The organism is Treponema sp. Marseille-Q4523 (assembly GCF_016901105.1).
Classification (GTDB): Bacteria; Spirochaetota; Spirochaetia; order Treponematales; family Treponemataceae; genus Treponema_D.
Window position 1 is genome coordinate 1 of record NZ_JAFEVM010000028.1, and the last position, 40,386, is coordinate 40,386.

Below are 40,386 nucleotides of genomic sequence, written 5' to 3' on the forward strand. Positions count from 1 at the left end.
GCCGAGGTTCCTCTGTATTCAAGATTTCCTCACGTTCTAGGGCAACCTGCTGTCTGCTCCCTTATCCCGTCGGATAAGACTACCACTTCTGCCGGTAATTAAAAACATAGCATCTCGTTGTCAGCGTAATGAATATCAATTATAATAAAAGCAGTAAATTGCTGAGTGCCTGTAAACCGCTGAAAGAGTACACGCTGTTCATAGACGCCGTACGGAGACATACGAAACTTGACAGCGAAAACGGCTTCCAGAATGCGATCAAAGAGTGTATACAAAACGACGTCTTACGGGAATACTTACAGCGGAAAAGTCGGGAGGTGGTGAATATGTTAATTGCCGAATACGATTACGACGTGGACATCGCCGTACAGAGGGAAGAAGAAAGAGAAATCGCACTTCAGGAAGGTCTTTCCGAAGGCTCGTATCTAGCGAAGCTTGAAACGGCAAAATTGATGAAGCAGGCACATTGCAAACTTGATTTTATTACGCGAATGACCGGCCTTTCTGCTGAAGAAGTTGAAAATCTTTCAGAATGAGCGGTGATGAATATGCTCATGGCCGAATATGATTACGATGTGGACATAGCCGTACAACGGGAAGAAGAACGGCAAATCGCATTACAAGCCGCTGAAATAGCGCGTCGCTTTTAAGGAACGCTTATAAGCGTACCTCCGCACGGCGATAATTTTCCCCGCCTTTTGACTGTGCCCTATCTTCCGTCCCGCCGTTGCGCCTTGCTTCCTTCCTCCCGCAGCTTCCCTCCTGCGAGTTTGACAAAGCGCGCCATACAATTTACAATGAGCGCATGATTACGCAAAAAATGCGCACAGTCGGAAAATCTCATGCGCTCGTTTTCAAAAATACGCTGCGCCTCGCGTCCGCGCTATTGCTGCTTGCGATCTTCGTTTCCTGCGCTGCGGTAAAAGGACGCCCTATGCGCTATCCGGTGCACGTGACGAATGCGCGCGTCGTCGATCTGCTTCCGCCCAAAGATGTGGCCTCGCCGATCGACGCTCTGTATATGTTTACCGCGAGTTTCGGCACTTCATCCTTTTATATGCAGGCGTTTATACAGGCGAACGAGGGCGGTATTTTTATCAATCTGCTGAATGATTTCGGTTCGGATATGGGTACGCTCACGTATACGGGCAATGAACTTTCGCTTGCGTCGGCGGTGCTGCCGGCCTCTCTCAAAGCGCAGTATATCGTCGCGGATATTCAATTCGCCTATTACGATGCGGATGCGGTCGCACGGTCGCTGCGCCGTGCGAGGCTTGATTTTACCGTTACGAAGGACGACGGCATGGAATTGCGCAGGATTATGAACGGCAAAAAATGCATCGAAGAGATATCGATTACATCTTCTTCGGTGAGCATCATCAACCATCTCCGCGGCTATGAATATCATCTCACGGAGGCCTTGTGACGGATCCGGTGTATCTTTCAAAGCCCGGCGTCGTGTGTGCGGCGGGTTCTTCGGTCGATGAATTGTGGCGCTCGTGTGTCGCAGGCGATCGATCGGGCATAAAAAAAGTACGCGCTCTTTCCGGCAAAGAATTTTTTGTCGGGCGGGCGGACGACGGGGTCTTGCGCAAAACGGCGGCACGCTTCGATATGCGAAGCATCCGCCTCGAAGATGCGGCGCTCGTACAAATCGAGAGGGAAATATTGGGCGCGCTTTCGGCGTACGGCGCTTCTCGCGTCGCCGTCTGTGTCGGCTCGTGCGACAACGGTACGGAACTTTCGTTTCCCGCTCACGCGGCTTTCCTCAAGGACGGCACTTTTCCCGCAGGGTATACGCTTGAAGTGCAGGGCGCGGATTACGCGGCGACTTACGTGTCGGAAAAGTACGGCATACGCGGACCCTCGCTCGCGTTCAGCACTGCGTGTTCGTCGAGCGCCGGCGCGATCATCAAAGCTGCGGAATTGTTAAAAAGCGGACTTGCGGACGCGGTGATCGCAGGCGGTGTCGATGTCGCATCCGATACGGTGCTTCTCGGTTTCGATTCGCTCGAAGCCGTTTCGCCGGACATAACGAATCCGCTCAGCGCAAACCGGAAAGGCATCACGCTCGGAGAAGGGGCGGCATTTTTCGTTATGACGAGGGATGCTCCGAAAGACGGGGCACTTGTGCGGCTTTTCGGCTGGGGAGAAAGCGCGGACGCCTATCACATGACGTCCCCCGATCCTTCGGGTGCGGGAGCCGCGCGTGCAATGAAAGCGGCGCTCGCCCGTGCGAAACTCATGCCCGGTCAGATCGATTATATCAATCTGCACGGAACGGGTACGAAATTCAACGACGCGATGGAAGCGAAAGCCGTCGCCGAAGTGTTTGACGATCACTCCGTTTCCGTCGGTTCTACGAAACCGCTTACGGGGCATACGCTCGGTGCGGCGGGTGCATTGGAAGCTGCAATATGCTATACTGCATTGGTTCAAAACGCGGAAAAAACCGGAGACGATATCGCACTGCCCAAGCACGTGTGGGACGGCGAACACGACCCGGATCTGCCGCTTTTGAATATTGCGGGCGCCGTCGGTGCAAAGCGGACCGGGCGTGTAAAAATCTGTATGTCGAATTCCTTTGCGTTCGGCGGTGCGAATGCGAGCCTGGTGTTGGGTCTGACGTGATCGTGTCCGGTGAACTGCGATCGCGCTCGGTGCAGTGCGATGTCATTGCGTTTGCATAATGCCCGCGCGTTCTGATGGGCGCTCGCGGCGGAGTGGTGTAATCGCGTACGCGTGTACGGATAGAAAAACAGGAGAACTATGGAAAGCGAAACGATACGTGAAAATTTGCCGCAGCGCATCGAGCGCGACGTGCTGATCGATCTCTTGCCGCACAAGGGAAAGATGTTTTTGCTCAGCCGCGTAACGCAGCACGACACGGAAGCGCATACGATTACGAGCGAATACGATATTACGCCGGAGTGCATCTTTTACGAAGCCGCATCCGACGGCGTGCCGACGTGGGCAGGCTTCGAATTTATGGCGCAGGGCATTTCGGCGCTGACGGGCATCACGAATAAAGCGCTCGGCCGTTATCCTCGTCCCGGTTTTATTTTAAGCGTCAGCAAATTCAAAGCGGCCGTTCCGTATCTAAAAAGCGGCACGACGATCGTGATGAAGATAAAAGAAGACTACCGCGCCGAAATGACGTACAGCTATAACTGCGAACTTTTTGCATCGGCGTCGGACGGGGAGCCTGCCGTTTCATCGACGATCACCGTTATGGAAACGGAAGATATTATGAATTTGTTTAAAGACGAATAACCGATAAACGATTTACCGCACGCAGTGCGGTAAAATCGTATCAGGAGTTTTTATGGCGGATGAAGCGAAAAAAATAATCGTTACCGGAGCGTCGGGCGGCATCGGCCGCGCGATCGCAGTTGAAGCGGCGAAAGCCGGCTACTATGTTATTTGCCACTACAATCGCGGAAAAGAAAAAGCGGAAGAAACCCTTTCGCTGATTACGGCTTCCGGCGGAGAAGGCGAGCTCGTACAGTTCAACGTCGCCGACAGAGCGGACTGCAAGGCGAAGCTCGATGCGCTCACTGAAAAACACGGAGCGCTGTGGGGCGTCGTGAGCAATGCGGGCATCACGCGGGACAACACTTTCGTCGGATTGACCGGAGAGGATTGGGACGCGGTGATCCGCACGAATCTCGACAGCTTTTTCAATGTGATTCAGCCTCTTGTCATGCCGATGGCTCGCAAAAAGAAGGGGCGCATCATCGCCGTGTCGTCGGTGAGCGGCATCATGGGAAACCGCGGACAGACGAATTACAGCGCGTCGAAGGCGGGGATCATCGGAGCGGCAAAAGCGCTCGCGGTCGAACTTGCGAGCCGCCACATTACCGTAAACACGATCGCTCCCGGCGTTATCGAAACGGATATGACGGCCGCGATCAACGAAGAAGCGAAAAAAATCATCATGCAGACCATTCCGATGGCGAGGGCGGGAAAGCCCGAAGAAGTCGCCTCTCTCGCGGTGTTTTTGCTGTCGGAGAGCGCATCGTATATCACGCGGCAAGTGATCGCCGTCGACGGCGGCATCCATTAATTATTAATTAATAATATCGCGCCGCAGGGAAAACGCGGCTTGATATTACAAGCGAGGTTAACTATGACGTATACAAAACCGAACGGAAAGCGGCGGGTCGTCGTAACCGGCGGCGGTATGCTGACCGCTCTCGGCCGTGACTGGCAGACGGCTTTTGCAAAACTGCAGTCCGGCAAAAACTGCATCAAATATATGAGCGATTGGGAACGCTACGAAAAGATGAACACGCGCCTTGCGTGCCCGTATGAAGAAGCGCTTCCGTCATACCCGAGGAAAAAGATCCGCGGTATGGGACGCGTCGCGCTGCTTTCGCTCGTGTCGACCGAAGACGCGCTCAAAATAGCGGGATTGTTAAAAGACGACGGAGACGTCATCGATGAATTGAAAAGCGGCCGCACCGGCATTTCGTACGGTACGTGTATGGGAAGCATGGACGCGATCATGGATATCGCCGACATGATGAAAACGGGCGACACGTCGAAGCTCGATTCGCAAACCTATATCAAAGCAATGCCGCAGACGAACGCGTGCAATTTGAGCGTCTATTATCAAATTCGCGGTCGCATCATCGTAACCGATACCGCGTGTACGTCGGGAAGCCAGGCGATCGGCTATGCATACGAAGCGATCGAAGACGGCAAAGCGGAGATCATGATCGCAGGCGGTGCGGAAGAGCTTTCGCCTCCCGACGCTGCGATTTTCGATACGCTCGGCGCTACGAGCATCCTCAATAAAACTCCCGAAGCGACACCGAAACCCTTTGACAAAGACAGAGACGGTCTTGTTATCGGCGAAGGAGCGGGTACGCTGATTTTGGAAGATATGGAACACGCCGTAAAGCGCGGTGCGAAAATGTATGCGGAAGTTGCGGGCTTTGCGACGAATGCGGACGGCACGCACATCACAAGCCCGAACGCTGCGACGCAGGCGCTTGCGCTTTCGATGGCGCTCAAAGACGCGGGTATCGACGAAAGCAAAATCGCTTATATCAACGCGCACGGCACGGCGACGAGTCACGGCGACATATCGGAATCGCAGGCTGTGTATTCGGTATTCAAGCGCGCAGTGCCGATCTCTTCGACGAAGAGCTTTATCGGTCATACGCTCGGCGCGTGCGGCTGCGTTGAAGCGTGGCTTACGATCAATATGATGAACGAAGGCTGGTTCCATCCGAACTGCAATCTTACAAACGACGATCCAGAATGCGCGCCGCTCGACTATATCAAAGGTGCGGGGCGTGAAATCTCGTGCGACTGTGTTATGTCGAACAATTTCGCGTTCGGCGGCGTGAACACGTCGCTCGTGTTTAAAAAGATCGAAGGTTTAAATTGAACGTCTGAAATAGCGCCGTTCAATTTAACTTCGAGTTTCCCTTCGGAAAACTCGCGGATATACATGTGCGCTTGCGCGCACTAATTCAACAGTCTCCAAAATTGATATTTTGTTCGACTGTTGAATTTTATGGACAATAAAAGAACATGCAGAGGTTTGCGGGGAAACGACACCGACGGTTTCTTTTCCCCGCGCCCTTATTCGTTTAATAAGCAAGATTCCAGCCGAATTCGAATGCAAAATAATTTTGCTTTTTAGTTTCACGGATGACATAACGCAAACCCGCGCGCAGGGTCGATGTCAAAAGCGGCGTTGCTGCGGCGCCGAAGTTGGGTGTAAAGGACAGCGACGCGGACAGCACGGCCGAATCGCAATAACGCATTTCGCCTGAAAAAAGATTCCGTACAAGATGCGGCGTATCAAAAAAATCCCACGATGTGCCGCCCGTATAATCGAAACGACCGGTATACGATGCACGCAGTGCCCAGCGGTTTACGTAGAAAAGCGGGATCGCTTTTTGTACTTCGCCTGCAAACAAAATAAACTCGACACTATTTTTAATAAAAGTCGATCTGTTCGGAAAAAGCTGTGTGCCGAGCGCAAACGGAAAATTATACGTATAATCACAGCGGCACGCATACGGCAAAAGACGCGGCGAACGCAGAGCGGCGTTGACGGAAATGTTTTGATATACGTTATCCTGTGAAAAAGGCGTTCCCTGCTCGGATTCGTATTCGGCAATATATGATGCGCCTGCGGCAAAGCCCGCTTTCTCGTATACGCCCGCACCGGTTTTATGAATATTCGAATAGCCGACGGATAATTTATTAATTGCGACAAACATCGGCGAAGCGTCGTCATCTTCGAGCGCGCCGAAAAGCGATGTGCCGTTCTTCGAAAATTCCGTGCGGCTTTGCCTCCCGAACAATATATTTGCAGTGTTTTCGAAAGTGAGGCGAGATAGGTTTCCGACGGGAATCGCCGATGAAAGATTCACCGTGTGAGCCGTCTGCTTAAATCCGCGACGGTCGAATTCGATTTGATTGCTGAACGAATATTTGAAAAGCGAAGTCGCCGTTCCGCTTTGGAAGCGCGTTTCGATCGCTCCGCTGTTTGAAAGAATACTGTAGCCGCCGCTCACGATTGCGATTTTCGACGACCACGGATTATTGGACGCATAAGTGAAACCGAGCGGTAAAATTCTGCCGGTGATATTGCCGCCGGTGTTCTGCGCGTATGTCGATGCGATGCCGACCGGCAAAAAGATGCCGCGTTTATAATAATCAAACGGATTGTATTTTTTCGAGCGGGTAAAAATCGCTTGCACGTCTCGATTGCCGGCCGCCTGCTCTCCGCTTCGCACATTGTCGGCAGCTTCCGCCGATCGCGCTTTGCCGTTTGCAGCTTCTGTTGCTTGCATGTCCTGTGTGTGCGGAGCGGCTTTGTCTGCAGCGGACTTTTCAACTCTTTCGCGTTTTGCTTCGAGTGCGATTTCCCGCATCGTCATACTGTCGCTTTCCGCAGTCAAAAGGCGATTGTCACGAAAAAAATGCCCCGTATATGCGATACTGCCGTTTTGGAGCATAACGGGATCGTATACGCCGCCGGACACATCGCCCGTCTGCAAAAGCATCGAAGCGGAATCTGCTCGGCCGTCATCAAAATTATTAATTATTAATTTTCCGAAGCGCGGCATCGTATCTTCGGCCGCCCACGAAAACGTAAATACTTTTTCAGCGTTACCCGTGTTTGCAAGCGAGACGTCGCCGATAACCATGCGATCGTACGGTGCATCGTATACCTTCTCCGTACCGTCCGCAATCGAATACAATCGAATCGACCGGTGCATACCGCTTTTGCATACGTATACGATTTCGCCGCCGCCTGCGTCCTTCGGCGTAAATGCGACATCTCCTCGAGCGAGGGGACGGGATGCGATAAGCGAAGCGCCGCGCACTTTGCCGTCCGCGCTTTTGTCGAGTTTGTAGACAGTGAGCGTGCTTTGCTGCGACTTCGTCTTTATCGCCGCGAGATAATATGCGCCGTTCCATAAAACGACGGCTGCATCGCGCAGACCCGTTTCGCTCATCGTATAGCGCGAGCGGTTTTTCATATTAAAGATATGCACTTCGCTTTTCGGAACGGCATGCCTTTCGCTCATCACGCTGAAGGCCGCATATTCGCCGTCAGTCGAAAGAGATGTGTGCCGCAGATTTTTGACGGTACATATTTTTTTTGCGCGATCGCAGCATCTTCGTTCGGCATCCCACTTTGAAAAATAAAAACTTCCGGTTGCGTCGTCGGTAAAGCCGAATCCCGCACTGCACGAAACGAGCGACGTATATCGTGAGGCGCGCGCGTTTTCTTTCGAGCGTTTATCCGTACCGGAAAAATAATCCTTGCACGCACCTTTGACAAGCGGGTCGGGATACTGCGCGGCGGAAGCGGGCACGGCGATCGAATCGTAAAAATGTTTCCACGCTTCTTTGACGGAAATTCCGTACACCGATTTGAACGCGGCGGATGCGTGTACCGTTTGAAAGTTGACGCACTTGTATAAAAACCGCGCGTAGTTTTTCATGCCGTACGTTTTTTGAATCCAATTTTCAAACGCCGCACCGAAATGATAATTCGTATCGTACGGATATATGTCGCGCGAACCGTAGATATCGGCATGCGACGGAAAAGCGCCTTCGATTTTTGCCTGCCGTACCGTTTGCGCGCTGTACGGATCGTTTAACCGTCCTTCGCCGCCGGCACTTTCCGATGCGACGGCAACGCCTTCGGTCCGTGACCGCGTGATAAACAGGTATGCGGGATTTACGACGTCGCCGAAGACCGCGCCGACTCCGCGCCAAAACGCATTTTTCATATTGTACGAAACGGCGTGCGTGAGCTCGTGTCGGAACGTCGACAAAAAATCGTCCGATGCGACGGCGATCTTTTTCGTCACCGGCGTATCGTACATGACGATCGTGTCGTAACACGCAGGCGAATAGTATGCGTTGAATTCGTCCTGTGCAGGCGTTATGACGACGGGAAAACGCTTCCATTGCTCGGTTTCAAGATACGCGCATACGTCTTCGTATATCGCATCCGCATGATGCGCGAGATGTTCGGCGCTTCGGGCGGAATCCGGAGCATAGATGATATCGAACCACTGCGTCTTTACGACGCGGATATCTTTTTCGCCCCACATGACACCGTCTGCGGCACTGAGCGAAAGCGATACAAAAATCGAGATGATAAAAAAATTAATTATTATTTTTTTCATACACTATACTGCTCTTGCCGCTCTTTTGCGAAGCGGCAAAATCGCGCGGCAAAGCCGGCTTACCGCGCATTTCTCTTTTCTTCCGCCATACCGGAAGCTCAGGCTTTTTATCGCCGCGCCGGACATATTCGAGCCAAGCTTCGGGTTCGGGAACTTCGAAGCGTACGGTTTTGTGCGTTGCGGGATGGACGAATTCGATAGTACGCGCGTGAAGCGCAAGGCGGCAAAACGGATCGGTACGAGCGCGGTGCGTTTCATCTCCCGCAATCGGATAGCCTTTCGACGCGAGGTGCGCGCGTATTTGATTTTTTTTGCCGGTATCGAGGTCGAGCTCGAAAAGCGTGTGCGTCTGCCCCCGCTCTACGATGCGATAACGGGTACGCGCTTCGACCGTTTTAAACTTCGCCTTTCCGCCGGAAAAATCCAAATGCTTCGTATAAGTCGTTTTATTTTTATCGAATCGTTTTATCCGGTACGCTTTGTCGGAAGGCTTATCGTCCGCTTTCGGAACGAAGCCGATATTGTACGCGTTGTACGCAAGAGGCGCGTCGATGACGCCGGAATCGGGAAGCGCAGGCCCTTTCGGATTTTCGGCAACGGCGCGATATATCCGCTTACTGACGACTTTTTGCCAGGAACGCATAAGCGAGCGCTGTACCTGCTCGCTCAGCGCAAAGAGCATGACGCCGGACGTGTCGCGGTCGAGGCGGTGTACGACGAAGGGACGATGCCGCTGCGAATACGTGCCCCTGCTCCTCATGATGCGGCAGAGCACGTCGAGCGCCGTCCGAGCTTTGCTGCCCGGATACGGAACGGAAAGCATGCCCGACGGTTTATGTATGACAACGATGTATGCGTCTTCATAGAGGACATCGATTCGCTCGCGTCCGAAATCGATTTTATGTTCGCGCTTGTATTGTGTGCTCGGCTTTTCCATAATTATTAATTAATAATGCGGCGGTATGCGGTTGGGAATTTCTTCCGCCTCATCTGCCAATTCGCGCAGTTTTTCCGACATCGCTTTGCACTGCGCCGTAATCCCGTCGATCGATTTCGTGTGAACGACGGAAACGCCCTGCAGCTGATTTACAAAATCTTCGAGGTAGGCAAGTTTCGTTTCGAGCGCAACGATGCGCTTTTCGATTTCGATATCCGTAGACAACTCCTTGTAAGATGCGGTTTACCGCTCTTCGAAATATTCGTATGCATCGACGATGTCGAGGTAAACGCCGTCGAATCCCGCATCGATAATTTTTTGAATATACGAATCCTTGCCGCCGCAGATGATATTTTGCCAATCTTCATTCCAGTATCGCACTTTATAATTTCCTTTCCAATCGGGATTCAATTTATCGAGCCACGCGGGCGCATTTTTTGTCAATTTTTTTCCGTGTACCCAGCGCTCATCCCAATACCGGCGATAGTCTTCCGCTTCGCCGATACTCATATATGCGATGACAAAGCGCGCTCCTCCGGAAGCTTTTTTCTTAATTGATTCGACAGCCGCACGGGAAAACGGCACATCGCCACCGTCTATAAAGGCGTCCATGATCACGGCGTCGTAATCCGTCGCCCGTATTTTTTCGATGAGCGCACTTCCGTCCGCGTCGCCTGAAGACATGCCGAGCAAAAATAAAAAATTTTTCGCGTCGGAAAGTTTCGTCACGTCGTTTCGATTTTTGCGGTACGGATAATATTCTCGCCCGTATCCGCTTTGTTCCGGGATAAGGGCGAGATTTCTGTCGGGCGCGGCAAAACCGATAAAGCCCGCCGCGGCGTTTTTCGCGTACGAGTCGGCGATCGCGGCTCGGGAAGAACAGTAATCGATCGAAAAGACGGTCTTACCTTTTTCCGAAAATTTTTTGCACGTACCGACAAAATATGCGGACGCCCTCGAAGATGTCGCTTTGCCCGCTCTCCTTTCGCCGTAAAACGTATCTTCGCGGCCGCATCCGTCGATCGCATCCATGTACGAAGCATCGGCTTCCGTAAGCGGCACGCCGTTTTCGTCGGTTGGGACATCGCTGTCCCACGCGACCGTCTGCCCGTTTTGCGGAATGACAACAAAGTGCGGATTTTGCGCCTTTGCATAGGCTGATATTTTTTTAATAAACGCGCGCATTTCTTCGCGGTAACGCGGCGGTATATCGTGTACGGTACAGGATGAATTGTCGCTGCAAAAAGCGGCCGCGGCAAACATGAAATTAATAATTATTAAAACGAATGTCGAGTTTTGAAAATACTGTCGAAACAAAGGTCTGCTTTCGGCGAGAACCCGTCCGCTTAGCCGCGGTCGAGCTTTTAAGGCTGGCTTCCGTAAGCTTAACGCTCGAAACGGCACACGGCCGGAACCTCGCCTCTGCATCGTTTTATTTATCTTCAAAACTCGCCACTCAGTAGGTGAACGAAACGGATGGAAAATTTCGAGTTTTAGAAAACTCGAAATTGATCCTCTTAAAAACGCATATCGTCTTCTGTCGTTTTGTTTCATACTGCTCCCTTGGAAGCGCGTCGGACATCTTTAAACATCGCCATATCGACACCTTCCAGCTCAAGAAGTTTTATTTTTTTATCGATGCCGCCGGCATACCCGGTCAGATTTCCGTCCGATCCGACGACTCTGTGACACGGAATGATTACGGAAACGGGATTATGCGCAACCGCTCCTCCGACCGCGCGTGCCGATACCTGTTCAAACCCTTTGCGTTTTGCAAGCGTTCGGGCGATGGCGCCGTAGGAAATCGTTTTGCCGTACGGAATCTCTCGGAGAACGGCCCACACCGCCTGCCGAAAATCGCTTCCTGCCGGAGCGAGCGCGAGTTCCGCCGCATCCGGTTTTTGTCCCGCAAAATATCGATCGAGCCAACGTTTTACTTTGACCGATGTTTTATCATCGTCTTTCGGCACCGCCTCCGAAATCGCCGCGCCGTAATATTTTTGCCCTTCGAACCACAGCCCGACGAGCGCTCCGTCCTTTTGCGCCAAGAGCATATCGCCGAGCGGCGACGAATAAGATGCCGTATATATCATAATGCTCCTAAACTTGAGAAAAATGCATTGTACCTTTGCCGTCCTCGTTATTCGTGCGGACGGTTATCTCACATACCACGTCGGGGTTGTTGATTATCTCAACAGCTTTTTTACGGCTCCGTACACGATTTTAAAATTATTAAAAATAAAAAAAGCGATCAGCGTAACGATAAACAGTTTTACAAAATATTGGAAAGTGCCCATGAAGTGCGCTATAAAATACAACACGGGCGATACGGTTGTGCCGCGTGCCGATCCCATATATGCCGTATATGAGCGCATCCAGCCAGGAAGTCCGATACTATATAAAACGAAAAAAACGACGGTGACGACGCCGGACAAAAAATAATAAATCGCACCCAGCTTTAAATAATTTTTAAATTTCATTTATTTTTTTCCGTGAATTTTGCAAATACCCGGCCGACTCCCCAAAAGATAAAACCTTCAACCGTATTGCGCAGCATCATCGTTACATACGAAAGCTGATCGAGCGTCGCACGCCCTTCTTCCAATATTTTTACAATCAACGATATCGTTCCCGACGCGATACTTACCGCAATGTAAATCACGCTCAAATATCTTATATATTTCGGAACGTCGAATTTTTGCAACGCATCGCCTTTTTCGTTCACCGCGGTATTTCCTCGTTTTCATATTGCTGCATTGTTTGCAGCATCCTTGCGCTGTTCAAGCGGCGCTTTCAGTCGGTCTTTTTTTTCGCCTTTGCCGTGCGTGACGATACCGCTTTTTTTACACCCGACGCGATTTTTTTCGCAGCTTCGGCTGCCTCTTTTTCCGCTTTCGGTGCGGATTTTTTTACGTTTGCCGCAATCTTTTTTGCAGCGGCGGCAACCGTCTTTCCGGCAACCGCCGACGATTTTTTTACTTCCGCAGTGATTTTATGCACGGCTTCAGGAGCGGTCTTTTTGACTTCTTCCGCGATTTTTTTTGCAGCCTTCGGAGCCGCCGCTTTTATATCGTCCGCGATATTTTTGGTGGCGGTTGCCGCCGGCGATTTTTTCAAACCCGTTGCGATTTTTTTTGCAGCTGCCGTCATCGCCTTTTCCGCAGACGCAATCGACCTTCGCACGGGGCCGACGGTTTTGTGCTGCGCCGCATCACAGATCATCGCAGCGCACGTGTCCAGTCCGATCGCACTGCTTTTGAGACACAAGTCGTAATTCTTTACTTCGCCCCAAACGCGGTCGGTATTGTATTTGTAATAAAGTTTCCGCTTTTTGTCACGGTCGAGCAGATAGCGTTCCACATTCGGCGCATCGACTTTATAGATGCCCCCTGCGCGCGCGATGCGAAAATCCATATCCGCGTAGATGAAAACATGGAAGCAGTCCGTTCTGTCGCGCAGCACGTAATCGGCGCAACGCCCGACAATGACGCACGGTCCTTCTTCCGCAATTTCACGGATGATATTGTACTGCATCACATACAGTTTATCGAACACCGACTGCCCCGTAGAAAATCCGCCGAAACCCGCCGGTGCGCTGTACACGAGGTTTTGTCCTGCGGATGCGTATTCGCCCCGCTCTTCGATAAACTCCTTTGCAAGCCCGCTCTTTTCCGCAATCTTTTCTATGATTTCCCGATCGTAAAATTTCCAGCCGAGTTTATCCGCGACATCTTTTGCGATGATGCGACCGCCCGAACCGAACTGCCTGCTGACAGTGATGATTTTTATATCCATATTGCAACGCCCCTTTATCGTACACACGGATGCGATCCGTAAAACCAGTATACCATATTTCGACGGCTTTGTGTACGGAAAAAATAACGGGAAAATTCTTCAGCTCATCTACAGCGGTTTCATCATTCGCAGTTTCTTCAACCGGTTCTTTTGATTCATGTTCATTAAGTTCATCGCTGTCAATCACGTTCACACGTGCATCGGGGGTATGCATTTTTTTTATAAAAATATATAATTGCATTTTAAGATGAATAACGATGCATTCTTTTCAGGCGATGCGGCTACCGCTGACGCTGTTCGAAAAGCGCTCAAAGACGGCCGTGCAAAAACGGCGTTCCTACAAAAAATCAAATCATTTAAAATCACCGGTGCCTCTCAGGCAGTATTTCAAAGTGCACGAAGATGCGCGGATGATCGGGAGGATGCCCTATGCCGTTAAATACATCGATTCGTAAAGTTATGGTTATCGGTTCGGGGCCGATCGTCATCGGGCAGGCCGCCGAATTCGATTACGCGGGCACGCAAGCGTGCAAAGCGCTCAAAGAGCAGGGCTTGAGCGTCGTCCTCGTCAATTCGAATCCCGCAACTCTCATGACCGACCGCTCCATGGCGGACGCGGTGTATATCGAACCGCTGATTCCCGAAACGATCCGGCGGATCATCGAAAAGGAAAAGCCCGACAGTTTGCTTTCGACACTCGGCGGGCAAACCGGACTGACGCTGAGCATGGAGCTTGCCAAATCGGGATTTTTAAAAAGTCACGGAGTGCAGCTTTTGGGCGCGCGGCCGGATACGATCGATAAAGCGGAAGACCGGCAGATTTTCAAAGACACGATGCTGTCCATCAGCGAACCGTGCATTCCGTCAAAAGTCGTGACGACGCTTGAGGACGCCGTCGATTTTGCCGAACATGAAATCGGATATCCTGCGATCGTGCGCCCCGCATTTACGCTCGGCGGCACGGGCGGCGGCATTGCGGAAACGAAGAGCGAGCTCGAAGAGATTGCGCAAAACGGGCTGCACCGTTCACCCATCCATCAGATCCTCGTGGAAAAATGTATCGCCGGCTGGAAGGAAATCGAATTCGAAGTCGTGCGCGATCACAGCGGTAACATGATCACCGTGTGCTCTATGGAAAACGTCGATCCCGTCGGCATCCATACCGGCGACTCGATCGTCGTCGCTCCGACGATGACGCTTTCCGATAAAGAATATCAAATGTTGCGTTCGGCTTCTTTCAATATCGTCGGTTCGCTCGGCATGGAAGGCGGCTGTAACGTTCAGTTTGCGCTGCATCCCTCGACTTCCGAATATGCGGTCATCGAAGTGAATCCGCGCGTGTCCCGTTCGTCGGCGCTCGCATCGAAAGCGACGGGCTATCCGATTGCGCGCGTCGCGACGCTCATCGCGATCGGTTATAACCTCGACGAAATCCCGAACTTCGTGACGAAAAAAACGTCGGCGTATTTCGAACCCGTCGTCGATTATGTCGTCGTAAAGATGCCGAAATTTCCGTTCGACAAATTCGTATATGCGAAGCGCACGCTCGGCACGCAGATGAAAGCGACGGGCGAAGTGATGTCGATCGGGCGCACGTTTGAAGAAGCGATTATGAAAGCCGTACGCGGCGCCGAAATCGGAACGGATTCGATGCGCTTAAAACAGTTTGTAAACGAAAGCGATGAACGCATCAAAGAGCGCGTCGGCGAATGTACCGACCGCAGAATTTTTGCGATCTACGAAGCGCTCGTGCGCGGCATCATGTCGATCGACGAAATTAATAAAATTACGAAAATCGATATATGGTTTTTGGCAAAACTGCAGCATATCGCGTTCCGTGAACTCGAGCTCGCATCGGTAAAAACCGGTAAGCAAAAGCTTTCGCCTCTTTTGTATCTTGAAGCGAAAAAAGACGGCTTCCCCGATAAAACGATCACCGAGTTGAGCGGAGTTGCGATCCCGGGCGGCTCGGGAATTATTAAAGAAGCGAAAAACGCCGCCGCGCTCGTAAAGCAGGGTAAGCTCGCGCACATTCCCGCGACGTATAAAATGGTCGATACCTGTACCGGTGAGTTCAGCGCGGAAACGCCGTATTTTTACGGCGGCTACTATGAGGAAAACGAAGCGGCAGATTTTCTCGCCAAACATGCAAAATCGAAAAGCAAAAAAGGTACGATCATCGTGCTCGGTTCGGGCCCGATCCGCATCGGTCAGGGGATCGAATTCGATTATGCGTCGGTGCAGTGCGTGTGGTCGCTGAAAAAACTCGGCTACGATGTCGTGACGATCAACAACAATCCCGAAACGGTTTCAACCGATTTCGATACGTCCGACCGCCTGTACTTCGAACCGCTTACGCCGGAAGACGTGATGAGCGTCATCAATACGGAAAAACCGATCGGTGTCGTCGTCGCTTTCGGAGGACAGACGGCGATAAAATTAACAAAATTTCTCGATGAACAGGGCATAAAAATTCTCGGCACGAGCGCCGAATCGATCGACATTGCGGAAGACCGCGAAAAATTTGAAGCGCTTTGCGTCAAACTCGGTATCAATAAACCCGCAGGGGAAACGGTTTTGACGACGGAAGAAGCGATCGCGTCCGCACAGCGCATCGGCTATCCGATTTTGCTCAGGCCCTCTTACGTGCTCGGCGGACAAAATATGATCATCGCGTGGGGAGACGCCGATGTGCGCGAATACATGGGCATCATCCTTTCGCAGGGCATCGAAAATCCGGTGCTCATCGACAAATACATGGGCGGTACCGAACTCGAAGTCGATGCGATCTGCGACGGCAAAGACATTTTGATTCCGGGTATCATGGAGCACATCGAACGTGCGGGCATTCATTCCGGCGATTCGATCGCCGTGTACCCGTCGTGGAATCTCAACGATATCCTCCGGCAAAAAATTATCAAGCAGTCGCGCGAACTCGCGCTTGCGCTCGGCACGAAAGGGCTTGTCAATATTCAATATCTCATCTACAACAACGATCTCTATGTGATCGAAGTGAATCCGCGTTCGAGCCGCACGGTGCCCTATATCAGCAAAGTGACGGGCGTGCCGATGGTCGAACTTGCAGTGCGCGCGATGCTCGGCGAAAAAGTGAAAACTTTCGGTTACGATACGGGGCTTTACCGCATTTCGCCGTACTTCGCCGTAAAAGTGCCGGTGTTCAGTTTTGAAAAACTCATGGACGTCGATACGCATTTGGGACCGGAGATGAAATCGACCGGCGAAGTGCTCGGTCTTGCCTCGACGATGGAAGAAGCGATTTACAAGGGACTCATCGGCGCGGGTTACCGCATGAAAAGAAGCGGCGGCGTTTTGTTTACGGTGCGGAAAACCGATCAGTTTGAAATCCCCGACCTCGCGCGGAAATTTTACGATATGGGATTTACACTGTACGCGACCGAAGGCACGGCGGGCGTTATTAAAGACTTCGGCATGGAAGTGACGGTCGTAAATAAAATCCACGAAAATCCCGACGACAATCTTTTGACGCTCCTCGATACCGGTAAAATCGACTACGTGATTTCGACGAGCACGAAGGGACGCGACCCGCATGCCGACAGCGTGCGTATGCGGCGTCACGCCGTAGAGCGCGACATACCCTGCCTTACCGCGATCGATACGGCGAACGCGATCGCGAACTGCCTTATGAGCCATTACAATGCGGAAAACGTCGAACTCGTCGATATCAACGCGCTGCGCGAATCGAAAGAAAAACTGCGCTTTTGCAAAATGCAGAGTACGGGAAACGATTTTATCCTCATCGATGCGAGGAAGCAGGCGGTATCGAATCCTGCGGGGCTTGCCGTCCGCCTGTGCAATCGCCGCATGGAAATCGGTGCCGATTCGCTCGTACTCGTCAAAGATTCGGACAAAGCGGACGCGTATATGCAGTTTTTCAATCAGGACGGAAGCGAAGGACGCTTGGCGGGAAACGCGATCCGCGCCGTCGCAAAATATCTGTACGACAACAATATCAACGGCGTAAAAGACCGCGGAGATGCGGCATCCCCGACGGCATCCCTTTCGATCGATACGGCGAGCGGTACGAAGTCGCTTGTGCTGTATAAACTCGACGGAAAAGTTTCTTCCGTTACCGTCGACATGGGGCGCCCGCTTTTCGATGCAGCATCTCTTCCGACGACGCTTTCGCCCGTTCCGACTTCGCGCGAATCGCTTGCCGCCCGGCTTCCTCAAAAAGCGATCGTCAATGTGCCGCTTACCGTAGACGGTACGAAATACGACGTTACGTGCCTTTCCGTCGGCACGCCGCACTGCGTCGTATTTTGCGGCTTTGTCGATAAAGTCGACGTCGAAAAAATCGGGCCGCTCTTTGAAAACAACGCCGCTTTTCCGAATCGGACGAATACGGAGTTCGTGCGCGTTGTCGGCCGGAACGAATTGAAGATGCGGACGTGGGAACGGGGCAACGGAGAAACGCCCGCCTGCGGTACCGGCGCATGTGCGGCCGCGATCGCTGCCGTGCTGAACGGCTATTGTCCGATGGATGAAAATATCACCGTGCAAGTGAAAGGCGGCACGCTCATCGTAAAGTACACAGGCGATACCGTTTATTTGACCGGACAGAGCGATACGGTTTACGAAGGCGAAATCGAGATATGATCGGTATACCCGAAAAAAGTATCGGATATGTTGTCCTAAAAAGGTGATTGCCGCACAATAAAAAAACCGCGGAACGTTTAAACCCCGCGGCTTTTTTCCTGCAACGGATTTTTCTCGAAAAGACAGCATACGTTCTCTACACTATCACGGATATGAATTTCTACAATCGATTTTTTCACCTTGCCCCAAATTTTACATTGCGATATACTGAATGCGAAATGGACGTAAAAATTATTAATCCGTTTTTAATATCGTGTGAAAATGCATTTAAAAATATGTTCGATATGCCGCCGCAGCATAAAGACCCGTACCTGCTCGACCCGAATGCCGGACATGCGTGGGAGATTTCGGGCCTGCTCGGTCTTACCGGCGACTGCAACGGCGTCGTCGCGTTTCGTCTGCATAAAATCCTTGCGGATAAAATGCTCGACCGTTCGGGCATAGAGATCGTTGTGGCATCGGAGCGGGAAGAACTCGCAAAGCAGCTCGTAAGCGAATTTACGAATATCATTGCCGGGAACGCGATTTCGGAAATCAAAAACAGAGACATACGAGTATCGCCGCCCGTTGTCGTAGCTGGAAAAGATCACACGCTTTCATGGCCGAAAAATTATCCGATCGTCGGTATCCCGTTTGCGACGCAATACGGTCCCTTTGAAGTCGACGTATGTTTTAAATAATATCGATCAGGTTTTTATAAGTACGCATATAATGAGGAGCATAGTATGAACGAAAAATTTATTAACGATTACAAAAAATTTTTGGACGCCGGAAAAACCGAACGCGAGTGTACAGCCGAAATCATCCAAGCGGCGGAAAAGCGCGGTTATAAAGATATCACAAAATATAAAACGCTGAAAGCCGGCGATAAAGTATATGTACAGAAAATGCACAAAACCGTCGCCCTGTTCGACATCGGAACGGGCAGTCTCGAAGACGGTATGAATATCCTCGGCGCGCATATCGATTCGCCGCGCCTCGACGTAAAGCAAAATCCCGTTTACGAAAAAGACTGTATCGTGTACTTGAACACGCACTATTACGGCGGTATAAAAAAATATCAATGGGTAACGCTGCCGCTTGCGATCCACGGCGTCGTATGCAAAACCGACGGCAGCGTTATCAACGTGACGATCGGCGAAGTTGCGGACGATCCGGTGTTCTGCGTGTCCGATATTTTGCCTCATCTCGCGCAGGAGCAGATGAAAGAAAAAGCGTCCGACTTTATTCCCGGCGAAAACCTCGACCTCATTTTGAGTTCCGGCATTCCGCAAAAAAAAGACAAACAAAAAAAACAAGACGATGAAAAATCTTCAAAGGATAAAGAAAAATATAAGAAAGCCGTTTTAAAATTATTAAAATCGAAATATAATATCGACGAAGACGATTTTGCATCCGCCGAACTTGAAATCGTTCCGGCAGGCTTGTCGCGCGACTGCGGCATCGATCGATCGCTCATCCTCGCGTACGGACAGGACGACCGCGCGTGCGCATTCACATCGGCACAGGCGCTCTTCGACAGCACGGCAAAGACGCGCACGAACTGCTGTCTCTGCGTCGACAAAGAAGAGATCGGCAGTGTAGGAGCTACGGGCATGGGCTCGCACTTGCTCGAAAATGCGGTCGCCGAAATCATTTCGCGTATGAGCGGCGGTTACAGCGATCTGACGCTCAGGCGCTGCCTCGCACATTCGGCGATGCTTTCAAGCGACGTGAACGCCGCCTTCGATCCGATGAACGGCAATCTCTACGACAAAGACAATTCGTCGTTCCTCGGCGGTGGGATCGTTTTTAATAAATACACCGGAAGCCGCGGCAAATATTCCGCAAGCGACGCGAATCCCGAATTCATCGCAAAAGTCCGCGCGCTTATGGAAAAAAACAATATCCCGTTTCAAATGGCCGAACTCGGAAAAGTCGATCAGGGCGGCGGCGGTACGATCGCCTACCTTGCGGCAAAGTACGGCATGGACGTGCTCGACGCGGGTGTTTCGGTTTTAAGTATGCATGCGCCGTGGGAATTGACAAATAAAGAAGACATCTGTACGGCGTATAATTGCTATAAAATATTTTTATCGCTCGAAAAATAATAATAGGTCGAATGTCGAGTTTTAAGCGGCGGAACACGAGCCGCTTTAAAAACCCGCCGTTCAATCAATATAGTTGTACGGAGGCGTACTATGTGGCTGCCCTTTGCCGTCTGTTCCGCAGTGTTCGCCGCGCTCACTTCGATCCTCGCGAAAATCGGAATCGAAGGAGTGAACTCGAATCTTGCAACCGCGATCCGAACCTTTGTCGTGCTCGCGATGGCATGGCTTATGGTTTTCGTTACGCACGAGCAGGGCGGCATCACGGCGATTCCAAAAAAGAGCTGGATTTTTTTAATTCTGTCGGGACTCGCTACCGGCGCATCGTGGCTTTGCTATTACCGCGCGCTGCAGACGGGAGACGCATCGAAGGTCGTTCCCGTCGACAAGATGAGCGTCGTGATCACGCTCGTCCTCGCATTTATTTTCCTGCACGAAAAGGTTTCGGTAAAATCGCTCGTCGGTGCGCTCCTCCTTACGGCGGGAACTCTCGTCATGGTGCTGTAAAATCGTGCGCGGGATCAAAAGTGACGCGCCGTTGAGCGACGCTTTTAATTCACAATATCCCTGCACACGATTTTCGTCTTCGCGGGATCGACTTTATCTTTTTCGACGATAAGCTTTGCGATGCGCTCGGCGCGTATCGTGCCGCTTGAAGGATTAAACACGCTGTCTATCGTGTTCGTTATGTCGGCATCGACTGAAGAATATTCGAAAGCGAGCGTCGTGTTGATGAGTTTACAATTTTTCATAACGAGGTTGTCGATATAACACATACCCTGTAAACTTTCGATCGTGCAGTTTTCGAATGTCAGATTTTTCGAATTCCAACCGAGATATTCTCCGGAAATAAACGAATTGCGAACGATGATGTTTTCGGCGTTCCATAACGCGTCTTTTGAAATGAGTTTCGAATTATCGATTTCGATATTTTGCGCGCCGTCGAAGGGATAGTTGCCATCCAAAATAAAATTGTTTATTTTCATGTTTCGGCTGTTCATCGCAAAGTAGTCGCCCCTCGCTCTGACATTTTCAAATACGACGCCGTCGCACGACCAAAACGTTTCGGCCGCGTTCGGCATATCGACGTTTGCAAGGCGCACGTTCCGGCATCTGCGGAAATTTTTCGGCGCTTCGATGACGCTGTTTTCGACGCTAACGTTATCCGTATACCATACACCCGCGCGCCCCATTTCAAACCACGTGCTGTTTTTCACCGTGACGTTTTTGCCGTACCACAGCGGATATTTCCATTTGAACATACAGCCGTCAAGTTCGATGTCCGATGCGTGCTTCAGCGGCGATTCGCCGTCCGCAAAAATCGTATCGACGATTTTCATATCGTGCGCTTGGAACAGTGCGCGTTCACCCGTCAAAAACTCCTGCTTGATTTCTTTCATTCTAATTCCTTGTGTAAATACGTATAAAATATACTGAAATACAAATGAAAGAGCAAACAGGATAATAACGACGTCCGGCAAATTAAAAAAGAGGTACAGAGCTTATTGCCAAAATCATTTATTAAATTCCGAACAGTTCTATATGTGCGGGTATAATCACCGAACCGATGCACTTCATAAAAAACACTCTCGAACCCGTTTGCTACAGCATCCGTACCTATAACATCCGTTGTCACGTGCGGCGCAATCGGCTACAATAAATTCATGCGAAACAAACAAAACGACGAACTCGCGGTGTGCGGACTTTCCGCCGTAAAAAAGCTCGAAAAAAAAGATTGGAAAAAAATCCGCCGATTGTATTTTACAAAAGAAACCGCGCCGTTTTTCGGAGGCTTGTGTAAAAAGCTTGCGGAAAATCGCGGCATATACAATTTGGTCGAGCCGGCCGATTTGGAAAAACTTTCCGGAACCGTGCATCATCAGGGCGTCGTCGCGATGATCTTTATGCCGAAAATCATACCGCTCGATTCCGACGTCTCGGACGAGTGGATCGCAAACGGCGAAAACGTACTTGTGCTCGACCGCATCGGCAATGCGAATAATTTCGGCGCAATCGTCAGGAGCGCAGCTTTTTTCGGTATGAAAAACATCGTTATCCCGGCGGCCGAATCGCAGTCGGCCGTTACGACGAGCAGTTACCGCATCGCTCAAGGGGGCATGGAATTCGTCGATATCTATTCGGCGAATTCGATTCCGCGTTTTATGGAAGCGGTACGCGGACGCATGATGCGGATCGGCACCGATTTGCGTGCAAAAAAAACGCTTGCGGAAATCGCCGGTATGTGCGGCGGAAAACCCCTGCTCATCGTGCTCGGCAACGAAGAGGACGGCATCTCAGACGATGTGCGTAAAAACTGCGACGAGTGCGTTATCATTCCCTTTGCAGGGTTCGCCGAAGGAGCCGAACCTGCGATACAGAGTTTAAACGTCGCACAGGCGGCATCGATCATTTTATACGAACTGCAAAAAACGCAGCCGTCCGCGCTGATGCGGGACGGGAAATATGATTTCCGATGTTGTCGCCGTGAATGAGATATTTTCAAAACATTGTCAAAAGACGCTAAGCGCGTTATGATTCGCACTATGAAATACTTTATCATGTCCGATATTCACGGAAGCGCCGCGGCTTGTGAAAAAGCGCTCGCGCACTTTCATGCGCTAAAATGCAATAAAATTATTTTACTCGGCGACGTGCTGTATCACGGACCGAGAAATCCGCTGCCGGAAAACTATGCGCCCGCTCTTGTCGCGCAAATGCTCAACCCGCTCGCACACAACATAATCGCGTGCCGCGGAAACTGCGATGCCGAAGTCGATCAGATGGTGCTCGCCTTTCCGATTTCTGCGGACTACGCCTGCATCGCCGATGACGGCGTGAGGATTTTCGCATCGCACGGACATATCTATTCTCCGGCGAAAAAAACCTCGGACGAAGCGGTCGTCGCCGGAAGCAAAATTCCGCCGCTTTCGCCGAACGATATCGAACTGTTCGGTCATATCCACGAACAGCATTTGTATAAAACGCAAGAAGGTGTGCTTGTATGCAATCCCGGTTCGACATCACTTCCGAAAAACGGCTCTCCTGCGGGATTTGCCGTATACGAAAAGGGTGAAATCGCACTGTACGATATGGAAGGCCGCGAACTCAAGCGGATGAGCTGCAAATAAGCTGCGCGCAAAAAATTGCATTAAATCAAGGAAACTGTCCATAAACTGAAGTTTTTGGACGCCGCCTGTGTAATTTTAAGGGACGGCAAACCGGTTTTGTCTGAATATATTTGGAGGACTTTACATGATGAAAAAAATTATTAATTTCATACTGCTCGCATTTGCAGGGGCGGTACTTTTTGCAAATGAAAAAACCGGAGAGCGCTCTCCTGTACGAAGTGTGTCCGAAACGAAACCTCGCGTCGTTGCGTCGACGTCGTGGACGGCCGCCTTTGCCGATATTGCAGGAGCGGACGGCGTCGAAACGATCGCACCCGCAAACCTCCGCCATCCGCCGGAATACGAAGTGACGGTGAGCGACATTCAAAAAATCGCAGCGAGCGATTTTTTCGTCTACGCCGGTTTTGAGCGTATGATGAAAACACTCGGCACTTCCGTCGGCACTGTGCAGATGATACGGATTGCGAACAACAATTCGATTGCGACTGTGACGAGCGAAACGGCAAAAATCGCGGAAAAGCTGGGTACGGAAAAAGAAAACGAAGCGCGCCTCGCGCTCTACGTAAACGCAATACGGGAAGCGAAAGCGGAAATCGAGCGCAGAGGAAAATCGAATGCAAAAGTTCTGTGCCACACGCATCAGCGCTATCTCGCCGCCGATTTGGGTTTTACCGTTGCGGCGATATTCGGAGCGGACGGAGTGACGGCGAATCAAATCGCGGATGCGAAAAGCGGCGGCTACGATATAATCATCGACAACGTGCACAACCCCGTCGGCAGTCCGCTTGCCGAAGTCGCGCCGAAAGCGGCATACATCGTGTGGCGGAACTTTCCCGATAAAGTCGAACGGAACGCGCTGCTGCACGTCGTACAGGAAAATATCGCCGCGCTGATGAAAGCGCTCTGACACCTACCCGACGCGGGGACGTGCTATTGATTTGCCATTTTATAAATTTCGAACATATCCGCTTCGTATAACACTTTTGCAGAACCGCGCTTGCCGCCCGTCGCGAGGCTGCATTTGTGCGCGAGCGTTTTCATCTGCTCTTCGGAAAGGTTGATGCCGAGCTCTTTGAGGTTCGTCGGCATTTTGATTTTGCGGAAAAATTTTTCCATCGCTTGAATGCCGCGCAGTGCGATCTCTTCCGGATTGCCGTCGGCGATACCCATGACGTTGACTGCAAACTTATGGAAACGCGGCAGACAATCCTTATACACATAGCGCGCCCAGCTTCCCCAGATGGCCGCGAGTCCCGCGCCGTGCGCGACGTCGAACATGCCGCTCAATTCGTGTTCCAGCGCGTGCGACGACCAATCGCCTCCGCGGTCGTTACCGCAGCCGGTAAGCCCGTTGTGTGAAAGGCTTCCCGCCCACATGATTTCCGCGCGCGCATCGTAATTTTGTGGCTCGTCACGCAGTATCCGCGCATTTATCATAACCGTGCGCATGAGCGCTTCGGCGATGCCGTCGGTGATTTCCATATTGCCGCCGTTCGTAAAATAGCGCTCCATCGTATGCATGAGGATATCGGTACAGCCGCAGGCGGTTTGATAATCGGGAAGCGTCATCGTCAATTCGGGATTCATCACCGCAAATTTCGGACGACAAAAATCCGTATTGCAGCCGCGCTTTACCTGCCCTTCTTCTTTGGTGATAACCGTGCTGTTGCTCATTTCGCTTCCGGCCGCGGCGATCGTCACTACGACGCCGATCGGCATACACGCTTCCGGCAGGCGAGTGTGTTCATAGAAATCCCATACATCGCCTTCGTTTGCAACGCCGTAGCCGATCGCTTTTGCCGAATCGATAACGCTGCCGCCCCCGACTGCAAGGATAAAATCGACGTTTTCTTTTTTGACAAGATCGATGCCTTTGTATACGAGGGAAAGGCGCGGGTTCGGTACGACGCCGCCGAGTTCGATATACGAAATATGCATTTCATCGAGCGATTTTTTTATGCGGTCGAGGAGTCCCGATTTTTGCACGCTTCCACTCCCGTAATGGATGAGCACCTTTTTGCATTTTTGTTCGGCGACGAGCGCACCGATTTGCTTTTCCGTCTCTTTTCCGAAAACGACTTTCGTCGGTGTAAAATATGTAAAATTGAACATACAACCCCCTATAAACCCGAAATACAAAAGCGACGGCGATATTTCAGACGCGCTTTGTACATGCTTCTTCAATTGCGGTTTCGATGATTTCAGTATATATCGATTAGCCGAAGCGCGCAATAAGTTTCTTTAAGCGTTTCCGAAAAAATCATACGGTTGCCCGTGCGTTGATATGTGCGGATTATTGATTGCACTGCACGCTTGTGTTATGATGAAAAAGGAGGCCGGTATGATTATTAAAAAGATCGTTTTGCCGCTTTCCGTACTCTGCGCGCTTGCGTTCGCATTTTTTTCCGCATCGTGTACCGTAAAATCTTCGGAAAAAGCGGCACAGGAAGCGACCGACGCACTCGCGATGCCTTTTGCGCCGATCGATTTCGATAAAGCGGAAGCCGCAAACGAGGGGCTGCAAAAAGAATCGGAAACGGGGAAATAGTAATCGACTACCGCGACAAAATTCAGTTTTTAGAAGCTCCCGATTACACCGGAATACGGCTTTATTGATTTTCATTTATATCGCAATCATTATATTAATTTCCTTTTATATTGCAACCGTTATGCCGACAATATAATAAGGTGAAATTTTATCGGCTTGAGAATTTCGGAAAGAATAACGGTACTCGGCGGACGCATTGCGTTATATTCGGTTTCACTGTATCATAACAGTGGCAGTTGAGGGTGTTTTATGAAAATGATCGGAATCAAACTTGCAGACGGCTCGTTTTATCCGCTGCTCGAAGAAGGTGTGCCTGCAAAAAAAACGCTCGACTTGACGACGGTGCGCGATAATCAAACCGCTATCACGGTTGATTTATACCGCTCGGAAACGAATTCCATGGAAAATGCGGAGTATGCGGCGACGTTGAAGATCGACAATCTCCTTGCGCATCCGAACGGGGAGCCGGACATATCGTTTACCGTCGCTCTCGACGAACAGAATAAACTTTTTGCGGAAATCGATGACGGCGAATCCGGCGGACACAATGCAGTTACGGTATCGCTTGTCGAAGGTACTGAACCCCGGCACCCGAATGACGATAACGGATACGGACCTGCGATCACGACAGGTGCCGCGATTGCATCCGGCGGATTGCTGCACGCTGCAGGAGCGCAGGAGGATGCAACGATCGAACCGCCCGATTTCAGCGATCTCGATCTGCCGGAAGAATTGGATTTAACAAAACCGGTTTCCGAATCCGCTTCGAACGCTTCCGATGCCGCCGATACTCCGCCGACAGACGATATATTTGCGCCGCCGGACGTTTATTCGACGGAAGCGATTGATGAAAAAAAATCCGACACGGAATTTTTTGATGATGGGACGGGTGATGCGGATTTTAGCGACATCGATCTTCCGACTTTCGACGATACGCCGACGGAGAAAACGCCGATCGAAAACGAAACGGCCGATTTTTCTACAGTCGATAATGCCGACGACTTCCATTTCGACGCGGCCGACCTTCCGTCGTTCGACGATACGCCGGCGGAAAAAACGTCGATCGAAAACGAAGCGACCGATTTTTCTACAGCCGATAATACCGACGACTTTCATTTCGATGAGGCGGATCTTCCGTCGTTCGACGAAGTCCCGCCTGTGCAAAGCGAAACTTCGGATATCGATAGGGCATCCGGCGACCATACCTTTTCGGATGATTTTTTTGACGGCATCGATATGCCGTCAAACGAAACCGACACTGCAACGCGGAATATCGATTCGCTCGATGATCTGCAATTCGGCGAAACCGATGATACAAATATACAAGAGGGGACTACCGCTACGAAATACCAATCGAAAACCGTGATCAAAAAAAAGACAAAGGCGCCGGTGCTCATCTGTCTGTTGTGCGCGCTGATCTGTGTTATCGCAACGATATTGATTTTGTTTGTGATACCGTCGAAATACAACGTACTCTTATCGCACGCTTCGCATACGGACGATACCGTCGTTCTGCCGGCGCGCGATACGGCCGCACCTTCACGCGAAGAGCCGGTTATGCCGGCAAAACCCGATGAAATCGTCGTTGCTCCGCGCGCGGAAACGGTTGCACCCGTGCGCCCTGCCGCCGCTTCGAAATCGACGGGAGACGTCGCATACCGCATCAAATGGGGCGACACGCTGTGGGATATAGCCGACGCGTATTATAAAAATCCGTGGCGCTATCCGCGGATCGCACGATATAACAATATCAAAAATCCCGATTACATCATTTCGGGAACGACGATACGCATCCCGGTAGAATGATCACCGTCTTGCCGAGCCGTGCGGAATTTACGTTTGTTAAAATTATTAATAAGTTTTGTTCTCTTCGCTTTTGCCGTCGGTTTTTCGGGATGCAACGAAAGCGGTTTCGATTCGCTTCGCAGACTGTACGGCGAAGATGCGAATTACTATATCGCGCTCAGAAAAGAGTCGGACGGTGACGAAAAAGCCGCACGGCAGCTTTTTTTGCGATGTGCGAAAAAAGGTTCGTATTATGCGGCCCGCCGAAGCGCGGAAGAGCTTACACAGTTCGGCTCGGTGCAGGAGCGGCTTTCGGCGTGCGAAAAACTTTCAGCAGCCTATACCGATGAAGACGCGCTTTTGATCGCATTGCGCGAATACGAAAACGCGGGCGAGTATTCGAAAATCCTCGTTTTGACGGAGCCGATCGACGTTGCGTCGTGCGGCAGCGAAATCGCCCGTATTAAATTGAGCGCACTATTTAAAAGGAGCAGTCAGCGTTTTGAAGACGAAGCGTACAAGTGGTATACGTCGAGATCGATGACGCCTTCGATGTATCGACTGTATCAGGAAACTATAACCGAAGGCTTTCAATCGGCGAAAAGTAAAATTATTAATTTCAGGATCGACGTCTACAACGCGAATTACAATTCCGCGTATGAGCGCTTTTCGGACATTGTCGATATCACGATAAAAAACAAGGCGCTGCCGCTTACGGCGCAGATCGTTTCGGATATGGGAAAAGCCTGTCTCTACGGCAGTTCGAACCGTATAAAAAACGCAAAGATTTTCAGCGACATTGCGGCAAACGAAAAAAACGATGCGGACGTCGTCTACAATGCGTATTTTTATGCGGGCAGGCTCTACGATAAAGCCGATTCGGATTACGCGACGGCGGCGGATCGTTTTGCCCGTGCGATGGACTCTGCGCCGAGCGGAGCGCAATACGACAATGCACTGTGGTATCTCTTGAACGGCAGCCTGCGCGTTTCGGTCGATACCGCGATAGACGTGTTTAAAACCCGCCGCGCAAAAATCGAGGATACTTCGTACTTCGACGATTTTTTCGAACTCTTTGCACCGCTGCTCCTTTCGCAATCGCGCTGGAACGATTTTAAAAAAGTGTACGATGCTGTCGACGGCTATGCGTCGGATGTATCCGTCGGCCGTTTTGCGTATCTCTACGGGCGTCTCGTGCAGGAAGGTTTGGTCGCATCCGAAGCTCCGAAAACGGAAGCCGAAAGCGCATTCCGCCGCGTGCTTTCGCTCGATTGCGATCTTTACTATAAAGTGCTTGCTGCGGCAAAACTCGATCTCGACATCGAAGAAGTGAAAGCCGCTCTGTATCGAACAAAAATCAATAAAAATTTTATAAAGGATGAAGCCGTCGAACGTCTGCTTGCAGGCTACGCACTTTTCGGATTGCCGGAAAAAATTTATCCGGAATGGCTTTCGTTTACCTCCGGAGGCAAGACGATAAGCGTCGAATGCGCTGCCGTCCTTTCGGATTTTTTAAATAAAGCGGCGTCGGGTACGGACGAATATTATACGCAGAGCCTCAGGATCATCGCAAAAGCCGCCGTGTACGGCGACGAAGCGCTCGGCGAAGACGCGTACCGGCTTTTATACCCGCGCAATTATGCGAAAGAAGTTTCTTCTTCGTGTGAAGCGTTCGGTATCGATGAAGCGATTTTGTACGCGCTTATCCGTACGGAAAGCTTTTTCAGCAATAACGTCATAAGCGCTGCCGGTGCGCGCGGTTTAACGCAGCTGATGGATTTGACCGCGGACGAAATCGCGATGCGTTTGAAACGAAGCGATTACGATCTGCTCGATCCTGCGACGAATATCGAATTCGGCGCGTATTATCTCGCGTACCTTACGAAGCGGCTCGGCGGTTCGCCGCTCACGGCATTTTTCGCATACAACGCCGGGATCGGGCGCGTACGCCGCTGGATAAACAATTCGCACTTGGAACTCGGCAGACATACTGCAAGCGATCTGTTTCTCGAAACGATCCCGTATTCGGAAACGCGCGATTACGGACGGAAACTCATCGCAGCTTCGGCGATGTACGATATTTTGTACTACGATACGCCGCTTCAAACCGTTGTGAAAAAAATCACAAATCGATAAAATTACAGTATATTTACAATATCGGAAATTCTAAACGCGGCGTCGGCTGTTTCGATTTGAATGCGTCGGCACCGCCGGGAGATCGTATGGCAAACGAAAGACTTGAAGCTTCAATAAAAGAAGCGCTCGATATGTTCCGCCCCCAGCTGCAGGCTGACGGAGGCGATATGGAATATATTTCCTTGGATGAACAAAACCGCGTTCATTTAAAATTGGTAGGCGCATGCGGCAGCTGCCCCATGGCGATGATGACGCTTAAAATGGGTGTCGAACGCTATTTGAAAGACGCATGTCCCGAAGTGACGGAAGTCGTTCAGGATATGGATTGAGGAATCGAATATGTGCATTGCAAAAAACAGAATGGTAAAAATACACTATACGCTCAAAGATACCGACGGCGTGTTGATCGATTCGTCTTCGGGGCTTGCTCCCTTCGAATACCTGCACGGAAACGGCAATCTGATCCCCGGACTCGAAACCGAACTTGAAGGCAAAAATCCCGGCGATGCGTTTACGGTAACCGTTTTGCCGAAAGACGGCTACGGCGAATACGATCCGAAGCTGTACATAGAAGTGCCGCGCGATCAGTTCGATACCGGCTCTCCGCTCGAAGTCGGCATGAAATTTCAAGCACAGACGGCAGGCGGTCCCATGACCGTGACGATCCGGAACATAACCGATAAAACCGTTACCGTCGACGGCAATCACGAATTGGCGGGAAAGACGCTCGTATTCGACATCAATGTCGTCGACGTGCGCGAAGCGACCGACGAAGAGCTCATGCCCGAGATGTCCGGCTGCGGCGGAAGCTGTAACGGCGGATGCGGAGGCTGCAGCGGCGGGTGCGGCTGCAGTTGATCGCAGTGATCGGAGCGCGCGGCAGCGTTACACTATGCCGAGTGCTCCGCACAACGTTTTAAAATTTTCTTCTTTGGAAACGTCTTCGAGCGGAACGATCGTATCGACAAAGGATCGATATCGTGCAGTCCGCTCGGTAAAGACGTCGTGAAAGACGGCTCTCACTTCTTCTTCGGTTTTCGGTTCTTTGCGAGCGATATATGCGGGTACATTTGCGACCGAGCCGTCGTCGTTGAACGTTATCTTTTCCAAAATCCTGTTGAATGCGATTTCTTCCGCCACTTCGAGAAAAACAAACATTCCCAAATCGCGCAAGTGCATCAGCGCAGGAGCGTTATCGCATATGCCGCCTCCGGTCGCGATGATGATTTTTTTGCCGGAGCATTTTTTTTCGAGCACGCGACAGATTTTCTCTTCCGCGCTCATAAATTTTTCCGGACCGTAATCGAAGTATATTTGACGCGGCGTAAAGCCCGTCTGCTTCGTGATGATTTCATCGATATCGACAAAGGGAAAGGAAATCTTTTTTGAAAGGAGACGGCCTTGCGTCGTTTTTCCCGAGTGTTTTATACCGAAGATAATGTATGCCGGATCAGGAGATACTGTCATACCGCCAGTATATTGCTTGTAATTGCAAAAGTCCATAACTTGCAGTATGCTTTTTGTATGAATATCTATGCGGCACTTGCCCTTTGCTTCGCTCCCCTCCTTATTATATTTTTGTCGATACGCTGCTTCGCTCATGTCGGGATCATCGCGATGCTGTATGCCGCACTGCTCGGTTTGCTGGCCGTAGCCCCGATTTCAATTTTACAATTTTACGTAGCCGATATTTCGTTTTTGCAATCGGATCATTGGATCACACAGCTTTTGCGCGCGATTTTATTTAACGGCCTCATCGAAGAAGGTTTTAAAATGGTCGTTATGCTGCTTTTGCCGTCAAAGCGGCTGTCGCTCGGAAAATTTTTTTTGTGCGCGTGTATCTGCGGCATGAGTTTGGGCTGTTTCGAATCGGCGATTTATTTTTTACAGCATCTCCAGCAGGCAAATACGATCGGCGCGCACCTCATATACGTCCAACTGTTTGAACGGATGTTTACGAGCGATGCGGTGCACGCTTTGTGCGCGGGATTGGGCGGTCTGTTTATCCGGTCGATAAAGCGGATGCGGATCGACATCGCCGCACTTTTATTTACGCCGCTGTTGCACGGTCTGTACGATTTTTTCGCGCTTTACGACGACTTCAAACGATTTTCCGTCGCGGCGATTTTGTTTTTGGCAGTTCAGTGCAGGATCAGCTATAGGATCCAAGCGGAGGAAAAAGAAAAAGCGGATATAAGACCGCAGTTGAAAAATACGGAGGAAAAAGAAAAAGCCGAAAAACCGATAAAAAAAATTACCGAAAGAAAAACACAAAACAGAATACGAAAAAAAACTTGACAACTGCACAAAAATGGCTCACACTGATATCATATCTTTATTGGAGGTCTATTTTGAAATTATTACAAAAAGCGGCAATCGTATTTTTCGCCGTATGTATCGCATTCCCGATGTTCGCAAACGGTTCGTCGGACGGCAAAGCGGCTGAAACCGAACTCAACGCGTATTCCATCATGCCGGAAAAATACGCAACGCCGATTTTAGCGGAATTTACAAAAGATACCGGCATCAAAGTCAATTTCGTCCGCCTCTCTTCCGGCGAAGCGCTGTCGCGCATCATAGCTGAAAAAGGAAATCCGCAAGTGGACTGCCTGTGGGGCGGCCCGTCGGATACCTACGACGCGGGCGTTGCAGAAGGTGTTTTCGAACAGTATAAACCCGCTGAAGCCGATAAGATACCCGCAAACTACCGCTCGCCGGACAATTATTGGACGGGCATCGGCATCATTCCGCTGTGCTTCCTCACCAATACGAATTTTCTCAAAAAGAACAATCTTTCGGCTCCGACAAGCTGGTACGATTTATTGGATCCGGCATATAAAAACGGCTTGCAGATGGCGGATGCCCGCACGTCGGGAACCGCGACGGAGCGCATTTATTCGCTCGTAAAAGCGGTCGGTGAAAAAGAGGCGTTCGATTATCAAAAGAAGCTCAACGCGAACGTTCAGCTTTATACGAAAAGCGGCGCGGGCGGCGCGCTTCCGATCGCAAACGGCCAGGCGGCAAGCGGCGTATTCTATCTCGTCGATGCGCTCGATATCACACATCAGGGCTACCCGCTCGTCATCTCATTCCCGAAAGAAGGCATTACCTACGGCGTCGAAGGTTCGGGAATTCTCAAAGGATGCAAACATCCGAACGCTGCGCGGCGTCTTATGGATTGGGCGTCGACAAAAAAACTCGGCGATTTTATGATGGCGAATAAAATCTGCTATATTCCGACGCGCCCCGATATAAAAGTCGACGATCCCGCACTCGATATGAAAAAGATGAATTTGATCAACGCGCCGTCCGCATGGAAAGGCGAAAAGCGGAAAGCGTACGTCGAAAAATGGATCAAGGAAGTTATCCAACAATAAAGCTTTCGTGCGATGAGGCAATCGCTGCGCGTTCCTAGCAAAAGACGTTCCTTTGCGTTTTTTAAGGTCGCGCACGATTCAGATAATTTCGTTCATACATAAAGCCGTACGGGGCACGCTTTCCGTGTCCCGTTGATATTTTAATCGAAAATTTTTATCAATTTTAATAACTAAAGGTCAGCCATGCAGAATAACAATCCGCTGCAAAACGGGCGGCGCGTACTTTTAATAAAAAAAGATCCCGCGCTTTTTTGTGCGCTCGTCGTCATCTGGACGTGTTTTGCGGTATTTATTTTTTATCCGGTCATAACGCTTTTATATACGGCGTTTTTTTCAAACGGACGCATTTCATCCGAACTGCTTAAAAAAAATTTCCTCAACGCATATACGCTGAAAGCGCTGTGGAACAGTCTTGCGCTCGCGGCGGCGGTAAGCGTATGCGGTACGTTTTTGGGTTATGTCTTTGCCCTCGTTGTAAACAGGACAAACCTCCCGAAAATTTTTAAAACACTCATCAGCGCAATAACGATTTTACCTCTCATCTCGCCGCCGTTTACGAGCAGCATATCGCTCACGCTTGCGCTCGGTCCGAACGGAACATTATTAAAATTACTCGGCATTCCCGATGCGAATATCTACGGATTTATAGGAACGTGGATTTCCGAAACGCTCACCTATTTTCCCGTAGCTTATATGGTTATCTCCGCAATTTTAAATACGATGAGTTCGAACCTCGACGACGCGGCGTCAAGTTTGGGTGCAAAAAGCGAACGGATATTCCGGACGATCACGGCTCCTCTTTCGATTCCCGCCGTTGCAAACTCCGTTCTTCTGCTTTTCGGCTCGAGCCTTGCAGACTTCGCAACTCCGCTCATTTTGGGCGGTCACAAATTTCCCATTCTGCCGACGCAGGCATATCTGCAGATCACCGGTATGTTCGATTTGAACGGAGGCTCTTCCCTTTCGTTCTTATTAATAATTCCCGCGCTGCTCGTGTTCTTTTTCCAACAAATGCTCGTCGGCCAAAAAAGCTACGTAACTGTTTCCGGGAAGAGCGCGGCGCAATCGAAATTCGTTCCGCTGCCGAAGTGGATGAAAGCGCTGTGCTGGTGTATCGCTTTTATCGTAATCGTTTTTGTCATCTATCTGTATTTCATCATCCTCGCAGGCTCATTCGTCAAAGTGTGGGGCATCGACAATACGCTGACGCTGCAAAACTATCGATATGTTTTTGCAAACGGGAAAAAAGCGGTTTCCGACACGCTGACGATCGCCTTCGTTTCGACGCTGCTCGGCGCGCTTCTGTCGGTCGTCATCGGCTACATCATTCAACGGAAAGAATTCCCTGCAAAACGCCTGCTCGATTTTTCGTCGCTGCTCAATTACGCGCTGCCCGGCACGGTCGTCGGTATCGCATATATCGCGGCGTTCAACAAACGGCCGATTTTATTAACCGGTACGATGACGATCCTCGTCGCCGCGTATATTTTTCGTTATTATGCGACGGGCATCCGCTCCGTCATCGCATCGCTGCAGCAAATCGATCCGACACTCGAAGAAGCGTCCGCGAGTCTCGGCGCGGGAGCCGTACGCACGTTTACGCACGTAACGATTCCGCTCATCATTCCGGCGATCCTTACAGGCATGCGGTATCTGTTCATCCACTGTATGACGGCTATCAGCGCAACGATATTCCTCGTTTCGGCACGGTGGACGCTTTTGACGACACGCATCCTCGAAAGCATGACGGAATTGCAGTTTCCGCAGGCGTCCGCATTTTCGATCGTACTCATCATCATCGTCTTTGCAGCCGATGCGCTTATCGCGCTGTGCATGAAATTGTATTCGATGCAGTTTGCAAAAGAAGCAAAGCAAAAATCATAAACGGAATTTACGGAGAATACTATGGCAGATATATCACTTGTTTTAAAAGACGTTACAAAAACATTTCCCGAACGGAACGGCGGCATTTTCAATGCGGTCGACAAAGTCAACATCGAAGTGGCGAAAGGCGAGATGGTCACGTTTTTAGGACCGTCGGGCTGCGGCAAAACGACGACGCTCCGCATGATCGCGGGCTTTGTGATCCCGACGAGCGGCAGCATCACCATCGAAGGCAAAGATATGACGAGCGTGCCGGTAAACGAACGCGCCATCGGATTCGTGTTCCAAAACTACGCGCTTTTTCCGCACATGACGATCTACAAAAACGTCGGATACGGATTGAAAGCGCGCGGCGAAAAAGATGCGGACATCCACGATAAAATCATCAATGCGCTGAAACTCGTCGGATTGAGCGGAGATGAAAACCGATATCCGAATCAGCTGTCGGGAGGCGAACAGCAGCGCGTCGCCCTCGCGCGCGTTATCGTTATGGAGCCGTCACTCCTTTTGATGGACGAACCGCTTTCGAACCTCGACGCAAAGCTTCGTATCCACATGCGTACGGAGATCCGCAGAATTCAAAAAGCGCTCGGAACGACGTGCCTGTACGTCACGCACGATCAATCGGAAGCGCTCACCGTTTCCGACAGAATCGTCGTTATGAGCCGCGGCAAAGTCGAACAGATCGGCACTCCGCTTGAAATATATGGCAAACCCGCATCGACATTCGTCGCCGACTTTATCGGTCAAGCGAATATCGTTCCGGCAAAAGTGCAAAAAATCGACGGCGATATGATCACCGCTTCTATCTCTTCCGTCAATGCGGTAACTGCGCGCCGGGGATTCACAGCAACTCCCGCGGTGAACGCAGACGTATTTTTTGTCGTACGCCCCGAAAATATTTCCGTGCAGGATAAAGATTCAGGCGCCGTCAAAGCCGCGGTTCAGAGTTCCGTTTTCGTCGGCAGCCACGTCGAATACGATCTGCTGTTCAACGAAAAAACGGTCATCAAAGCGAGCGTCGATTTTAAACCCGATATGAAACTCTACAAAAGCGGAGACATCGTATCGCTCGACTTCGACGAAAAGACGACACTCTTTTTGGACAGATAAATACATCTGAGGAAATCAAGAAAACTGTCCGAAAGCTGATCCGCAGTTCGCGCGAGCGAACTGCTTAAAATAATTTCCTTACAGAGTAAGCCGATAGGCTTGCAGCTTTCGGACAGCCGCTTCCGGAAATCAAAAACCGTTTCGTAGAATTTAAACAGCCGACACCGGTAAAAATGTCGGCTGTTTTTTATAAGTTCAACAACCGTTTCGTATATCGATTGAACGGCGAAATCGTTGATCAGTTTTCAAACGGATTTTCATCGCAGTACAGCTGCCCGGCAGGCTTGTTGTATGAAATGTCCTGCACGCCCAGATAACTGAATACGGTGAACAGCGCTTTGCCCGCGTGTCCGAAGGCTACCGCTCCGTGATGCGGGTACCGTTTTGAAATGAGCACGTGACGGTAAAATCTGCCCATTTCGGGGATCGCAAACACGCCGATGCCGCCGAAGGAACGCGTCGCGACGGGAAGTACTTCGCCCTGCGCAATGTATGCGTGCAGCGTCGTGTCCGCAGCACTCTGCAGCCTGAAAAACGTAATGTCGCCGGAATCGATGTCGCCTTCGAGCGTGCCGCGCGTAAAGTCGGGCTCACTGCCGGACGGTTCGAGCAGGCGGTGCTGAATGAGCTGGTATTTGACGGCGGGTTTGCTTTTCGGATTCAAACGACAGAACGGCGTATTGCCGCAGTGAAATCCCATAAACACGTCCGTCGCTTTGTAAGCGTAGGGGAATTTCCCTTTGATATCGTTTTCGTACATATCGGCCGGCACGGAATTGTTGATATCGAGCAGCGTGACCGGAGCGCCCGTCACACAGGTACCGATATATTCGCTGAGTGCGCCGTAGATGTCGACTTCGCACGCGACCGGAATGCCGCGCGTCGCAAGACGACTGTTTACATAACAGGGTTCAAAACCGAATTCTTTGGGAAACGCCGGCCAGCACTTGTTTGCGAACGCGACGTATTTTCGCACACCCTTGTTCGCTTCCGCCCAATCGAGCAGCGTGAGTTCAAACTGCGCCATACGCGGGAGCAGATCGGGAAATCGATTGCCTTCCGTACCGAGTTCGCGTTCCATATCTTTTACGACTTCGGGAATGCGACTGTCGTCTTTGTGCGCGCGGTACGATACGAGCAGGTCGAGTTCCGAGTTTTCCTGGATTTCGACGCCGATATCGTAAAGCCCTTTGATCGGAGCATTGCATGCGAAAAAATCCTGAGGGCGAGGACCGAACGTGATGATTTTCAAATTTGCGATGCCGATACACGCACGTGCGACCGGAATAAAATCGTGCAACATCTTTGCAATGTCGCAGGCGGTCCCGACCGGATATTCGGGAATGACCGCGTCGAGTTTTCGCAGTCCGAGATTGTACGAACAGTTGAGCATACCGCAGTATGCGTCTCCCCTCCCGTCGATCAAATCACCCGAGCGCTCTTCCGCCGCAGCGACGTACATCATGGGACCTGCGAATTCTTTTGCGATGAGCGTTTCAGGCGTTTCGGGTCCGAAGTTTCCGAGAAATACACAGAGCGCGTTGCAGCCCGCCTGTTTTACTTCGTCGACGGCTTTCACCATATCGGCCTCGTTTTCGACCGTCGTCTTCGCTTCGTAAATAGTACCGTACTGCGAAAAGGATTCCACGATCGCTTTGCGCCGCCGCTCCGAAAGCGAGATGACAAAACAGTCGCGGCTGACCGCGATGATCCCGAGTTTTACTTCGGGGACGTTTGTGATTTTTTCCATAGCTGTGTTCTCCTGTTTACGGGATATATTTATCCTCTATGCCAATGCCGCCTGTTTTTTACAACAGTTTTATTCGTACCGATGTTCAATGCCCCAATACTCCGCATGGAAACTGTCGATCGCGCTGCATACATTTTCATTTTATCATCGTTTTTGCTTTTCGCACAGTCCCCTTTTAATTATTTTTTTTAATTATTTTCCCCGCCGGAAAATCGCACCGCCTTATCCGATCATGTTTACTCGGGACGAAACTTTTTTGCGATCCGCCCTTCCGCCGCTTGCTCACGCGCGGCGTCCTCGCTCCGCTGCGGTCGCTGCCTTCGGCACGGCTCCACGGCGGCGTAGGCGTATCGTATTGCGAACGTCTATCGGCACGCGATATAATCGAAAACGATGAAGCGGAATTATCAATCGGAACTCGACGGCATCCTCGACCGCATTACAATAAGACCGACAGCGGAAGCGCCTGCGGTAAAACCTTCGCTCCTTCTTCACGCATGCTGCGCGCCGTGTTCGTCCTACGTCATCGAATACCTCGCATCGTATTTCGATATTTCGATTTATTATTACAATCCGAATATCCATCCCCGACAAGAATACGAACGGCGTCTGCACGAACTCGAATCCTTTTTACCGCGTTTTCCCCCGGCGCTCGAAAACCGCGTTCGGCTCATACGTGCGAATTATGACGTGCGCGAATTCGAAGACGCAGTGCGCATAACGGAAAATCCCGAACTTGCATCGGAAGCCGAACGCGGGGAGCGGTGCAGACGATGCTACGAACTGCGTATAAAACACGCATACGAATACGCAAGAGAACATTCTTTCGATTGGTTTACGACAACGCTTTCGATCAGTCCGTTTAAAGACGCCGATAAAATCAACGACATCGGTGAAAAACTGGAAGCGTCCGGCGGACCCCGTTTCCTCACTGGCGATTTTAAAAAGCGAAACGGTTTTAAGCGCAGCCTCGAAATCAGCAAAGAATACGGCATGTACCGGCAGGAATACTGCGGCTGTAAATATTCACTCGTAAAAATGCAAGCGTTAGACTTACGGAAGCCTGCGTTAAAAGCTTAACCTCGGCACATACACGGCGAATCTGCAAAACAAACTCGATAGTGAACCCGGCGAACGAAGTTCTCGCCGATGGCATACCTTTATTCAGAAATAGTTTCGAAACTCGACTTTCGACCTTTTAGGTAAAAATTGATTTCCGCGTTTGTGCCCTGCCCGTACTCCCTTCCCTCATAGCGTACGCTCGCTTCCGCTCGCGGCGAGAACGCTGCGCGGGGAAGCAATCCGGCGTAGGCAGATGAAGCCATATGATAAAAAAACTATCATTTATAGCCTCTTATTTTTTATTATCACTATAAAAAAACATAAAATATACATTATTGCTTTTATAAGCAAAATAATAACTACCAATAATATATAATACTTATTTTCTGTATTAATATCTAATAGTTTTTTTCTCCATACAAAAATAACAATAGTAAATGAAACTATTCCCTGTAATATCCATGTTTTCCTATTCACATTATCATAAAGTTCAAATACTGTCATACACTACTCATCCTTATTACCACATACCATTTATAGTATTTTTTTATTTTATTTGAAAAGCTGTCTACAATTAAGTCAACTTTATTATCTGGATTAATTTTATTGTTCACAAAATTTTGAGCTATTGTTCCTGGTACACTAGCACCTGCGCTTACAACGGCACTGCCTGCAAGTTGTATTAATTTTCCACCCTTATTAGCAAGACCTGCAACATTTGATACAGCTCCAAGTCCAACCGTCGTTAATGCACCAGATACAAAAGAACCTGCTAATTGACCTGCATTTATATCAGTCCAAAGCTCAGCACCTCTTTTCCCCTGCAAATAATTTCCTCCAACTTGGAAAGCATAATCAATCCCAGCAGATATTAATCCCCCTATTATTGCGGCTCCAAATACACTCTCGCCATCAGGGTCCGTATACTTTACCGGGTTATTATTGCCGTAATGATAAAGGTTCAAATTTAATACATTAAACGCTCCGTCTTCGCCTTTGGAACTTTGATCTAAATACTCCCCTGCCGCCGGATCCGCACTCAGCCACCGACTGTACTTCGCATCGAGATACCGTGCTCCGTAGTAGTACAGCCCCACGCACGAGACGCCGGCTATCGTGCATGCTTCGTCCAACTCTTTTGCAGTATACCTAAATACTTTACAAACACATATCATTGCCTCACCATATTTTCCCGGGTTCCTATGGTTCTACTTTTTCTCTAAAATATTTCGTAATATATTCTTCATCTTCTTCAATATGATCATCAGGAATGCTATCAAAAAACTCCTTACTCCTTTTATATATGCTTTTATCATATATGACATCTGGTAAGGCACATATATTTCGATAAAATTCTTCGAAATGATCTATGATCTCGTTTACCGATTTTGAGTTCATTATATAGTTCCACCCATAGCCACTGGAAACAGTACCTTTAATTTTATTAAGTCGAGTATAACCGACACTATAATTA

Annotated in this window: 37 protein-coding genes and 2 pseudogenes; 25 read left to right on the forward strand and 14 right to left on the reverse strand. The window is 50.3% G+C overall.

From position 1 onward, the window contains the following. Nucleotides 1-113: 113 nt before the first annotated feature. The 6 genes and pseudogenes from JSQ97_RS09315 to JSQ97_RS09340 all read left to right on the forward strand — a co-directional run. A pseudogene (locus JSQ97_RS09315) lies at nucleotides 114-536 on the forward strand (hypothetical protein); the annotation flags it as partial. A gap of 269 nt (nucleotides 537-805) precedes the next feature. Further along, nucleotides 806-1,426, forward strand: a complete 621-nt coding sequence (locus JSQ97_RS09320) for a DUF3261 domain-containing protein (RefSeq protein WP_205075805.1) — start codon at nucleotides 806-808, stop codon at nucleotides 1,424-1,426. Next, nucleotides 1,423-2,631: a beta-ketoacyl synthase N-terminal-like domain-containing protein gene (locus JSQ97_RS09325; protein ID WP_205075806.1), complete on the forward strand. Its 1,209-nt coding sequence runs from the start codon at nucleotides 1,423-1,425 to the stop codon at nucleotides 2,629-2,631. The genes JSQ97_RS09320 and JSQ97_RS09325 overlap by 4 nt, the downstream gene beginning before the upstream one ends. A 138-nt stretch (nucleotides 2,632-2,769) precedes the next feature. Then, nucleotides 2,770-3,273, forward strand: a complete 504-nt coding sequence (locus tag JSQ97_RS09330) for a hotdog family protein (protein WP_205075807.1) — start codon at nucleotides 2,770-2,772, stop codon at nucleotides 3,271-3,273. A 52-nt stretch (nucleotides 3,274-3,325) separates the two neighbouring features. Then, nucleotides 3,326-4,066 carry a 3-oxoacyl-ACP reductase FabG gene (fabG, locus tag JSQ97_RS09335; RefSeq protein ID WP_205075808.1) on the forward strand — a complete coding sequence of 247 codons (741 nt, stop codon included), beginning with the start codon at nucleotides 3,326-3,328 and terminating at the stop codon, nucleotides 4,064-4,066. Between the two features lie 63 nt (nucleotides 4,067-4,129). Beyond that, complete coding sequence (locus tag JSQ97_RS09340) at nucleotides 4,130-5,398, forward strand: beta-ketoacyl-ACP synthase (protein ID WP_205075809.1); 1,269 nt, start codon at nucleotides 4,130-4,132, stop codon at nucleotides 5,396-5,398. A 205-nt stretch (nucleotides 5,399-5,603) separates the two neighbouring features. On the opposite strand, the gene JSQ97_RS09345 is transcribed toward JSQ97_RS09340, so the two are convergent. From JSQ97_RS09345 to JSQ97_RS09365, 5 genes are all read right to left on the reverse strand, one after another. Then, nucleotides 5,604-8,672, reverse strand: a complete 3,069-nt coding sequence (locus JSQ97_RS09345) for a hypothetical protein (protein WP_205075810.1) — start codon at nucleotides 8,670-8,672, stop codon at nucleotides 5,604-5,606. After that, complete coding sequence (locus JSQ97_RS09350; protein ID WP_205075811.1) at nucleotides 8,653-9,609, reverse strand: RluA family pseudouridine synthase; 957 nt, start codon at nucleotides 9,607-9,609, stop codon at nucleotides 8,653-8,655. The genes JSQ97_RS09345 and JSQ97_RS09350 overlap by 20 nt, the downstream gene beginning before the upstream one ends. Before the next feature lie 9 nt (nucleotides 9,610-9,618). Further along, complete coding sequence (locus JSQ97_RS09355) at nucleotides 9,619-9,834, reverse strand: SlyX family protein (RefSeq protein ID WP_205075812.1); 216 nt, start codon at nucleotides 9,832-9,834, stop codon at nucleotides 9,619-9,621. 18 nt (nucleotides 9,835-9,852) lie between these two features. After that, nucleotides 9,853-10,872, reverse strand: a complete 1,020-nt coding sequence (locus JSQ97_RS09360) for an endo alpha-1,4 polygalactosaminidase (RefSeq protein ID WP_205075813.1) — start codon at nucleotides 10,870-10,872, stop codon at nucleotides 9,853-9,855. Between the two features lie 287 nt (nucleotides 10,873-11,159). After that, nucleotides 11,160-11,702, reverse strand: a complete 543-nt coding sequence (locus tag JSQ97_RS09365; RefSeq protein ID WP_205075814.1) for a methylated-DNA--[protein]-cysteine S-methyltransferase — start codon at nucleotides 11,700-11,702, stop codon at nucleotides 11,160-11,162. Between the two features lie 22 nt (nucleotides 11,703-11,724). Here JSQ97_RS09365 and JSQ97_RS09370 point away from each other — a divergent pair, with 22 nt between their 5' ends. Continuing rightward, nucleotides 11,725-12,051 (forward strand): hypothetical protein, encoded by a 327-nt coding sequence (locus JSQ97_RS09370; protein ID WP_205075815.1) that lies wholly within the window; start codon nucleotides 11,725-11,727, stop codon nucleotides 12,049-12,051. Nucleotides 12,052-12,085: 34 nt separating this feature from the next. Here JSQ97_RS09370 and JSQ97_RS09375 read toward each other — a convergent pair whose 3' ends face one another. The 3 genes from JSQ97_RS09375 to JSQ97_RS09385 all read right to left on the reverse strand — a co-directional run bounded on the left by JSQ97_RS09375 (nucleotide 12,086) and on the right by JSQ97_RS09385 (nucleotide 13,645). Then, nucleotides 12,086-12,334, reverse strand: a complete 249-nt coding sequence (locus JSQ97_RS09375) for a hypothetical protein (protein ID WP_370590051.1) — start codon at nucleotides 12,332-12,334, stop codon at nucleotides 12,086-12,088. A 68-nt stretch (nucleotides 12,335-12,402) separates the two neighbouring features. Next, nucleotides 12,403-13,404 (reverse strand): cytidylate kinase-like family protein, encoded by a 1,002-nt coding sequence (locus tag JSQ97_RS09380; RefSeq protein WP_205075816.1) that lies wholly within the window; start codon nucleotides 13,402-13,404, stop codon nucleotides 12,403-12,405. Beyond that, the gene (locus JSQ97_RS09385) at nucleotides 13,328-13,645 is read right to left on the reverse strand and encodes a hypothetical protein (protein WP_205075817.1); all 318 of its coding nucleotides are present in this window, start codon (nucleotides 13,643-13,645) and stop codon (nucleotides 13,328-13,330) included. Before JSQ97_RS09385 ends, JSQ97_RS09380 begins: the two co-directional genes overlap by 77 nt. Nucleotides 13,646-13,661: 16 nt before the next feature. On the opposite strand from JSQ97_RS09385, the gene JSQ97_RS09390 reads away from it, so the two are divergent. The 5 genes and pseudogenes from JSQ97_RS09390 to JSQ97_RS09410 all read left to right on the forward strand — a co-directional run bounded on the left by JSQ97_RS09390 (nucleotide 13,662) and on the right by JSQ97_RS09410 (nucleotide 20,636). Beyond that, nucleotides 13,662-13,859, forward strand: coding sequence for a hypothetical protein (locus tag JSQ97_RS09390; protein WP_205075818.1), 198 nt, complete (start codon nucleotides 13,662-13,664; stop codon nucleotides 13,857-13,859). Then, a complete protein-coding gene (carB, locus tag JSQ97_RS09395; RefSeq protein WP_205075819.1) occupies nucleotides 13,834-18,042 on the forward strand; it encodes a carbamoyl-phosphate synthase large subunit in 4,209 nt (1,402 codons plus the stop codon). The genes JSQ97_RS09390 and carB overlap by 26 nt, the downstream gene beginning before the upstream one ends. Nucleotides 18,043-18,260: 218 nt before the next feature. Continuing rightward, on the forward strand, nucleotides 18,261-18,722 hold the full coding sequence (locus JSQ97_RS09400) for a chemotaxis protein CheX (RefSeq protein WP_205075820.1): 462 nt from the start codon (nucleotides 18,261-18,263) through the stop codon (nucleotides 18,720-18,722). Nucleotides 18,723-18,752: 30 nt separating this feature from the next. Continuing rightward, nucleotides 18,753-20,132: pseudogene (locus JSQ97_RS09405) on the forward strand (aminopeptidase); the annotation flags it as partial. Between the two features lie 90 nt (nucleotides 20,133-20,222). Then, nucleotides 20,223-20,636 carry an EamA family transporter gene (locus JSQ97_RS09410; protein WP_205075822.1) on the forward strand — a complete coding sequence of 138 codons (414 nt, stop codon included), beginning with the start codon at nucleotides 20,223-20,225 and terminating at the stop codon, nucleotides 20,634-20,636. Nucleotides 20,637-20,680: 44 nt separating this feature from the next. On the opposite strand, the gene JSQ97_RS09415 is transcribed toward JSQ97_RS09410, so the two are convergent. Then, a complete protein-coding gene (locus tag JSQ97_RS09415) occupies nucleotides 20,681-21,529 on the reverse strand; it encodes a DUF3737 family protein (RefSeq protein ID WP_205075823.1) in 849 nt (282 codons plus the stop codon). A 264-nt stretch (nucleotides 21,530-21,793) separates the two neighbouring features. On the opposite strand from JSQ97_RS09415, the gene JSQ97_RS09420 reads away from it, so the two are divergent. The 3 genes from JSQ97_RS09420 (at nucleotide 21,794) to JSQ97_RS09430 (ending at nucleotide 24,164) form a co-directional block, all read left to right on the forward strand. After that, nucleotides 21,794-22,621 (forward strand): TrmH family RNA methyltransferase, encoded by an 828-nt coding sequence (locus tag JSQ97_RS09420; RefSeq protein ID WP_205075824.1) that lies wholly within the window; start codon nucleotides 21,794-21,796, stop codon nucleotides 22,619-22,621. Nucleotides 22,622-22,672: 51 nt separating this feature from the next. After that, nucleotides 22,673-23,257 carry a phosphodiesterase gene (yfcE, locus tag JSQ97_RS09425; protein WP_205075825.1) on the forward strand — a complete coding sequence of 195 codons (585 nt, stop codon included), beginning with the start codon at nucleotides 22,673-22,675 and terminating at the stop codon, nucleotides 23,255-23,257. Nucleotides 23,258-23,381: 124 nt separating this feature from the next. Next, on the forward strand, nucleotides 23,382-24,164 hold the full coding sequence (locus JSQ97_RS09430; RefSeq protein WP_205075826.1) for a metal ABC transporter substrate-binding protein: 783 nt from the start codon (nucleotides 23,382-23,384) through the stop codon (nucleotides 24,162-24,164). Between the two features lie 23 nt (nucleotides 24,165-24,187). On the opposite strand, the gene JSQ97_RS09435 is transcribed toward JSQ97_RS09430, so the two are convergent. Further along, nucleotides 24,188-25,369 carry an iron-containing alcohol dehydrogenase gene (locus JSQ97_RS09435; RefSeq protein WP_205075827.1) on the reverse strand — a complete coding sequence of 394 codons (1,182 nt, stop codon included), beginning with the start codon at nucleotides 25,367-25,369 and terminating at the stop codon, nucleotides 24,188-24,190. A gap of 229 nt (nucleotides 25,370-25,598) precedes the next feature. On the opposite strand from JSQ97_RS09435, the gene JSQ97_RS09440 reads away from it, so the two are divergent. The 5 genes from JSQ97_RS09440 (at nucleotide 25,599) to JSQ97_RS09460 (ending at nucleotide 30,584) form a co-directional block, all read left to right on the forward strand. Continuing rightward, nucleotides 25,599-25,805 (forward strand): hypothetical protein, encoded by a 207-nt coding sequence (locus JSQ97_RS09440; RefSeq protein WP_205075828.1) that lies wholly within the window; start codon nucleotides 25,599-25,601, stop codon nucleotides 25,803-25,805. A 249-nt stretch (nucleotides 25,806-26,054) separates the two neighbouring features. Beyond that, the gene (locus tag JSQ97_RS09445) at nucleotides 26,055-27,611 is read left to right on the forward strand and encodes an Hsp70 family protein (protein WP_205075829.1); all 1,557 of its coding nucleotides are present in this window, start codon (nucleotides 26,055-26,057) and stop codon (nucleotides 27,609-27,611) included. A 33-nt stretch (nucleotides 27,612-27,644) separates the two neighbouring features. After that, nucleotides 27,645-29,726 carry a flagellar assembly lytic transglycosylase gene (locus JSQ97_RS09450; protein ID WP_205075830.1) on the forward strand — a complete coding sequence of 694 codons (2,082 nt, stop codon included), beginning with the start codon at nucleotides 27,645-27,647 and terminating at the stop codon, nucleotides 29,724-29,726. A gap of 86 nt (nucleotides 29,727-29,812) precedes the next feature. Beyond that, on the forward strand, nucleotides 29,813-30,055 hold the full coding sequence (locus JSQ97_RS09455; RefSeq protein ID WP_021329614.1) for a NifU family protein: 243 nt from the start codon (nucleotides 29,813-29,815) through the stop codon (nucleotides 30,053-30,055). Between the two features lie 10 nt (nucleotides 30,056-30,065). Then, nucleotides 30,066-30,584, forward strand: coding sequence for an FKBP-type peptidyl-prolyl cis-trans isomerase (locus tag JSQ97_RS09460; protein WP_205075831.1), 519 nt, complete (start codon nucleotides 30,066-30,068; stop codon nucleotides 30,582-30,584). A 27-nt stretch (nucleotides 30,585-30,611) separates the two neighbouring features. Here JSQ97_RS09460 and JSQ97_RS09465 read toward each other — a convergent pair whose 3' ends face one another. After that, nucleotides 30,612-31,193, reverse strand: a complete 582-nt coding sequence (locus tag JSQ97_RS09465; protein WP_205075832.1) for a shikimate kinase — start codon at nucleotides 31,191-31,193, stop codon at nucleotides 30,612-30,614. 57 nt (nucleotides 31,194-31,250) lie between these two features. Here JSQ97_RS09465 and JSQ97_RS09470 point away from each other — a divergent pair, with 57 nt between their 5' ends. From JSQ97_RS09470 to JSQ97_RS09485, 4 genes are all read left to right on the forward strand, one after another. Further along, a complete protein-coding gene (locus tag JSQ97_RS09470; RefSeq protein WP_205075833.1) occupies nucleotides 31,251-32,024 on the forward strand; it encodes a PrsW family glutamic-type intramembrane protease in 774 nt (257 codons plus the stop codon). A 53-nt stretch (nucleotides 32,025-32,077) separates the two neighbouring features. Further along, complete coding sequence (locus JSQ97_RS09475) at nucleotides 32,078-33,103, forward strand: ABC transporter substrate-binding protein (protein WP_239447069.1); 1,026 nt, start codon at nucleotides 32,078-32,080, stop codon at nucleotides 33,101-33,103. 183 nt (nucleotides 33,104-33,286) lie between these two features. Further along, nucleotides 33,287-34,987, forward strand: a complete 1,701-nt coding sequence (locus JSQ97_RS09480; protein WP_205075834.1) for an ABC transporter permease — start codon at nucleotides 33,287-33,289, stop codon at nucleotides 34,985-34,987. Between the two features lie 21 nt (nucleotides 34,988-35,008). Next, on the forward strand, nucleotides 35,009-36,100 hold the full coding sequence (locus JSQ97_RS09485; protein WP_205075835.1) for an ABC transporter ATP-binding protein: 1,092 nt from the start codon (nucleotides 35,009-35,011) through the stop codon (nucleotides 36,098-36,100). Between the two features lie 238 nt (nucleotides 36,101-36,338). Here JSQ97_RS09485 and JSQ97_RS09490 read toward each other — a convergent pair whose 3' ends face one another. Further along, nucleotides 36,339-37,850, reverse strand: coding sequence for an L-fucose/L-arabinose isomerase family protein (locus tag JSQ97_RS09490; RefSeq protein WP_205075836.1), 1,512 nt, complete (start codon nucleotides 37,848-37,850; stop codon nucleotides 36,339-36,341). 393 nt (nucleotides 37,851-38,243) lie between these two features. Here JSQ97_RS09490 and JSQ97_RS09495 point away from each other — a divergent pair, with 393 nt between their 5' ends. Beyond that, nucleotides 38,244-38,930, forward strand: coding sequence for an epoxyqueuosine reductase QueH (locus JSQ97_RS09495; RefSeq protein WP_205075837.1), 687 nt, complete (start codon nucleotides 38,244-38,246; stop codon nucleotides 38,928-38,930). A 482-nt stretch (nucleotides 38,931-39,412) separates the two neighbouring features. Here JSQ97_RS09495 and JSQ97_RS09500 read toward each other — a convergent pair whose 3' ends face one another. Together JSQ97_RS09500 and JSQ97_RS09505 are read right to left on the reverse strand one after the other, a co-directional pair. Beyond that, the gene (locus tag JSQ97_RS09500) at nucleotides 39,413-40,045 is read right to left on the reverse strand and encodes an RHS repeat-associated core domain-containing protein (protein ID WP_239447070.1); all 633 of its coding nucleotides are present in this window, start codon (nucleotides 40,043-40,045) and stop codon (nucleotides 39,413-39,415) included. A 67-nt stretch (nucleotides 40,046-40,112) separates the two neighbouring features. Then, the coding region (locus JSQ97_RS09505) for a hypothetical protein (RefSeq protein ID WP_205075839.1) at nucleotides 40,113-40,386 on the reverse strand (274 nt) is incomplete at its 5' end.

Excerpts from the sequence above, each read along its gene's own strand:
- JSQ97_RS09320 (WP_205075805.1), top strand. The coding sequence starts at position 806 with ATGATTACGCAAAAAATGCGCACAGTCGGAAAATCTCATGCGCTCGTT.
- JSQ97_RS09330 (WP_205075807.1), top strand. The coding sequence starts at position 2,770 with ATGGAAAGCGAAACGATACGTGAAAATTTGCCGCAGCGCATCGAGCGC.
- fabG (WP_205075808.1), top strand. The coding sequence starts at position 3,326 with ATGGCGGATGAAGCGAAAAAAATAATCGTTACCGGAGCGTCGGGCGGC.
- JSQ97_RS09340 (WP_205075809.1), top strand. The coding sequence starts at position 4,130 with ATGACGTATACAAAACCGAACGGAAAGCGGCGGGTCGTCGTAACCGGC.
- JSQ97_RS09345 (WP_205075810.1), bottom strand. The coding sequence starts at position 8,672 with ATGAAAAAAATAATAATTAATTTTTTTATCATCTCGATTTTTGTATCG.
- JSQ97_RS09350 (WP_205075811.1), bottom strand. The coding sequence starts at position 9,609 with ATGGAAAAGCCGAGCACACAATACAAGCGCGAACATAAAATCGATTTC.
- JSQ97_RS09360 (WP_205075813.1), bottom strand. The coding sequence starts at position 10,872 with ATGTTTGCCGCGGCCGCTTTTTGCAGCGACAATTCATCCTGTACCGTA.
- JSQ97_RS09365 (WP_205075814.1), bottom strand. The coding sequence starts at position 11,702 with ATGATATATACGGCATCTTATTCGTCGCCGCTCGGCGATATGCTCTTG.
- JSQ97_RS09370 (WP_205075815.1), top strand. The coding sequence starts at position 11,725 with ATGCATTGTACCTTTGCCGTCCTCGTTATTCGTGCGGACGGTTATCTC.
- JSQ97_RS09380 (WP_205075816.1), bottom strand. The coding sequence starts at position 13,404 with ATGGATATAAAAATCATCACTGTCAGCAGGCAGTTCGGTTCGGGCGGT.
- JSQ97_RS09385 (WP_205075817.1), bottom strand. The coding sequence starts at position 13,645 with ATGCAATTATATATTTTTATAAAAAAAATGCATACCCCCGATGCACGT.
- JSQ97_RS09390 (WP_205075818.1), top strand. The coding sequence starts at position 13,662 with ATGCATTCTTTTCAGGCGATGCGGCTACCGCTGACGCTGTTCGAAAAG.
- carB (WP_205075819.1), top strand. The coding sequence starts at position 13,834 with ATGCCGTTAAATACATCGATTCGTAAAGTTATGGTTATCGGTTCGGGG.
- JSQ97_RS09400 (WP_205075820.1), top strand. The coding sequence starts at position 18,261 with ATGGACGTAAAAATTATTAATCCGTTTTTAATATCGTGTGAAAATGCA.
- JSQ97_RS09410 (WP_205075822.1), top strand. The coding sequence starts at position 20,223 with ATGTGGCTGCCCTTTGCCGTCTGTTCCGCAGTGTTCGCCGCGCTCACT.
- JSQ97_RS09415 (WP_205075823.1), bottom strand. The coding sequence starts at position 21,529 with ATGAAAGAAATCAAGCAGGAGTTTTTGACGGGTGAACGCGCACTGTTC.
- JSQ97_RS09420 (WP_205075824.1), top strand. The coding sequence starts at position 21,794 with ATGCGAAACAAACAAAACGACGAACTCGCGGTGTGCGGACTTTCCGCC.
- yfcE (WP_205075825.1), top strand. The coding sequence starts at position 22,673 with ATGAAATACTTTATCATGTCCGATATTCACGGAAGCGCCGCGGCTTGT.
- JSQ97_RS09430 (WP_205075826.1), top strand. The coding sequence starts at position 23,382 with ATGATGAAAAAAATTATTAATTTCATACTGCTCGCATTTGCAGGGGCG.
- JSQ97_RS09435 (WP_205075827.1), bottom strand. The coding sequence starts at position 25,369 with ATGTTCAATTTTACATATTTTACACCGACGAAAGTCGTTTTCGGAAAA.
- JSQ97_RS09440 (WP_205075828.1), top strand. The coding sequence starts at position 25,599 with ATGATTATTAAAAAGATCGTTTTGCCGCTTTCCGTACTCTGCGCGCTT.
- JSQ97_RS09445 (WP_205075829.1), top strand. The coding sequence starts at position 26,055 with ATGAAAATGATCGGAATCAAACTTGCAGACGGCTCGTTTTATCCGCTG.
- JSQ97_RS09455 (WP_021329614.1), top strand. The coding sequence starts at position 29,813 with ATGGCAAACGAAAGACTTGAAGCTTCAATAAAAGAAGCGCTCGATATG.
- JSQ97_RS09460 (WP_205075831.1), top strand. The coding sequence starts at position 30,066 with ATGTGCATTGCAAAAAACAGAATGGTAAAAATACACTATACGCTCAAA.
- JSQ97_RS09465 (WP_205075832.1), bottom strand. The coding sequence starts at position 31,193 with ATGACAGTATCTCCTGATCCGGCATACATTATCTTCGGTATAAAACAC.
- JSQ97_RS09470 (WP_205075833.1), top strand. The coding sequence starts at position 31,251 with ATGAATATCTATGCGGCACTTGCCCTTTGCTTCGCTCCCCTCCTTATT.
- JSQ97_RS09480 (WP_205075834.1), top strand. The coding sequence starts at position 33,287 with ATGCAGAATAACAATCCGCTGCAAAACGGGCGGCGCGTACTTTTAATA.
- JSQ97_RS09485 (WP_205075835.1), top strand. The coding sequence starts at position 35,009 with ATGGCAGATATATCACTTGTTTTAAAAGACGTTACAAAAACATTTCCC.
- JSQ97_RS09490 (WP_205075836.1), bottom strand. The coding sequence starts at position 37,850 with ATGGAAAAAATCACAAACGTCCCCGAAGTAAAACTCGGGATCATCGCG.
- JSQ97_RS09495 (WP_205075837.1), top strand. The coding sequence starts at position 38,244 with ATGAAGCGGAATTATCAATCGGAACTCGACGGCATCCTCGACCGCATT.